Origin of the sequence: Streptomyces sp. NPDC058326, assembly GCF_042879855.1 — a bacterium.
GTDB lineage: Bacteria > Actinomycetota > Actinomycetes > Streptomycetales > Streptomycetaceae > Streptomyces.
Genome location: NZ_JBHVZO010000004.1, coordinates 342410 through 397243, shown reverse-complemented (window position 1 = coordinate 397243; position 54834 = coordinate 342410). Strand labels below are relative to the sequence as shown.

Sequence of the window (54834 nt, the reverse complement as noted above, 5' to 3'; positions counted from 1 at the left end):
GCGGCTCCCAGCATCGCACTACGGGGCCGCCCGGCCCCCGCGTTGTGGGCATTCGTTCCGCCCGGGCGGTCACTCGTGGGCACAACGGACGGCGCCCTTGCCGGGCCGAGGTCCTTGCCGGGCCGAGGCCTTGCCGGGCCGAGGTCCTTTGCGGATACGGCCCCCACGGGGCGGGGGGGGGGGGGGGGGTCCCACCCGCGCGCGCCCCACCGCCTCACGCCCGCCAGGGCAGCTCCGCCGTCACCGTCGTGGGTCCGCCCGCCGGCGAGTCCACGGCCAGCACCCCGTCCACCGCCCCCACCCGCTCCGCCAGCCCCGCGAGACTCCGCCCCGGCACCGACTCCGCCCCGCCCGTCCCGTCGTCCCGCACCTGGAGCATCAGCCGGTCGCCCGCCCGCCACACGTCCACCCAGGCCCGCCGCGCCCGCGAGTGCTCGGTGACGTTCCGCAGCAGCTCGGAGACCGCGAAGTAGGCGATTCCCTCGATCGCCGGCACCGGCCGGGCCGGCAGGTCGACGTCCACCGACACCGGGACCGCGCACCGCGAGGCGACCGCGGAGAGCGCCGCGTCGAGGCCCCGGTCGGTGAGGACCGCCGGGTGGATGCCCCGGGCGAGGTCCCGCAGCTCCTTGAGGGCGAGCTTCACCTCGCCGTGCGCCTCGCCGACCAGCACCGCCGCCGCCTCCGGGTCCTCCGTGAGCTTCTCCTTGGCGAGCCCCAGGTCCATGGCGAGCGCGGCGAGCCTGGCCTGAGCGCCGTCGTGGAGGTCCCGCTCGATGCGCCGCAGGTCGGCCGCGGCGGTGTCGACGACCACGCCCCGGTCGGACTCCAGCTCGGTCACGCGGGAGGCGAGCCGCGAGGGGCCGAGGAGGCCGGAGACCAGGAGCCGGTCGACGGCGACGAACCCGCGCAGGAGCCACGGCCCGACCATCACGAACAGGAGCCCGATCAGGCTGGTGACGGCGATCTCGAAGGGGGAGTCGAGGTAGAGGCCGTGGGTTCCGTCGCCGTACAGCTGGATGCCGTCCTGGCCCAGGTACGCGGGGAACACCCACTGCCACAGCGGATACAGGAAGAGGCCCCAGCCCCAGGACCAGAACGCCACCGTCACCGAGAACGAGAACACCGCCCACGGCATGTGCAGGACCGCGTACAGCAGGTGCCGCCACGACGCTCCGCTCTTCAGCATGGCGCCCATCCAGGAGAAGGCCCCGCCGGTCCGGCCCCGTACCGGCTCGGGAGCCCGTACGTCGAGGCCGAGCAGACCGCGCGCCCGGGCCCGCTCGACCGCGCCGAAGCCCCGGCACATGGCGAGGGCCCCGGCCAGGATCGGCACGCCGAGGAAGGTGATGAGCAGTCCGGCGCCGGCCGAGACGAAGGCGACGGAGAGCGCGAACCAGCAGACGCTCAGCGGAAGCCCGATCAGTACGTAGAGGAGGCCGCGCCAGGTGCGGGCCTCGAACGGCGCGCGGATCGCTGCGGGGAGTCGGTGGGAGGCCATCGCGGGGGTCCTTCTCTGGGTGGGGTGGGTACGTGTTCCAGGGTTCCGTCCCGGGCCCGGCCGGACCATGAGGCGGGTGGGCGTCTACGGGCGGGGGTTTTCCCTACCTGCGGCGATCCGGGACGTCACGTGCCACCGCCGCTGGATGCCACGGGCCGTCGGCCACCGGCCGTCACGGGCAACCGCCACCGGCGTCAGGGCCGCCGGCCGCCGGCCGTCACGGGCAACCGCCACCGGCGTCAGGGCCGCCGGCCGCCGGCGTCACGGGCAACCGCCACCGGGCGTTACGGGCCACCGCTGCCGGGCGTTACGGGCCACCGCCACCGCCACCGCCACCGCCACCGCCACCGCCACCGCCACCGGCCGTTACGGGCCGCCGGCCGCCGGCCGCCGGCCGCCGGCCGCCGGCCGCCGGCCGCCACCGGATACCGGCTACCGACCAGCGGCCACCGGCGACCGGCCCCGGCCCCGGCCCCGAGCCCCGCCCACAGCCGCAGGCCGTCACCGCGTAGGACGCGCGCGCCACGGCAGCTCCGCCGTGACCGTCGTCGGGCCGCCCTCCGGCGAGTCCAGGACGAGGAGCCCGTCCACCGCCCCGAGCCGTTCCGCGAGCCCCGCGAGCCCCGTGCCGCCGTCGAAGCGCGCCCCGCCCGTCCCGTCGTCCCGCACCTGGAGCAGCAGCCGGTCCTTCGCCCGCCACACCTCCACGGAGGCGGACCGGGCACGCGCGTGCTTGGAGACGTTCTGCAGCAGCTCCGACACCGTGAAGTACGCGATGCCCTCGATCGCCTCCGCCGGCCGCTCCGCCAGGTCCACCGTCACCTTCACCGGCACCGTGCAGCGCGCCGACACGGAGGAGAGCGCGGCGCTGAGCCCCCGGTCGGTGAGGACCGCCGGGTGGATGCCCCGGGCGAGGTCCCGCAGCTCCTGGAGGGCGAGCTTCACCTCGCCGTGCGCCTCGTCGACCATCGTCGCGGCCGCCTCCGGGTCGTCGAGGAGCTTCTCCTTGGCGAGCCCGAGCCCCATCGCGAGGGCGACGAGCCGGGCCTGAGCGCCGTCGTGCAGATCGCGCTCGATGCGCCGCAGGTCGGCCGCGGCGGTGTCGACGACCACCCCCCGGTCCGACTCCAGCTCGGCGATCCGCCGCTCCAGCTCGTCGGAGGGCGAGAGGAGCCCCCGCACCATGCCCCGGTCGGCGTTGGTCAGGCCCCGGGAGAGGAAGGGCAGCACCGGCCAGAGGACGAGCAGCGAGACCAGGGCGACCACGAACGTCACGATCCCCCAGGGCAGCCGGATCAGCCCGTACAGCTGCGTCCGCCACGCCACCGGGTCCTTCAGCGAGGTCCACAGCCAGCCGAAGAAGCCGCCGGGCAACGGCAGCGGGGACGGCTCGGCGACCCGGACCTCCAGCAGCCCGCGCGCCCGGGCCCGCTCGGAGCGGCCGATGAGGCGCGCCCCGCCGAGGCCGAGGGCGAGCAGCGGAAGGCCGATCACGGTGACCGAGAGGCCGACGCCGAGGACGACGCTGACGACCGCGTAGACGAAACCGGCCAGGGCCGTGAACAGGTTGGAGAGGAGGAAGGCGATCTCCTTCCAGGTCTCCTTGCCGTAGGCGAGGCGCAGCGGCGGACGCGGGGCGGCGGCGGAGCCGGAGGACCCGGCGGAGTCATGATCAGCGGTCATGTTCCCCAGACTGCCGGTCCGGGGCGGCGGGACGCCATGGGGGAGGTGGGTGAGCGGCAGGGGGGATATCCCCACCAGCAGCGCGTACGCGACTGCTTACGGTCCCTTTAGCAGGGCCTAGACTCGCGTCCGTACAGAAGTGACTCATGAGACACCGAGACCGAGGGGCGGACGTGCGGGAACCGACCGTTGTCGCGGCCGACGCGGCGGACTACTTCCAGACGTATTCCGTCGTCGGCCTGCTCGCCGTCGTCGGCGTGCTCTTCGTCGCCGTGGCGTTCGGCGCGGGCCGGCTGCTCAGGCCTGTCGTGCCGACGCCCGAGAAACTCCTCACGTACGAGTGCGGGGTCGATCCCGTGGGGGAGGGCTGGGCCCACACCCAGGTCCGCTACTACGTGTACGCCTTCCTCTACGTCATCTTCGCCGTCGACTCGATCTTCCTCTTCCCCTGGGCGACGGTCTTCGCCGCGCCCGGCTACGGCGCCACGACCCTGGTCGAGATGTTCGTCTTCCTCGGCTTCCTGGCCGTGGGGCTGCTCTACGCGTACAAGAAGGGCGTCCTGTCATGGACGTAACACCGCTGCCCGCTCCGAAGCTGGGGACCCTCGCCCGTCTGGCCCCCGAGCCGATGAAGGTGGTCCTGAACTGGGGCCGCCGCTACAGCCTGTGGGTCTTCAACTTCGGGCTCGCCTGCTGCGCGATCGAGTTCATCGCCGCGTCGATGGCCCGCCACGACTTCATCCGGCTCGGCGTCATCCCGTTCGCGCCCGGCCCGCGCCAGGCCGACCTGATGATCGTCTCGGGCACGGTGACGGACAAGATGGCCCCGGCCGTGAAGCGCCTGTACGAGCAGATGCCCGAACCGAAGTACGTCATCTCCTTCGGCGCCTGCTCGAACTGCGGCGGCCCGTACTGGGACTCGTACTCCGTCACCAAGGGCGTCGACCAGATCATCCCGGTCGACGTCTACGTCCCCGGCTGCCCGCCCCGCCCCGAGGCGCTGCTCCAGGGCATCCTCAAGCTCCAGGAGAAGATCGCGCGGGAGAGCCTGGCGGAGCGGTACACGACGGCCGCCTCGGTCTCCCAGCTGACGAGCCCCCTGGTCCAGGGGCCGGAGGGCACGGCATGACCGCCTACGACTCGCTCCCCGAGGCCGTGACCGAGGTCTTCGGCGAGGAGGCGACGGCGGAGCAGGCGTACGACCTGCTGACCGTCGACGTCCCGCCGGCGTCCTGGATCCCGGCGCTCACCACGGCCCGCGACGAACTCGGCTGCACGTACTTCGACTGGCTGAGCGCGGTCGACGAGCCGGGCACGGGCTTCCGGGTCTGCGCGCACGTGGTGTCCCTCGCGGAGGGCCGCCCGCGCCGCCTCCTCGTCCGTACGACCGTCCCGCACTCCGCCGCGGTTCTGCCCACGGCGATCGGGGTGTACGCGGGCGCGGGCTGGCACGAACGCGAGACCCACGAGATGTTCGGGGTGGACTTCACCGGCCACCCCCACCTCGTCCCCCTCCTCCTCCCCGAGAACTTCGAGGGCCACCCCCTGCGCAAGGACTTCGTCCTCGCGGCCCGGGTCGCCAAGGCGTGGCCGGGCGCGAAGGAACCGGGCGAGTCCCACGACGGCGGAGGCCCGAAGCGCCGCCAGATGCTCCCGCCGGGCGTCCCCGACCCCAACGAATGGGGCCCCCTGAAGGGTCAGCTCCCCCCGGCCCCGTCCCGCCCGGCGCGAGCGACGGGAGACCGCCCGGCCCGAGCGGCGGGCGAACGCCCGGTCCGCCGCACCCGATCGGTGGGAGAGGGCTCGGCGAGCCAGACGCCCGCCGTGGCCCCCGCACCGGACGCGGCGACCGAGCCCCCGACCCCGACGACCCGCCCGCCCCGCCGTACCCGCTCGGCGTCGGAGGGCTCGGCGAGCCAGACGCCCGCCGCCGACACGGCCCCGGAGCGGTCAGCCGTGGCTCCCGATCCGGGAGCGGTGACCGACACCCCGCCCGCCGACCGCCCGCCGCGCCGCACCCGCTCGGCGTCGGAAGGCTCGGCGAGCCGGCCGGCGCCGGCGGACGCGGCTGAGCCCGAGACGCCCCGCACCCGCTCGGCGAGTCAGGCGACCCCGGACGGTCCTGCGCCGAGCGCAGAGGCCACCGGCGCACGTGCCCGCAGCTCGGACGCCCCCTGGCATCACGCCCGCCCGGCCTTCGACGACGAGCCGGCTTCCCGGAGGACCCCGGCGAAGCCGGAGATCCCGGCCGGAGCCGAGCGTCCCGAGCCGACGCCGCAGGCCCCGGAAGCCGCACCCGATCCCGGCACCGGCCCGGAGGCCCCCGAAACGGCGCCAGAGCCGGCCGCACCCGAGCCCGGCACCGCGCCGCAGGCCCCGGAAACGGCACCTGAGTCCGTCGCGACCGAGTCCGACGCGCCGCCTGCCGGGCAAGGCTCCGCCGAGTCCGACGACCCGCCTGCCGGGCAAGGCTCCGCCGAGTCCGACGCGCCGCCTGCCGGGCAAGGCTCCGCCGAGTCCGACGACCCGCCTGCCCCGCGAGGCTCCGCCCCGCAGGGTGGCGGCACCGACCACCCCACCACCCCCGCCGGAGGCGATCCCGCGTGAACGACGTACTCGACGTCGCCCTCCGGCTGCTCGTCGTCTTCGCCGTCTTCCTCGTGCTGCCCCTCGTCGTCGGTCAGACCGAGCACAAGGTCATGGCCCATATGCAGGGCCGCCTCGGCCCCATGTACGCCGGTGGATTCCACGGCTGGGCCCAGCTCGTCGCCGACGGGGTGAAGTTCGCGCAGAAGGAGGACGTCGTCCCCAAGGACGCCGACCGGCGGGTCTTCCAGCTCGCGCCGGCCGTCGCCCTCCTCCCGTACCTCCTCGTCCTCGTGGCGATCCCGATCGGGCCGAGCGAGGGAGCCGTCGGACAGGTCGTCGACGCCGGCATCTTCTTCGTGCTCGCCGTGATGGGCGTCGGCGTCCTCGGCAGCCTGATGGCCGGCTGGGCGTCCGCCAACAAGTTCTCGCTGCTCGGCGGCCTCCGCACCGCCGCCCAGCTCCTCGCGTACGAGCTCCCGATGCTGCTCGCCGCTGCCTCCGTGGCGATGGCCGCCGGCACCGTCTCCCTCCCCGGGATCCTGAACGCCTTCGAGTGGTGGTGGCTGCCCTGGCAGATCGTCGGCGCCCTCGTCTTCTTCGTGGCGGGTCTCGCGGAGCTCCAGCGGCCTCCGTTCGACATGCCGGTCGCCGACTCGGAGATCATCTTCGGCGCGTACACCGAGTACACCGGTCTCCGCTTCGCCCTGTTCCTGCTCGCCGAGTACGCCGGCATCGTCGTCCTGTGCGGTCTCACCACCGTCCTGTTCCTCGGCGGCTGGCACGGCCCCTTCGGCGCGGACGGTCTCGGCTGGGTGTGGACCCTGCTCAAGACCGCCGTCCTCGCGTTCGTCGTGATCTGGCTGCGGGTGAGCTACCCGCGGCTGCGTGAGGACCAGCTCCAGAAGCTGGCCTGGACGACGCTCGTCCCGCTCGCTCTCGCGCAGATCGCGCTCACCGGCATCGTGAAGGTGGCGATCAACTGATGGCTCCGATCCCCGGCTCCGGCCTCGCCAAGGGCCTCGCCGTCACGCTCCGCACGATGACGAAGAAGACCGTCACCGCGCAGTACCCGGACGTCCAGCCCGAGCTGCCGCCCCGCACCCGCGGGGTCATCGGACTGTTCGAGGAGAACTGCACGGTCTGCATGCTCTGCGCCCGTGAGTGCCCCGACTGGTGCATCTACATCGACTCCCACAAGGAGACGGTGCCGGCCGCCGCCCCCGGTGGCCGCGAGCGCAGCCGGAACGTCCTCGACCGCTTCGCCATCGACTTCGCGCTCTGCATGTACTGCGGTATCTGCATCGAGGTGTGCCCGTTCGACGCGCTGTTCTGGTCGCCCGAGTTCGAGTACGCGGAGACCGACATCCACGAGCTCACCCACGAGCGCGACAAGCTCCGCGAGTGGATGTGGACGGTCCCGGAACCACCCGCGCTCGACCCGCACGCGGAGGAGCCGAAGGAGATCGCGGCCGCCCGCAAGGCCGCCGAGAAGGCTGCCGCCCAGGCCCAGGCCGAGGCCGAAGCCCAGGAGGCCGCCGCGCAGGCCGAGGCCCAGGAGGAGCAGCAGTGACCCTCGCCGCCGCGGCAGCCGCCGCAGCACAGCAGACCCATGGTTTCCTGTCGCCGACCGGCGTCGAGATCGCCTTCCTCCTCGTCGGCCTCGTCACCCTCGGCGCCGCCCTCGTCACCGTCACCACCCGCCAGCTGGTCCACGCCGCGCTCTGGCTGGTCGTGGCGCTCGGCGGCCTCGCCGTGGAGTACCTGCTCCTGACCGCCGAGTTCATCGCCTGGGTGCAGGTCCTGATCTACGTCGGTTCCGTCGTCGTCCTCCTCCTGTTCGGTCTCATGCTCACCAAGGCCCCCATCGGCCACTCCCCGGACGCCGACTCCCGCAACAAGCCGGTGGCGATCGCGGTCGCCCTGGCCGCCGCGGCCGCGCTCGTCTGGGTCGTCGTCGACGCGTTCCGTACGACCCGGATCGACCTGGACGGAGCCGTACAGGGCTCCACGAAGGTGTCCGGCGAGATCCTCTTCCGGCACTGGGTGCTGCCCTTCGAGGCACTGTCCGTCCTCCTCCTGGCCGCCCTCGTCGGCGCGATCGTGATCTCCCGGAAGAAGCGGGAGGAGCAGCGCTGATGCCTCTCGTCTACCCGGCCGTCCTCGCCGCCCTCCTCTTCGCCATCGGCGTGTACGGCGTCCTCGCCCGCCGCAACGCGATCCTCGTCCTGATGTCCGTCGAGCTGATGCTCAACGCCGTCAACCTCAACCTGGTCGCCTTCGACGTCTGGCTCCGCGACACCCTCCACGCCGGCCAGGCCCTCACCCTCTTCACCATCGCCATCGCCGCCGCGGAGATCGGCATCGGTCTCGCGATCGTCCTGATGGTCCACCGCAACAAGGGCACCTCGGACGTCGACCGCCTCCGTGACACGGCGGAGGCCCCGCACGAGAGCACCGACGACACGCCCACCGGCGAGAAGGCCGAGGCCACCGCGTGACCACCACGACCCTCGCCGTCCTCGTCCCCCTCCTGCCGTTCCTCGGCTCCGCCGCCGGACTCCTGCTCGGCCGCGCCGCGCCCGGCTTCGTCCGCCCGCTCGCCGTCCTCCCGACGCTCGCGGCCGCCGTGCTCGCCGTCCTCGTCGCCGCCCGCCAGGGCGGCGGCAAGGCGATCGACGCCGCCACCCAGCTCACCCCCACCGGGTCGGTCCCCGTCGACCTGGCCCTCCACATCGACGGCTTCGCCGCCCTCGTCGCCGTCCTGGTCGGCGTCGTCGCCACCTGTGTGCAGATCTACTCGACCGGGTACCTCCGCGAGGACCCGCGCTACCCCTCGTACGCCGCGCTCGTCTCCCTCTTCACCTCCGCGATGCTGCTCGTCGTCTACTCCGGCGACCTGATGGTGCTCCTGGTCGGCTGGGAGATCATGGGCATCTGCTCGTACTTCCTCGTCGGCCACTACTGGGAGACCCCCGAGGCGCGGGCCGCCTCCCTGAAGGCCTTCCTCGTCACCAAGCTCGGTGACGTCCCCTTCCTCATCGGTCTCTTCGCGCTCGCCGCCGACGCCGGAACCTTCCGGATCACGGGCGTCCTCGGCGCCGTCGCGAGCGGCGGCCTCGACCACCCCACCCTGATCGCGCTGCTGCTGCTCGCCGGTGTGGCGGGCAAGTCGGCGCAGTTCCCGCTGCACACCTGGCTCCCGGACGCCATGGCCGGCCCCACCCCCGTCTCCGCGCTCATCCACGCGGCGACGATGGTCGCCGCCGGCATCTACTTCACGGCCCGGCTGCTGCCCGTCTTCGCCGCCTCCGCCGCCGCGATGACCGTGCTCGCCGTGATGGCCGCGATCACGATGGTCGGCTCGGCGCTCGCCGCACTCGCCCAGGACGACATCAAGCGGGTCCTCGCCTACTCGACGATCGGCCAGCTCGGCTACATGGCCGGTGCCCTCGCCGTCGGCGACCGCGGTGCCGCCGTCTTCCACCTCCTCTCGCACGCCGCCTTCAAGGCGCTGCTCTTCCTCGCCGCCGGCGCGGTCATCCACGCCGCCGGTACGAACTCGTTGACCGCCATGTCCCGCATGAGCGGCCTAGCGAAGCGCATCCCGGACGCGTACTGGACGATGACGATCGCCCTTCTCGCGCTCGCCGCGATCCCGCCCTTCGCCGGCTTCTTCTCCAAGGAGGCCGTCCTGGTGGCCGCCGAGCACACCGCGCTCGGGGACCGGGACGTCGCGCCCGCCGGGGCCGGCTGGACCGTCCTCGGCGCGGGCCTGCTGACCGCCCTGCTCACCGCCGCCTACGCGCTCCGCCTCTGGCTGCGGACCTTCCGCGGCCGGGGCGCCGAGGCCCCGGACCACGGGCGTCAGCCCATCGCCATGACGACCGTCCTGTGGGTCCTCGCGATCCCCTCCCTCGGCTTCGGGCTCACCGCCACGTACGTCGACGACTGGTTCGACGGGCACGCCCTCACCCCGACCGTCACCACGGCCGTCCTGGGCACGGGCCTCGCCGCCGCCGGAGCGGTCATCACGTACGCGATCTGGCGCACCCTCACGGCCCGCACCCCGGTCGCGGCCCCCGCCCCGCACGTCGCCCACCCCGACGCCGACGCGGGCCTGGTCGAGGCCGAGGCGCTGCACCTGCCGCACCCCGCCGAGGACCCGGCCGACCCCGGCCGCGCCCTCCTCGGGCCGCTGCACGGCCCGGCGGCCGACGGCTTCCACCTGGACGCCGTGTACCGGACCGCCTTCGTCCGCCCCGTCCTCGCGGCCGCCTCCCTGGTCCGCTTCCTGGACCGCGAGGTCGTCGACACCTACGTCAGCGCCGCGGGCGACTCCGCCAAGGGGCTCGGCTGGCTCGTCCGCCGCGCCCAGACCGGCAACGTCCAGACCTATCTGAGCGCCCTGCTCGCCGGCTCCGTCGTCCTGGCGATCGCCGCCGTCGCCCTCGCCAACGCCGTCGCCGGAGCGTGAGCCGTGATCGATATCAGTGAATCCGTGATGCAGTTCCTTCTCGCGTTGATCGTCGTCGGCCCGCTCCTCGGGGCCGCCGCCGCTCTCCTCCCGGCCCCGCCCGGGCTGAAGGGGAAGTCACCGGACCAGGCCGTGCTCCGCCACGGCGTGACCGTCACCGGCGTGATCCTCCTCGCCGCGATCGTCCTGGTGCTCGGCTTCGACCACGACCAGCCGTCGAGGATGCAGGCCACGACGGACATCAGCTGGATCAACGCGCTCGACGTGCGCATCCACCTCGGTGTCGACGGCATTTCCCTCCCCCTCCTGGTCCTGACCGCGCTCCTGAGCTTCCTCTGCGCGCTGTACAGCTACTTCAAAATGCCTTCAGGCCCGTCCCCGAAGGCCTTCGTCGCGCTCCTTCTCGTCCTGGAGTCCGGCACCCTCGCCACCTTCGCCGTCCTCGACCTCGTCCTGTTCTTCCTGGCCTTCGAGATGGTCCTCATCCCGATGTACTTCCTCATCGCCCGCTGGGGCGGCGAGGGCAGGCAGGCCGCCGCCTGGAAGTTCATCCTCTACACGCTGCTCGGCTCCGTCGTCATGCTGCTCGGCCTGCTCCTCATCGGTGTGAAGGCGGGCACATTCGACATGGTGGCACTCGCCACTGACAACGGCCGTGGACTGACCACATCCGTGCAGGTCATCGCGGTTCTCGCGATCGGGATCGGGCTCGCGGTGAAGACCCCGATGTGGCCGCTGCACAGCTGGCTCCCGGACGCCCACACCGCCGCCCCGACCGTCGGCTCGGTCCTCCTCGCCGGCGTCCTGCTCAAGATGGGTACGTACGGGTTCGTCCGGATCGTCCTGCCGATCACCCCGGACGGGATGCGGATCTTCGCCCCGTACCTCGCCGCCTTCGCCGTCGCCGGGATCATCTACGGATCGCTCGCCTGCCTCGCCCTCGCCAGGCCCGGCAACAAGGGCGACCTCAAGCGCCTCATCGCGTACTCCTCCGTGGGCCACATGGGCTTCGTCCTCCTCGGCATCGCCACCATGACCCCCACGGGAGTCAACGGCGCCCTCTTCGCCAACGTCGCCCACGGCCTCGTCACGGGCCTGCTCTTCTTCCTGGTCGGCGCGGTCAAGGACCGGTACGGCACCGCCGACCTGGACACCCTCGCGGGCGCGACGGGCGCCGCCCTCTACGGCCGCGCACCGCGCCTCGGCGCCCTCCTCGCCTTCGCCGCCGTCGCCTCCCTCGGCCTGCCGGGCCTGGCCGGCTTCTGGGGCGAGATGCTGGCCCTGTTCGGCGCCTTCGAACCGGCCGAGGGCCTCAGCCGCCCCGCCTTCCTCACCTTCATGGCGATCGGCGCGTTCGGCACCCTCCTCACCGCCGCGTACCTCCTGCTCGTCGTCCGCCGCGTCTGCATGGGCGGCCCACGGCCCGCCGGGGAGGCCCCGATCCCCGACGTCCAGGGATACGAGTTCGCCGCCTGGACCCCGCTCGTCGCCCTCACCGTCCTCGCCGGACTCTGGCCCGCCGTCCTCCTCGGCCTCACCGACCCGGCCGTCCAGAAGCTCCTCGCCGGAGGCACCCAGTGACGTCGTCGCTCGTCCAGTCCGTCGACTGGCTCACGATCGCGCCCCCCACCCTGACGGCCGTGGTCGCCCTCGCCGTCCTCGTCGCCGACCTGTTCGTCCCCGAGGAGCGCAAGCAGCTCCTCGGCTGGACCGCGATCGGCGGCCTCGCCGCCGCCCTCGCCCTCCTCGTCCCGCTGCGGGCCGGCGACCGCTCCACCTTCTGCCTCACCGCCGACACCCAGGTCAGGGCCTGCAGCTACACCGCCGACCACTTCACCCTCGTCATCCAGCTGCTCGTCCTCGGCGGCGCGCTCCTGACGGCGCTGCTCTCGCTCACCGAGACCCGCGAAAAGCTCCCGGCCGGCGAGTTCTGGTTCCTGCTGCTCTCCTCGGCCGCGGGCGCCGCCCTGCTGCCCGCCTCCCGCGACCTCGCGACCCTCGTCGTCGCCCTCGAAGTGGCCTCACTGCCCGCCTTCGCGCTCGTCGGCCTCAAGCGCGGCGACCGCATGTCCGGCGAGGCGGCGCTCAAGTTCTTCCTGTCCTCGGTGACCGCGACGGCCGTCACCCTGCTCGGCGTCAGCTTCCTGTACGCGACGACCGGCACCCTCCACCTCACGGAGCTCGCCCAGCGCCTCGACGACGTCCCCGGGCAGCTCCAGACGCTCGCCGAGGCGGGCGTGGCCCTCACCCTCGTCGGCTTCGCCTTCAAGACGGCCGCCGTCCCCTTCCACTTCTGGGTGCCCGACACGTACGTCGGCGCGCCGCTGCCCGTCGCGGCCTACCTGTCGGTGGTCGGCAAGGCCGTCGGCTTCACCGGGCTCATCCTGGTGACGGTCGTCGCGTTCCCCTCGTACGCGGACGTGTGGGGCCCGGCGCTCGCCGTCCTCGCCGCGCTCACCATGACCGCGGGCAACGTCGCCGCCCTGCGCCAGCTCTCCACGCGCGCGTGGAGCGCGGTGCGGCTGCTCGCCTGGTCCTCCGTCGCCCAGGCGGGCTACCTCCTGGTGCCGATCGCCGCCGCCGCGTACTCCAGCGACGACCAGATCGGCGCCACCGTCGCGTACGCCCTGATGTACGCCGTCGTGAACCTCGGCGCGTTCGCGGTCGTCGCGCTCGTCGCCCGCAGCCACCCGCGGAACCGGATCGAGGACTACCGGGGCCTCTACGCGACCAGCCCCGCAGCCGCCCTCGCGCTCGCCTTCTTCCTCCTGAATCTGGCCGGTTTGCCCCCGGGTATCATCGGCCTCTTCGCCAAGGTGACCGTCTTCTCGGCGGCCGTCGACGCGGGCCTGGGCTGGCTGGCCGTGATCATGGGTGTCAACGTCGTGATCGCGCTGTACTACTACCTGCGCTGGACGGCTCTGCTGTTCCGGACGCCGGAAGGGGCGGTCCAGAAGGCCCCCCACAGGGCCCCCGCGCCGATCACCGTGGCGATCGTGCTGACCGCCGCCGCCGGAGCCGTCCTGTCGGGCTACCCGCAGTTCGCCCTCCGCTTCGCCACGGACAGCCTCTTCTGACCCCCCACCAGCAGAACGCAGGAGCAACACCCCGTGCTGAACGGATTCAAGGACTTCATACTTCGCGGGAACGTCATCTCGATGGCCATCGGTCTGGCCGTCGGAACGGCGTTCACGGCCGTGGTCACGGGCTTCAGCAAGGCCTTCATCACCCCGCTCATCGGGCTCGCCACCGGCTCCGTCGGTGACTTCAGCGAGGCGAAGTTCAGCGTCGGCAGGACCGTCTTCCCCTACGGCCTCGCCATCTCCGCCACCATCGCCTTCGTCATCACCGCCGCGGTCCTCTACTTCCTGATCGTCGCGCCGCTGGCCAAGGTCCAGGAGAGGTTCGCCAAGGAGGAGGCGGCCGACCCCAAGTCCGAGAAGCGCGACTGCCCCCGCTGCTTCACGGAGATCCCGGCCGTGGCCTCCCGCTGCGCCCACTGCACCAGCGAGGTCGAGCCCCTCCCCACCAGCCTGGAGAAGCTGGCCGTCCCGGCTCCCCGCTGACCACCCGAACGGCCCACACGGCCCCCGGTGCGGCCGGGGGAACCCGAACCTCCCGCCTGGCGTTGACCAGTACGGAAGGGTCCACTGGATGCGTGGACGACCACGAAGCAAAGGGTTCCCCTGCCGCACCACTTGGAGGGCGTACCGTGCACCGCCGGCACAACGGGCTGAGGACCGCCGTACTCCTCGGAGGGCTCTCGGCCCTCATCATCGTCATCGGCAGCTTCTTCGGCCGTACGGGGCTGATCGTCGCGCTCCTCGTGGCGCTCGGGACCAACGCGTACGCGTACTGGAACAGCGACAAGCTGGCTCTGCGGGCCATGCGGGCCCGCCCGGTCAGCGAGTTCGAGGCGCCCGCCCTCTACAAGATGGTGCGGGAGCTCTCCACGCAGGCGCGCCAGCCCATGCCACGGCTCTACATCTCGCCGACCCAGGCGCCCAACGCCTTCGCGACCGGCCGGAACCCGCGCAACGCCGCCGTCTGCTGCACCGAGGGCATCCTCGCGCTCCTCGACGAGCGGGAGCTGCGCGGGGTCATCGGCCATGAGCTGAGCCATGTCTACAACCGGGACATCCTCATCTCCTCGGTCGCCGGAGCGCTCGCCTCCGTGATCCTGTTCCTGGTCAACTTCGCCTGGCTGATCCCCGTCGGCCGCTCCAACGACGACGACGGCCCCGGACTGCTCGGCATGCTCCTGATCATGATCCTCGGCCCGGTCGCCGCCTCGGTCATCCAGCTCGCCATCTCCCGCTCCCGCGAGTACGAGGCCGACGCCTCCGGCGCCCAGCTCACCGGCGACCCGCTCGCCCTGGCCAGCGCCCTGCGGAAGCTGGACGCGGGCACCAAGCAGCTGCCCCTGCCCGCGGAGCCCCGGATCGAGACCGCGAGCCATATGATGATCGCCAACCCGTTCCGCCCCGGACAGGGCATGTCCAAGATGTTCTCCACGCATCCGCCGATGGCCGAGCGGATCGCCCGGCTCGAACAGATGGCAGGTCACCGCCCGTGAAGACGATCCTCAACGTCATTTGGCTGATCCTGTGCGGATTCTGGATGTTCCTCGGCTACATGCTCGCGGGCGTCCTGCTCTGTATCACGATCATCGGCATCCCCTTCGGGCTCGCCGCCTTCCGCATCGGGGTCTACGCCCTGTGGCCCTTCGGGCACACGGTCGTCGACCGCCGCGACGCGGGCGCGCCCTCCTGCGTCGGCAACGTCCTGTGGCTGATCCTCGCCGGCTGGTGGCTCGCCCTCGGCCACATCACCACCGGCATCGTCCTCTGCGTCACGATCATCGGCATCCCGCTCGGCATCGCGAACTTCAAGCTGATCCCGGTGTCGCTGCTGCCCCTCGGCAAGGAGATCGTCCCCACGGACCAGGCCTCCCAGGCCTACGGGTACGCGGCCCGCTAGTCCGGCGCCGGAGGATCCTCGACGGACTCAGGGCCGAGGGGGCGCGGGCCGTCCCCGGCTGACGGCCCACGCCACCACACCGGCCGCGACGACCGCCGACCCCGCCAGGACGGACCCGAGCGGAAGCGCGAACGCGAGGGCCCCGCAGCCGACGAGCCCGAGCACGGCGAGCGGCCGGTTGCGGCCGCCCATGGTCCAGGCGGAGGCGTTCGCGATCCCGTAGTAGACGAGCACCCCGAAGGACGAGAAGCCGATCGCGCCGCGCACGTCCGCCGTCGCGGCCACCACGGCCACCACCGCGCCCACCGCGAGCTCCGCCCGGTGCGGCACCTGGAAACGGGGGTGCACGGCGGCGAGCGCGGCCGGCAGATACCCGTCCCTCGCCATGGCCAGGGTCGTACGGGACACCCCGAGGATCAGCGAGAGCAGCGAGCCGAGTGCCGCGACCGCCGCGCCCACGGTCACCACCGGTACGAGCCAGCCGGCGTCCGCCGCGCGGGCCGCGTCGGCGAGCGGGGCGGGGGAGTCGGCGAGGGCCGTGGGGCCGAGGACGGTGAGCACGCTCACCGCGACGAGCACATAGACGGCGAGGGCGATCCCGAGTGCCACGGGCACCGCGCGCGGGATCGTCCGTGCCGGATCGCGGACCTCCTCGCCGAGCGTGGCGATCCGCGCGTACCCCGCGAATGCGAAGAAGAGCAAACCCGCGGCCTGGAGCACCCCGCCCGCAGTGACCTCTCCGCCGAGGTCGGGCGGAGCTGCCCCGCCGGCCCCGAGCGACACCACGGAGGCGGCGGCGAGGACGGCGAGGACGAGGGCGACGATCACCCGCGTGAGCAGCGCGGACTTCTGAACTCCCCCGTAGTTGACGGCGGTCAGGGCGACCACGGCGGCCACCGCCACCGCGTGCGCGTGCCCCGGCCACACGTACGCTCCGACGGTCAGGGCCATCGCCGCGCAGGAGGCCGTCTTGCCCACCACGAACGCCCACCCGGCCAGATAGCCCCAGAACGAACCGAGGCATTCGCGACCGTACACATAGGTGCCGCCCGAGCTGGGGTAGCGGGCCGCGAGCCGGGCCGAGGCCATGGCGTTGCAGTACGCGACGACGGCGGCGAGCCCGAGGGCCCCGAGCAGCCCGCCCCCGGATCCGGCCGCCCCGGCGGCGGGCCCGAGCGCGACGAAGATCCCGGCCCCGACCATGGCCCCGAGCCCGATCACGACCGCGTCGAAGACGCCGAGGGAGCGGCGCAGTTCCGATGTCATGCCCCGCACATTAGAGGCTGTGGCCGGTCTCCCTGAGCGTGATGTTGAGCCGCCCCCTCAGGCCGAGCGCGGGTTCGGCCGTCCCCGGGTACACCTTGGGGACCCCGTGGTGAACCCACCGTGAAGCCCCGCCGAAGACGAACAGGTCCCCGGAGTTCAGTTCGACGTCCTGGTACGGCCGCCCACGGCCCTCCTCGTTCCCGAACCGGAACACACACCGGTCCCCGAGGCTCAGCGACACCACCGGCGCACCCGAACGCTCCTCCCGGTCCTGGTGCATGCCCATCCGCGCCCCCGGCGCGTAGAAGTTCACCAGCGCGGTGTCGGGGGTGAAACCGCCGTCGTCGCCGTACGCCTCGACGAGCGCCTCCCGGCCGAGGGCGACGAGCCGGTCGGGCAGTTCCACGCCCACCGTGTCGAGATAGCGGTACGGCACCCACTGCCGGCCCAGACACAGCGACCGCACGGACATGACACCCCCACCGGGCAACACGGTGTGCCGGTACGGCACGGGCCCGCGCCCCCACTCCCGGCAGGCGTCCACCAGCTCCCGCTGCCGCGCGAACGAGAGCCACGCGGGTACGTGCACGGCTCCGGGCGCGATCACGGCCCGCTCGCGCGGGAAGAGCCCCTCGGTCACGCCAGGGCCCCCTCCAGGCCCAGGAGCCGCTCCTTCCGCTCAAGCCCGGCGGCGTACCCGCGCAGACTTCCGTCGGCCCCGATGACCCGGTGACAGGGCCGCACCAGGAGCAGCGGATTGCGTCCGATCGCGGTCCCCACGGCCCGAACCCCCGCGCCGGCGGAACCGACCCGCCGGGCGATCTCCCCGTACGAGACGGTCGTGCCGTACGGGATCTCCTCCAGGGCCCCCCAGACCCGCCGTTGGAACGCGGTCCCGGCGTCGGTCGCGAGCGGCAGCTCGAAGCGGTCCCGTCGCCCGGCGAAGTACTCACCCAGCTGCCCGGCGGCCTCGCCGAACGCCCCGGGCGCGAGCGTCCACCCGTCCTCGACCGCGACGGCACCCTTCTGCCCCGGCAGGGACAGCGAGCGCAGCACGGCACGGCCCCCTCCGGCGAGCTGCCCGACAAGCAGCATCTCGCCCAGGGGGCCGTCGACGTACGCGTACACGGTCATGGCTTGTTCCTCTCCCCGCACGGGTCTTCCACGTCCAGTGTGCGGGGCCCGCCGAGCCCGGGGCTGGCGGAATTCGGACACGAGCCTCGATGCGTCAGCGGTAGTTCACGAACTGGATCGCGAAGTCGAAGTCCTTGCCCTTGAGCAGCGTCTGCACGGCCTGGAGGTCGTCCCGGCTCTTCGAGCTGACCCGCAGCTCGTCGCCCTGCACCTGGGCCTTGACGCCCTTGGGGCCCTCGTCCCGGATGGTCTTCGCGACCTTCTTGGCGTTCTCCTGCGAGATGCCCTCGGTGACCGAGGCGAAGAGCTTGTACTCCTTGCCGGACAGCTGCGGCTCGCCCTCGACGTCCAGCGACTTGAGCGAGATCCCGCGCTTGATCAGCTTGGTCTGGAAGATGTCGAGGATCGCCATGACGCGCTCCTCGCCGTTCGCCTGCATCAGGATCTTCTCGCCCGACCAGGAGATCGAGGCGTTGGTTCCCTTGAAGTCGTAGCGCTGGGAGATCTCCTTCACGGCCTGGTTGAGGGCGTTGTCGACCTCCTGCCGCTCGACCTTGGACACGATGTCGAAACTGGAGTCGGCCATGACTCGTGGCTCCTTGCTCGGATGCTGTGGGGTACAGCCCAAAGCCTAGGGGGTGCGCCACGGCCCTCACCGCTGATCAATCCGGTGGCGAAGCACCCCCGGGGATCAGGTATTGTTTACGTCGTTGCCACGGAACACCGCCGAAAAGCGGCTCCACGGCAGCGATCTCATGGCGATGTGCCCGAGTGGCCAATGGGAGCGGACTGTAAATCCGTCGGCTTAGCCTACCCAGGTTCGAATCCTGGCGTCGCCACGCGAAGAAGGTCCCCGGTGCGTGCACCGGGGACCTTCACTCGTTTCCCGGGAGCGCGGGGCCCCGGGTCAGTTTCCGGCCACGTCCTTCACCGCGACCGACAGCGGGGTCGAGCCCGCGATCAGTTCCAGGGTGAGGCCGGCCGTCGCCGGGGTGTCGAGGATCTCGGCCAGGGTCGCGGCCACGTCGTCGCGGGGGATCGGGCCGCGGCCCGTGTGGGCCTCCAGGCGGACCATCCCCGTGCCCGCGTCGTTCGTCAGCGAACCGGGGCGCAGGATCGTCCAGTCCAGGGACGTCCGCGCGCGGATGTCGTCGTCGGCGGCGCCCTTGGCACGGAGATACGCGTCGAAGATCTCGTCGCCCGGGTGAGACGCGTCGGCGCCCATCGAGGAGACGACGACATGGCGCCGTACGCCCGCCCGTTCCGCCGCGTCCGCGAAAAGCAGCGCCGCCGCGCGGTCCACCGTGTCCTTGCGGTCCGCTCCGCTGCCCGGGCCCGCGCCCGCCGCGAAGACGGCCGCACCGGCGCCCTGGAGGACCGCCGCGACCATCTCGACCGACGCCGACTCCAGGTCGAGGACGACGGGCTCGGCACCCATGTCCCGCAGGTCTCCGGCCTGTTCCGGTCTGCGGATGATCCCCGCGACCTCGTGCCCGCCCGCCGAGAGCAGCCTCTCCAGGCGCAGGGCGATCTGTCCGTGTCCTCCAGCGATGACGATGCGCATACTCACGACCGTACGACGGGACCGGCCGAAGGGCTTCCCGGCTCGGGCGGACGCTCCGGACGCGCCTGACGGGGCAGCTCGAGCGCCGCCGCCGAGTCGCAGTACTCCCGCACCGCGCTCGTCCGGGCCACCACCCGCCCCCGGTGCACCACGATCCGGCTGTACGCCAGGGACAGCACGCCCGACAGACGCTCGCCGCGGACCGCGAGCAGCTCCGCGGGGAAACCGGCCTCCACCCGCACCTCCGGCAGTCCCATCACGTCCCGCGCCTCCGCGCTCACCGCCGCGTACGCCTCCTCGGCCGGCAGCCCGCCCAGCGAGGCCAGCAGATACGCCGCCTCCAGCGGATCCCCGCGCCCCACCGGGTTGGACACGTCCCGCAGCGTCCCGCTGCCCGCCGCGACCCGCACTCCGGCCGCCCGCAGCAGCCGGACCGGCGCCGCGCCGCGCCGCTCCGTCCCCCCGCAGCCGCCCTGCGGCAGACACACCACCGTCACCCCCGCCGCCGCCAGCTGGTCCGCCGCCCGCCGCGCCGCGTCGGCGGGGAGCCTGGCGAGCCCCGCGCACGGCCCGATCGTCACCCCGGGCCGCAGCCCGCCGGCCATCGCCGCGAGCCGGGCCAGCCTGGCCGGGTCGTCCCCGTCGGTGTGCAGGTCGACCGGGACGCCGTGCTCGGCCGCCACCTCGAGGACCGCCTCGACGTATCCGGCCGGGTCGGGGTCGAGGTCAGGGCAGCCGCCGACCACGCCCGCGCCCATCTTCACGGCGTCCCGCAGCAGCGCGAGTCCGTCCGCCCCCGCCACCCCGGTGAGCAGCCGGGGTACGGCCACGGCGGTGAGGTCGGCGAGGCCGCGCAGCGAGCGCCGGGCCTGGAGCACGGCCTCCAGGGGCCCGAGCGCGTGCACGTCGCCGATCCGCACGTGCGCGCGGAGTGCCGTCGCGCCGTGGCCGAGCTGGAGCAGAGCCGCCTCGGTGGCCCGGCGCTGCACGTCCTCGGGGGCGTACGAGACGGGCCCCGCGGAGTCGGCGGAGAGCGCCGTGTCGGCGTGGGCGTGGGGCTCGGCGGCGGCGGGCAGCAGGAGATAGCCGGTGAGGTCCACGCGCGCGCCCACGGCGGTGAGGCTGCCGGCCGTGCCGACCGCCTCGATGCGGCCGCCGACGAGCCGGACGTCCACGGTCCGTCCGTCGGTGAGCCGCGCGTGGGAGAGCAGGAGCGAGGCCGAGTCGGCGGTGGTGGCGGCCCCGTCCTCGGGCGGCTGGGGCTGCTTGCTTTCGGCTGACATCGGGGCTCCTCAAGGCTCCTCAAGATCAAGATCACGAAGCGTGGGGCCGAGCCTAGGGGCGCTCACGGCGACCTTCGAGGAGGAGCGCAATAGTCGTACCGATGAGGCCACGAGTGGCGTACGGGACGCCTGGTGAGGACCCTCGCGGGGGCACCGCGAAACGGATTTGGGTGATGGGCCGGAGACCGTGTAATGTCTTCCTCGCTCGCCCCAATAGCTCAGTCGGTAGAGCGTCTCCATGGTAAGGAGAAGGTCTACGGTTCGATTCCGTATTGGGGCTCTGGTGAGAAGGAACCCGCCTTCGGGCGGGATCCAGATCATCAAAGCGGTGTAGCTCAGTCGGTAGAGCAAGCGGCTCATAATCGCTGTGTCACCGGTTCAAGTCCGGTCACCGCTACACACGGTAGCCGATTGTGGGGTCGGTCCTTCGATCGGCTACTCTTTTATGCGTTCATCCGTCCATCGTCCGTCCAAGGAGCACTCACGTGGCTGCCACCGACGTCCGCCCGAAGATCACGCTGGCCTGCGTGGAGTGCAAGGAGCGGAACTACATCACCAAGAAGAACCGGCGTAACAACCCGGACCGTCTTGAGATGAAGAAGCACTGCCCTCGCTGCAACTCGCACACCGCGCACCGCGAGACGCGTTAATCAGGCTCGTACACGAGGCCGTCCCCACCAGGGGGCGGCCTCGTGTCGTTTGTCGGCAACTCCGGCAGCTGTCGGCGCCGCCGACCGGCACTGGCTCCATCGGCAAGATCGCAAGAAATCCAGGAGGTATCGAGTCCATGGCGCTCGACCAGTCCTTCGTGGGCCGGACCTATCCGCCCACCCCGCCCTACGAGGTCGGCCGCGAGAAGATCCGCGAGTTCGCCGAGGCGATCGGGGACGCCAATCCCGCGTACACCGACACCGAGGCGGCCAAGGCGCTCGGACACCCCGATGTGATCGCCCCGCCGACCTTCGTGTTCGCCATCACGTTCAAGGCGGCCGGCGCGGTCATCGAGGACCCGCAGCTGGGTCTCGACTACAGCCGGGTCGTCCACGGCGACCAGAAGTTCGCCTACACCCGGCCCGTGCGCGCGGGGGACCGGCTCTCGGTCACCTCCACCATCGAGGCGATCAAGTCCCTCGCCGGCAACGACATCCTGGACATCCGCGGCGAGGTCCACGACGCCTCGGGCGAGCACGTCGTCACCGCCTGGACGAAGCTCGTCTCCCGCGCACCCGAGGGGGCCTGACATGACCGCGAAGATCGCCTACGACGAGGTCGAGGTCGGCACCGAGCTGCCCGCGCAGACCTTCCCCGTGACCCGCGCCACGCTCGTCCGGTACGCGGGCGCGTCAGGGGACTTCAACCCCATCCACTGGAACGAGAAGTTCGCGGTGGAGGTCGGCCTCCCCGACGTCATCGCCCACGGCATGTTCACCATGGCCGAGGCGATCCGCGTCGTGACCGACTGGGCCGGCGACCCCGCCGCCGTCGTCGAGTACGGCGTCCGCTTCACCAAGCCCGTGATCGTCCCCAACGACGACAAGGGCGCGGTCGTGGAGGTCAGCGCCAAGGTCGCCGCCAAGCTGGACGACCAGCGGGTGCGGGTGGACATCACCGCCACCTCGGCCGGGCAGAAGGTCCTGGGCATGAGCCGGGCCGTGGTCCGCCTCGCCTGAAGCCGCTCACGGGCCTGCGTTCCGCCACGGCGGAAAGCAGGCCCGTACTCTTGAGCCCGTGCAGCTTCTCCACGACGCCCCCCTCGCCCCCCTGACCACCTTCCGGCTCGGCGGCCCCGCCGCCCGGCTGGTGACCGCCACCACCGACGACGAGGTGGTCGCCGCCGTCCGTGAGGCCGACGCCGCGGGGACACCGCTGCTCGTCATCGGCGGCGGTTCGAACCTGGTCATCGGGGACAAGGGCTTCGACGGCACCGCGCTGCGCATCGCCACCACCGGCCTCACCCTCGACGGGACCCGTCTGGAGCTGGCCGCGGGCGAGGTCTGGACCGACGCCGTCGCCCGGACCGTCGAGGCCGGGCTCGCCGGGATCGAGTGCCTCGCCGGCATCCCCGGCTCGGCCGGTGCGACCCCGATCCAGAACGTCGGCGCCTACGGGCAGGACGTCTCCGCCACCGTGACCGAGGTCGTCGCCTACGACCGGCGCACCGAGGAGACGGTCACCCTCGGCAATGCCGACTGCGCCTTCTCGTACCGGCACAGCCTCTTCAAGGAGCACCCCGAGCGCTACGTGGTGCTGCGGGTCCGTTTCGCGCTCGAGGACGCCGACGGGATGTCGGCGCCGATCAAGTACCCCGAGACCGCTCGCGCCCTCGGCGTCGAGGCCGGGGACCGGGTGCCGCTCGCGCAGGCCCGCGAGACCGTCCTGCGGCTGCGTGCCGGCAAGGGGATGGTCCTGGACCCCGAGGACCACGACACCTGGTCCGCCGGGTCGTTCTTCACCAACCCGATCCTCACGGCGGGGGAGTACGAGGCCTTCCTCGCGCGCGTGGCCGGGCGGCTCGGCGCGGACGTCACCCCGCCCGCCTTCCCCGCAGGCGAGGGCCTCACCAAGACCTCCGCCGCCTGGCTGATCGACAGGGCCGGATTCACCAAGGGGTACGGCTCCGGGCCCGCCCGGATCTCCACCAAGCACACGCTCGCCCTCACCAACCGGGGCGAGGCGACGACCGAGGACCTGCTCGCGCTCGCCCGTGAGGTCGTCGCCGGGGTCCGGGACGCCTTCGGGATCACCCTGGTCAACGAGCCCGTCACGGTGGGCGTCGAGCTCTAGGGGGTGTCTTGTCGATCGGGCCGGGCTCGTCGACAAGACACCCCCCAGGGCCGCTGGCTAGTACGCGACGCCCACGCCCTGCCTGACCGTGGCCGGGTCGTCGATCATCGCCAGCATCGCGTGGGCCACGTCCGCGCGGGCGAGGGAGCGGCCCCGGGACGGGGTGCCGCCGACGACCGTGCGGTAGCGGCCGGTGCGCGGCTTGTCCGTCAGCCTGGGCGGGCGTACCGAGGTCCAGTCGGTGGTGCTCGCGGCGAGGTCGGACTCCATGACCCGCAGGTCGTCGTAGATGTCCTTCAGGACCGTGTTGATGATCGCGAGGGCGGCCCTGTCGATCACCGCCTGGCCGTCCGGGACCGGGCCGAGCGGGGCCGCGCTGACCACCAGGAGGCGGCGCACCTTCTCCGCCTCCATGGCCGTGAGCACCGAGCGGGTCAGCCGGGCGGCCACGCCCGCGTCCGCGCGGGACCGGGCCCCGAGGCCCGAGAGGACCGCGTCCCGGCCCCTGACGGCGCCGCGCAGGGTTTCCGGGTCGGACACGTCGGCGCGGAGCACGGTCAGGCGCTCGCCGGTCGCCGTGAGTCCTGCGGGGTTCCGTACCACCGCCGTCACCTCGTGGCCCGCGGCCAGGGCCTGGCCGACGATCTCGCCCCCGATGCCGCCGGTCGCGCCGAAGACCGTGAGCCTCATGTCGCACCCTCCCGTGGTAGGTAAGTGTTCACTCACCCCCAGAGTGGGTGGGTACTCACTCACCCGTCAAGCGCCGTCGGAGGATGCATGACACAGCAGCCGACCCGGGTACGGATCATCGACGCGGCCCGCGACCTGATGCGGACGGCGGGGCTCGCCCGCACCACGACCAAGGAGATCGCCAAGGCCGCCGGGTGCTCGGAGGCCGCGCTCTACAAGTACTTCGCCGGCAAGGAAGAGCTGTTCCTCACCGTCCTCGAAGAACGGCTGCCTCGGCTCGGCGGACTCCTCGGCACGCTCGCCGCCGACCCCGGCGGCCGCACTGTCGAGGAGAACCTCACCGAGGTCGCACGGCAGGCCGCCCTCTTCTACGAACAGACCTTCCCGGTCCTCGCCTCCCTCTACGCGGAACCGCAGCTCAAGCGACGCCACGAGGAGGCCATGTGCACGTACGGCAGCGGCCCCCATCAGCCCATCGAAGGCCTCGCCGCCTATCTGCGCGCCGAGCAGCGGCACGGCCGCGTCGCCGCCGACGCCGACCCGATGGCCGCCGCCTCCCTGCTCCTCGGCGCCTGCGCCCAGCGCGCCTTCGCCTGGGAGGCCACCCCGGACCGCAGACCCCCGGACTCCCTCGACGACTTCGCGAGCGCCGTCGCCCGCACCCTGCTGCGAGGGCTCAGCTAGCGATCCAGTCGTCGATGCCCGACAGCAGCTTCGCCCGGACGCCCTCGGGGGCCGCCGAGCCCCGCACCGACTGGCGGGCGAGTTCCGCGAGCTCCGCGTCCGTGAACCCGTGGTGCCGGCGGGCGATCTCGTACTGAGCCGCGAGCCGCGAGCCGAAGAGCAGCGGGTCGTCCGCGCCGAGCGCCATCGGCACCCCCGCCTCGAAGAGGGTCCGCAGCGGTACGTCCTCGTGCTTCTCGTACACCCCGAGCGCCACGTTGGACGACGGGCAGACCTCGCAGGTCACCCCCCGCTCCGCGAGCTTCCGGAGGAGTCGCGGGTCCTCCGCCGACCGCACCCCGTGACCGATCCGCGCCGCCCGCAGATCGTCCAGGCAGTCCCGGACGGACGCGGGACCCGTCAGCTCGCCGCCGTGCGGGGCCGCGAGCAGACCGCCGTCACGGGCGATGGCGAAGGCCCGGTCGAAGTCACGGGCCAGGCCCCGCCGCTCGTCGTTGGAGAGCCCGAAGCCGACCACCCCGCGGTCCGCGAACCGCACGGCGAGCCGGGCGAGCGTACGCGCCTCCAGAGGGTGCTTCATCCGGTTCGCCGCCACGAGCACCCGCATCCCGAGCCCGGTCTCCCGGGAGGCCGCGTCGACCGCGTCCAGGATGATCTCCAGGGCCGGGATGAGCCCGCCGAGGTGCGGCGCGTACGAGGTGGGATCCACCTGGATCTCCAGCCACCCCGAGCCGTCCCTGACGTCCTCCTCCGCCGCCTCGCGCACCAGCCGCCGGATGTCCTCGGGCGAGCGCAGGCACGAGCGCGCGATGTCGTAGAGCCGCTGGAAGCGGAACCAGCCCCGCTCGTCGGTCGCCCGCAGCTTCGGAGGCGTACCGCTGCTCAGCGCCTCGGGTAGGTGCACGCCGTACTTGTCGGCCAGCTCGATGAGCGTCGTGGGCCGCATCGAACCGGTGAAGTGCAGGTGCAGATGGGCCTTGGGCAGCAGGGTGAGATCGCGGTGTACGTGCTCCATCGACCGATCCTGCCGCACCCGAACGGGCGAAGACACCCCGTTTCCACGATCGGGACCTCGCTAGAACGCAGAAACGGGCCGCCGGTTCCGAAGAACCGGCGGCCCGCACCGCCCACCGATGTCGGTACGTGGTCAGTCGCGCGCCTCCGCGAGCAGCTTCTGCATCCGCGAGACGCCCTCCACCAGGTCCTCGTCACCCAGCGCGTACGACAGGCGCAGGTACCCCGGCGTGCCGAAGGCCTCGCCCGGGACGACCGCGACCTCGGCCTCGTCCAGGATCAGCGCCGCGAGCTCGACCGAGGTCTGCGGGCGCTTGCCGCGGATCTCCTTGCCGAGCAGCGCCTTCACCGACGGGTACACGTAGAACGCGCCCTCCGGGGTCGGGCAGAGCACGCCCTCGATCTCGTTGAGCATCCGCACGATCGTCTGGCGGCGCCGGTCGAAGGCGCGCCCCATCTCGGCGACCGCGTCCAGGTTGCCCGACACGGCGGCGAGCGCGGCCATCTGCGCCACGTTGCTCACGTTCGACGTGGCGTGCGACTGCAGGTTGGTCGCGGCCTTCACCACGTCCTTCGGGCCGATGATCCACCCCACGCGCCAGCCGGTCATCGCGTACGTCTTGGCGACACCGTTGACGACGATGCACTTGTCGCGCAGCTCCGGCATGACCGACGGCAGGGAGACCGCGGCCGCGTCGCCGTACACCAGGTGCTCGTAGATCTCGTCCGTCAGCACCCACAGACCGTGCTCGACGGCCCAGCGGCCGATCGCCTCGGTCTCGGCCTCGCTGTAGACGGCGCCGGTCGGGTTCGACGGGGAGACGAAGAGGACGACCTTGGTCTTCTCCGTACGGGCCGCCTCCAGCTGCGCCACCGAGACCCGGTAGCCGGTGGTCTCGTCGGCGACGACCTCCACCGGGACACCGCCCGCGAGGCGGATCGACTCGGGGTACGTCGTCCAGTACGGCGCCGGGACGATGACCTCGTCGCCCGGGTCGAGGATCGCGGCGAAGGCCTCGTAGATCGCCTGCTTGCCGCCGTTGGTCACCAGGACCTGGGAGGCGTCGACCTCGTAGCCGGAGTCGCGCAGCGTCTTGGCGGCGATGGCGGCCTTCAGCTCGGGCAGACCGCCGGCCGGCGTGTAGCGGTGGAACTTCGGGTTCTTGCAGGCCTCGACGGCCGCGTCGACGATGTAGTCCGGAGTCGGGAAGTCGGGCTCACCCGCGCCGAAACCGATCACCGGGCGCCCGGCGGCCTTGAGAGCCTTGGCCTTGGCGTCGACGGCGAGGGTGGCGGACTCGGAGATCGCACCGATCCGGGCGGAGACCCGACGCTCGGTGGGAGGGGTAGCAGCGCTCATACGGCCCATCGTCCCAGACCGCTTCAGGGCCGGACACACAGGTTTCACGGACCGGACAGGAACGGTCATTCCCGGTCGTACGCGCGTCCGACGGCACGTCGCTCGTGGTTTCTGTTCGACGCGGAGCCCTCTGACCACGTATGCTCACTGCTCGTTGGCCCGCACCGACCACATCTCACGATGCGGTAGGTTGGGGGACACCAACAAAGGGTCGTAGCTCAATTGGTAGAGCACCGGTCTCCAAAACCGGCGGTTGGGGGTTCAAGTCCCTCCGGCCCTGCTACACACACCGCCAGGTGTTGTGCGCATGTACGTACTTCATTGCACCGCCGTGCGGCTCCACCCGGGCGCGGCACGGCCGACCCGGAATCAGGTGAGAGATCGTGACGGACGCCGTAGGCTCCATCGACATGCCTGATGCCGATGACGAGGCCTCCGAGTCTAAGAAGAAGTCCCGCAAGGGCGGCAAGCGAGGCAAGAAGGGCCCCCTGGGCCGTCTCGCACTCTTCTACCGTCAGATCGTCGCGGAGCTCCGCAAGGTCGTCTGGCCCACGCGCAGCCAGCTCTCGACGTACACCACTGTGGTGATCATCTTCGTCGTCATCATGATCGGCCTTGTCACCGTGATTGACTATGGCTTCCAGGAAGCAGTCAAGTACGTCTTCGGCTGACTTTTTGTTCCACCCCATCTGTATCGCAGGAAGAAGCAGCCACCGTGTCTGACGCGAACCTGAACGACGCCTTCGAGTCCGAGTCCGTCGAGGACGAGCTGGACATCGTCGAGGCGGCCGACGAGGACCAGGCCGACGCTGCTGACGATGTTGCCGGCGAGGCCGCCGAGGAAGCCGCTGTCCACGTCGAGGAAGAGGACGAGGACGAGCCGGAGACCGACGAGGACGCCGACGTCGCCGAGAGCGACGAGGACGAGACCGTCGAGGGCGAGTCCGAGGACGAGGACGCCGAGGAAGAGACCGACGAGGAGGCCGAGCCGGCCGCCCCGGTCGACCCGGTCGCCGCGCTCCGCGAGGAGCTGCGCACCCTCCCCGGCGAGTGGTACGTCATCCACACCTACGCGGGCTACGAGAAGCGCGTGAAGGCCAACCTCGAGCAGCGTGCCGTCTCGCTCAACGTCGAGGACTTCATCTACCAGGCCGAGGTCCCCGAGGAAGAGATCGTCCAGATCAAGGGCGGCGAGCGGAAGAACGTCAAGCAGAACAAGCTTCCCGGCTACGTTCTCGTCCGCATGGACCTGACGAACGAGTCCTGGGGCGTCGTCCGCAACACCCCCGGCGTCACCGGCTTCGTGGGCAACGCCTACGACCCGTACCCGCTGACCCTGGACGAGATCGTCAAGATGCTCGCCCCGGAGGCCGAGGAGAAGGCCGCCCGCGAGGCCGCCGAGGCCGAGGGCAAGCCGGCTCCGGCCCGCAAGCTGGAGGTCCAGGTCCTGGACTTCGAGGTCGGCGACTCGGTCACGGTCACGGACGGTCCCTTCGCGACCCTCCAGGCCACGATCAACGAGATCAACCCCGACTCGAAGAAGGTCAAGGGCCTCGTCGAGATCTTCGGTCGCGAGACCCCGGTCGAGCTCAGCTTCGACCAGATCCAGAAGAACTGATCCCACAGATTTCCGACCAGGTCAGAGTGGCTCTCACAGCCGCTCTGACCTGCTCGGTTTTTAGCCGCGCGTGTATACCCGTTATCGTTGTGCGGTATGCCTCCATCCGGATGACCGGATGGCGGGCTGAACACTCTCACTAGGACCCGGAGAGAGCAATGCCTCCCAAGAAGAAGAAGGTCACGGGGCTTATCAAGCTCCAGATCAACGCCGGCGCGGCGAACCCGGCCCCGCCGGTCGGCCCCGCGCTCGGTCAGCACGGCGTCAACATCATGGAGTTCTGCAAGGCCTACAACGCCGCGACCGAGTCGCAGCGTGGCATGGTCGTGCCGGTGGAGATCACGGTCTACGAGGACCGCTCCTTCACCTTCATCACGAAGACTCCGCCGGCCGCCAAGCTGATCCTCAAGGCCGCGGGTGTGGACAAGGGCTCCGGCGAGCCGCACAAGACCAAGGTCGCCAAGCTCACGGCTGCCCAGGTCCGCGAGATCGCCACGGTCAAGCTCCCTGACCTGAACGCCAACGACCTGGACGCCGCGTCCAAGATCATCGCTGGCACCGCCCGCTCCATGGGCATCACGGTCGAGGGCTGATCAGCCCCCGTTGGACCACGCGGCGGTAGCCGCATGATCAACACAGAGTGGTAGGGCCGGCGCGGCCCGCACCACGACTCCATACCTGAACCAACAGGAGAAGCAGTGAAGCGCAGCAAGGCTCTCCGCAGCGCGGACGCCAAGATCGACCGCGAGCGGAACTACGCTCCTCTCGAGGCCGTCCGCCTCGCGAAGGACACCGCCACCACGAAGTTCGACGGCACCGTCGAGGTCGCCTTCCGCCTGGGTGTCGACCCGCGCAAGGCCGACCAGATGGTCCGCGGCACCGTGAACCTCCCGCACGGCACCGGTAAGACCGCCCGGGTCCTGGTCTTCGCGACCGGTGACCGTGCCGAGGCCGCGATCGCCGCCGGCGCCGACATCGTCGGTTCCGACGAGCTCATCGACGAGATCTCCAAGGGCAACCGCCTGAACGAGTTCGACGCCGTGGTGGCCACCCCGGACCTCATGGGCAAGGTCGGCCGCCTCGGCCGCGTCCTCGGCCCGCGTGGTCTCATGCCGAACCCCAAGGTCGGCACCGTCACCCCCGATGTCGCGAAGGCTGTCAACGACATCAAGGGCGGCAAGATCGAGTTCCGCGTCGACAAGCACTCGAACCTGCACTTCATCATCGGCAAGGTCTCCTTCGACGAGACGAAGCTGGTCGAGAACTACGCCGCGGCTCTGGAGGAGATCCTCCGTCTGAAGCCGTCCGCCGCCAAGGGCCGCTACATCAAGAAGGCGACCCTGACGACGACGATGGGCCCCGGCATCCCGCTGGACTCCAACCGCACCCGCAACCTCCTCGTCGAGGAGGACCCGGCCGCTGTCTAGCCGGGCCGAACCCCACAGGGTTCACTGAGTGCTCAGCCGGCCCCGCACCTCTCCGGAGGTGCGGGGCCGGCTTTCTTGTTACGGTCCCGGTGATCGTAGAGACGCCGATCAGAGGGTGGGGAAGAGACATGACCAGGTCCGCTGGGAAGCGCGCGGCAGTCGTCCTGACGGCCGTGGCCGTCGTGGCGGGACTCGCGGGGTGCCAGGGCGGCGACGGAGGTGCGAAGACCGCCGCGTCCGCGTCCGCGACGCCGGGGACGCAGAGCCGGGAAGAGGCCGCGAAGGCCGTACGGGCCGCGCACACCAAGGTCGCGGCGGCCAGGAGCGCCAAGGTCGAGATGCGCGTCAGGGTGATGACACCGGCCGAAGGGCAGGGGGCGGCGGGCAGCAGCACCTTCACCGGGGTACAGGGGTGGGGCCCCTCGGTCGCGGACCTGAAGGTCACCGATTCGACGTACCTGGCCGCCGTCCCCGGCGCCCCCGCCGAGACGCGCGTGGTCACCGCCGGCGGGGCCACCTACATGGACGTGGGTGCCGAGCAGACCGCGCGGACGGGCGGCAAGCGCTGGATGAGGATCGACCTCGCGGGCGCCGCCGCGGAGGACGGACTGATCACCCAGCTGACCGCCGGCCTCGGCAGCGTGAACCAGGACCCGACCGAGGAGCTCGGTCTTCTCGCCGGGTCGTCGACGGTGAAGCACCTCGGACCCGCGAAGGGCTCCGGTCTCGCGGCGGAGATCTACGAGGGCGACCTCGCCGGAGGCAGGCACGTGGAGGTCTGGATCGGCGCGGACGGCTATCCGGCACGGATGATCGTCGAGACCGAGACCGACGAGTCGCTGATGAAGCTCACCACGGACTACTCCGACTACGGCACCGAGGCGGCCGTCCAGGCCCCGCCCGCCCAGGACACCATCGGCGTCATGGAGCTCCTCAAGAGCCTCGGCGGAGGCCGCGGTCAGGGCTGATTTGCCCCGGGCCGACCCGGTCGCGTACTCTTCCGGAGAAGCCAAAGACCGCTGGTCGTTACTGCGCCCTCAGGGTGCGGTGGCCGAAGGATTCGCTGAGACGCGAACGACCCGCGCAGGTGATTGTGGATGAGTTCCCGGATCTTCGTGATGCGGTTGAGCTGAGCCCCGAGCGCCTGCGCCGGGGCGTTTTGTTTTGTCAGCCCCTTCTGAGCGGTCCTCATCACCCGGAAGGAGGCCGACGCTCTATGGCAAGGCCCGACAAGGCTGCCGCGGTAGCCGAGCTTGAGGACCAGTTCCGCAGCTCGAACGCCGCCGTGCTGACCGAGTACCGGGGTCTCACCGTGGCGCAGCTCAAGACGCTGCGTCGTTCGCTCGGTGAGAACGCCCAGTACGCCGTGGTGAAGAACACGCTGACCAAGATTGCGGCCAACCAGGCCGGGATCACCGCGCTGGACGAGCACTTCGCTGGTCCGACCGCGGTCGCCTTCATCACCGGTGACCCGGTGGAGTCGGCGAAGAGCCTGCGTGACTTCGCCAAGGAGAACCCGAATCTCATCATCAAGGGCGGTGTCCTTGATGGCAAGGCGCTCTCCGCCGATGAGATCAAGAAGCTCGCGGACCTCGAGTCCCGCGAGGTTCTGCTCAGCAAGCTGGCCGGCGCGTTCAAGGGCAAGCAGTCTCAGGCTGCCTCGCTCTTCCAGGCGCTGCCGTCGAAGTTCGTCCGCACCGCGGAGGCGCTTCGCGTCAAGCTCGCCGAGCAGGGCGGTGCCGAGTAATTCGGCTCGCGCACTGATCCACGCCGCCTAGTGCGTGGGTCACAGCGGGCCGATACGCCCGCCTCTACATACATCCGGCACCTGCCGAATTAGTGGAAGGATCGCCCATCATGGCGAAGCTCTCTCAGGACGACCTCCTCGCCCAGTTCGAGGAGATGACCCTCATCGAGCTCTCCGAGTTCGTGAAGGCCTTCGAGGAGAAGTTCGACGTCACCGCCGCCGCGGCCGTCGCCGTCGCCGGCCCCGCCGCGGGTGGCGCTGCCCCCGAGGCCGAGGCCGAGCAGGACGAGTTCGACGTCATCCTCGAGGGTGCCGGCGACAAGAAGATCCAGGTCATCAAGGTCGTGCGCGAGCTCACCTCCCTGGGCCTCAAGGAGGCCAAGGACCTCGTCGACGGCACCCCGAAGCCGGTCCTCGAGAAGGTCGCGAAGGAGGCCGCCGAGAAGGCTGCCGAGTCCCTCAAGGCCGCCGGCGCCTCCGTCACGGTCAAGTAAGACCGTTTCGGCTCGCTGAGCTGACTCCTGCCCCCGTGTAACGCGGGAGCACCGAAAGGCGATCACCCTTGTGGGTGGTCGCCTTTCGGCGTTCCCCCGGAAGGGCGTGGCGGGGGCCCCGAGGGCCGCCGGAAGCGGAGTATGGTGATCTTCGCCGTGCGCCCCGCAGACCGGGGGGCCTTGACGAACCGCACGGAGCGCGCAATTCTCAGGACGCGTCGTCACAACGATCCGTTTCCGAGGCATGGATCGACGACCGAACGGGCAGTATCGAGGTGCGCCGCACGGCGCGAGGTAGCGCGGAGTTGAGAGCAACGAGGGTCGCGAATTATTCGCCCTGGACATCAGTGAGCCACTTGGCTACACTGACCCTTTGCGCTGCCTGTTAGCTGCCCCCTGCCCGTCACCAGGGGCATACCTTCGCATCCGCTTCGTGGACCGACCCCGTCTGACCTGGCCTTTCGGTCATCTCAGGAAAAGTCTGCCGTGAAGCTTTGCTGGGGACCGGTACGCGCGTAGTGAGTCCGAGCCCTCGGAAGGACCCCCTCTTGGCCGCCTCGCGCAACGCCTCGACCAATACGAACAACGGCGCAAGCACCGCCCCGCTGCGCATCTCCTTTGCAAAGATCAAGGAGCCCCTCGAGGTTCCGAACCTCCTCGCGCTGCAGACCGAGAGCTTTGACTGGCTGCTCGGCAACGCCGCCTGGAAGGCTCGCGTCGAGGCTGCCCTTGAGTCGGGACAGGACGTCCCCACGAAGTCCGGCCTGGAAGAGATCTTCGAGGAGATCTCGCCGATCGAGGACTTCTCCGGGTCGATGTCGCTGACCTTCCGCGACCACCGCTTCGAGCCGCCGAAGAACTCGATCGACGAGTGCAAGGACCGTGACTTCACGTACGGCGCCCCGCTCTTCGTCACCGCCGAGTTCACCAACAACGAGACCGGCGAGATCAAGTCCCAGACGGTCTTCATGGGCGACTTCCCGCTCATGACGAACAAGGGCACCTTCGTCATCAACGGCACCGAGCGTGTCGTGGTGTCGCAGCTGGTCCGTTCGCCGGGTGTCTACTTCGACTCCTCCATCGACAAGACGTCCGACAAGGACATCTTCTCCGCCAAGATCATCCCGTCCCGGGGTGCCTGGCTGGAGATGGAGATCGACAAGCGCGACCTGGTCGGTGTCCGCATCGACCGCAAGCGCAAGCAGTCCGTCACCGTCCTCCTCAAGGCTCTCGGCTGGACCACCGAGCAGATCCTCCAGGAGTTCGGCGAGTACGAGTCCATGCGCGCCACCCTGGAGAAGGACCACACCCAGGGCCAGGACGACGCGCTGCTCGACATCTACCGCAAGCTGCGTCCGGGCGAGCCGCCGACCCGTGAGGCCGCTCAGACGCTGCTCGAGAACCTCTACTTCAACCCGAAGCGCTACGACCTCGCCAAGGTCGGCCGCTACAAGGTGAACAAGAAGCTCGGCGCGGACGAGCCGCTGGACGCCGGCGTGCTCACCACCGATGACGTCATCGCCACGATCAAGTACCTGGTCAAGCTCCACGCGGGCGAGACCGAGACGATCGGCGAGAACGGCAACGAGATCGTCGTCGAGACCGACGACATCGACCACTTCGGCAACCGTCGTCTGCGCAACGTCGGCGAGCTCATCCAGAACCAGGTCCGCACGGGTCTGGCTCGTATGGAGCGCGTCGTGCGTGAGCGCATGACCACCCAGGACGTCGAGGCGATCACGCCGCAGACCCTGATCAACATCCGGCCGGTCGTCGCCTCCATCAAGGAGTTCTTCGGCACCAGCCAGCTGTCCCAGTTCATGGACCAGAACAACCCGCTGTCGGGTCTGACGCACAAGCGTCGTCTCTCGGCGCTGGGCCCTGGTGGTCTGTCCCGTGAGCGGGCCGGCTTCGAGGTCCGAGACGTGCACCCGTCCCACTACGGACGCATGTGCCCGATCGAGACCCCGGAAGGCCCGAACATCGGTCTGATCGGTTCGCTCGCCTCGTACGGCCGCGTCAACGCGTTCGGCTTCATCGAGACGCCGTACCGCAAGGTCATCGACGGCCAGGTCACCGACGAGGTCGACTACGTCACCGCCGACGAGGAGGACCGCTTCGTCATCGCGCAGGCCAACGCCGCGCTCAACGACGACATGCGGCTCACCGAGAACCGCGTCCTGGTGCGCAAGCGTGGCGGCGAGGTCGACTACGTCCTGCCGTCCGAGGTCGACTACATGGACGTCTCGCCGCGCCAGATGGTGTCGGTCGCGACCGCCATGATCCCGTTCCTCGAGCACGACGACGCCAACCGTGCCCTCATGGGCGCGAACATGATGCGTCAGGCCGTCCCGCTCATCAAGAGCGAGGCGCCGCTGGTCGGCACCGGCATGGAGTACCGCTGTGCCACCGACGCCGGCGACGTGCTCAAGGCCGAGAAGGACGGTGTCGTCCAGGAGCTGTCGGCCGACTACATCACGGTCGCCAACGACGACGGCACGTACATCACGTACCGCCTGCACAAGTTCTCGCGCTCCAACCAGGGCACCTCTGTGAACCAGAAGGTCGTCGTGGACGAGGGCGACCGCGTCATCGAGGGCCAGGTCCTCGCCGACGGACCCGCCACCGAAGACGGCGAGATGGCGCTCGGCAAGAACCTGCTCGTGGCGTTCATGCCGTGGGAGGGTCACAACTACGAGGACGCGATCATCCTGTCGCAGCGCCTCGTGCAGGACGACGTCCTCTCCTCGATCCACATCGAGGAGCACGAGGTCGACGCCCGTGACACCAAGCTCGGCCCGGAGGAGATCACCCGGGACATCCCGAACGTCTCCGAGGAGGTCCTCGCCGACCTCGACGAGCGCGGCATCATCCGTATCGGTGCCGAGGTCGTCGCCGGCGACATCCTCGTCGGCAAGGTCACGCCCAAGGGTGAGACCGAGCTGACGCCGGAGGAGCGCCTGCTCCGCGCGATCTTCGGTGAGAAGGCCCGTGAGGTCCGTGACACCTCGCTGAAGGTGCCGCACGGCGAGATCGGCAAGATCATCGGCGTCCGCGTCTTCGACCGCGAGGAGGGCGACGAGCTTCCCCCGGGCGTGAACCAGCTGGTCCGCGTCTACGTCGCCCAGAAGCGCAAGATCACCGATGGTGACAAGCTCGCCGGCCGTCACGGCAACAAGGGCGTCATCTCGAAGATCCTCCCGATCGAGGACATGCCGTTCCTCGAGGACGGCACCCCGGTCGACATCATCCTCAACCCGCTGGGTGTCCCGTCCCGAATGAACCCGGGACAGGTCCTGGAGATCCACCTCGGCTGGCTCGCCAGCCGCGGCTGGGACGTCTCCGGCCTCGCGGACGAGTGGGCGCAGCGCCTCCAGGCGATCGGCGCCGACCAGGTCGCCCCGGGCACCAACGTCGCCACCCCCGTCTTCGACGGTGCGCGTGAGGACGAGCTCGCGGGTCTGCTGAACCACACCATCCCGAACCGCGACGGCGAGCGCATGGTGCTCCCGACCGGTAAGGCGAGGCTGTTCGACGGCCGCTCCGGCGAGCCGTTCCCCGACCCGGTCTCGGTCGGCTACATGTACATCCTCAAGCTCCACCACCTGGTCGACGACAAGCTCCACGCGCGTTCGACCGGTCCGTACTCGATGATCACCCAGCAGCCGCTGGGTGGTAAGGCCCAGTTCGGTGGCCAGCGCTTCGGTGAGATGGAGGTGTGGGCGCTGGAGGCGTACGGCGCCGCTTACGCCCTCCAGGAGCTGCTGACGATCAAGTCCGACGACGTGACCGGCCGCGTGAAGGTCTACGAGGCCATCGTCAAGGGCGAGAACATCCCTGAGCCCGGCATCCCCGAGTCCTTCAAGGTGCTCATCAAGGAGATGCAGTCCCTGTGCCTCAACGTGGAGGTGCTGTCCTCGGACGGCATGTCCATCGAGATGCGCGACACCGACGAGGACGTCTTCCGCGCAGCGGAGGAGCTCGGCATCGACCTGTCCCGGCGCGAGCCGAGCAGCGTCGAAGAGGTCTGACGGGAGTGCGGTCGGGGACTCGGCGTAACGCCGCCGAGTCCCCGGCCGGCCCCAGGACCCCCGTATCAGACCCCAAGCCTTACAACCCTGAGAGGGATTGACGCATAGTGCTCGACGTCAACTTCTTCGACGAGCTCCGGATCGGTCTGGCCACCGCTGACGACATCCGTCAGTGGAGCCACGGCGAGGTCAAGAAGCCGGAGACCATCAACTACCGCACGCTCAAGCCCGAGAAGGACGGACTCTTCTGCGAGAAGATCTTCGGTCCGACCCGGGACTGGGAGTGCTACTGCGGCAAGTACAAGCGTGTCCGCTTCAAGGGCATCATCTGTGAGCGGTGTGGCGTCGAGGTCACCCGCGCGAAGGTGCGCCGTGAGCGGATGGGCCACATCGAGCTCGCCGCTCCCGTCACCCACATCTGGTACTTCAAGGGCGTCCCGTCGCGTCTTGGCTACCTGCTCGACCTCGCCCCGAAGGACCTCGAGAAGGTCATCTACTTCGCGGCGTACATGATCACGTACGTCGACGACGAGCGTCGTACGCGTGACCTGCCCTCGCTGGAGGCGCACGTCTCCGTCGAGCGTCAGCAGATCGAGAACCGTCGCGACTCCGACCTGGAGGCCCGCGCCAAGAAGCTCGAGAACGACCTCGGCGAGCTGGAGGCCGAGGGCGCCAAGGCCGACGTGCGCCGCAAGGTGCGCGAGGGCGCCGAGCGTGAGATGAAGCAGCTGCGCGACCGTGCGCAGCGCGAGATCGACCGTCTGGACGAGGTCTGGTCGCGCTTCAAGAACCTCAAGGTCCAGGACCTGGAGGGCGACGAGCTCCTCTACCGCGAGCTGCGTGACCGCTTCGGCACGTACTTCGACGGTTCGATGGGTGCGGCCGCTCTGCAGAAGCGTCTCGAGTCCTTCGACCTGGAGGAGGAGGCCGAGCGCCTCCGCGAGATCATCCGTACCGGCAAGGGCCAGAAGAAGACCCGTGCGCTCAAGCGCCTCAAGGTCGTCTCCGCGTTCCTGCAGACCGCGAACAGCCCCAAGGGCATGGTTCTCGACTGCGTGCCGGTCATCCCGCCGGACCTGCGTCCGATGGTGCAGCTGGACGGTGGCCGCTTCGCGACCTCCGACCTGAACGACCTGTACCGCCGTGTGATCAACCGCAACAACCGCCTCAAGCGTCTCCTTGACCTCGGTGCCCCCGAGATCATCGTGAACAACGAGAAGCGGATGCTGCAGGAGGCCGTCGACGCGCTGTTCGACAACGGCCGCCGCGGTCGCCCGGTGACCGGTCCCGGCAACCGCCCGCTGAAGTCCCTGAGCGACATGCTCAAGGGCAAGCAGGGTCGTTTCCGTCAGAACCTTCTCGGCAAGCGTGTGGACTACTCCGCGCGTTCCGTGATCGTCGTCGGTCCGCAGCTGAAGCTGCACCAGTGCGGTCTGCCGAAGGCCATGGCCCTGGAGCTCTTCAAGCCGTTCGTGATGAAGCGCCTGGTCGACCTGAACCACGCGCAGAACATCAAGAGCGCCAAGCGGATGGTCGAGCGCGGCCGCACGGTCGTGTACGACGTCCTCGAAGAGGTCATCGCCGAGCACCCGGTTCTGCTGAACCGTGCGCCCACGCTGCACCGCCTCGGCATCCAGGCCTTCGAGCCCCAGCTGGTCGAGGGCAAGGCCATCCAGATCCACCCGCTCGTCTGCACCGCGTTCAACGCGGACTTCGACGGTGACCAGATGGCCGTGCACCTGCCGCTCTCCGCGGAGGCGCAGGCCGAGGCCCGCATCCTGATGCTGTCCTCGAACAACATCCTGAAGCCCGCCGACGGCCGTCCGGTCACGATGCCGACCCAGGACATGGTCCTCGGTCTGTTCTTCCTGACCACCGACGGTGAGCTCCGTGACACCAAGGGCGAGGGCCGCGCGTTCGGCTCCACGGCCGAGGCGATCATGGCGTTCGACGCCGGCGAGCTCGCTCTGCAGTCGCAGATCGACATCCGCTTCCCCGTCGGCACCGTCGCTCCCCGTGGCTGGGTTCCCCCGGTCACCGAGGAGGGCGAGCCGGAGTGGCAGCAGGGTGACTCGTTCCGCCTGCGTACGTCCCTGGGCCGCGCGCTCTTCAACGAGCTGCTGCCCGAGGACTACCCCTTCGTCGACTACTCCGTCGGCAAGAAGCAGCTCTCCGAGATCGTCAACGACCTCGCCGAGCGCTACCCCAAGGTCATCGTGGCGGCGACGCTCGACAACCTGAAGGCGGCGGGCTTCTACTGGGCGACCCGTTCCGGTGTCACCGTGGCCATCTCCGACGTCGTCGTGCCCGAGGCCAAGAAGGCCATCGTCAAGGGCTACGAGGAGCAGGACGAGAAGGTCCAGAAGCAGTACGAGCGCGGTCTCATCACGAAGGAAGAGCGCACTCAGGAGCTCATCGCGATCTGGACCAAGGCGACCAACGAGGTTGCCGAGGCGATGAACGCGAACTTCCCGAAGACGAACCCCATCTTCATGATGGTCGACTCGGGTGCCCGAGGAAACATGATGCAGATGCGCCAGATCGCGGGTATGCGTGGTCTGGTGTCGAACGCCAAGAACGAGACGATCCCGCGTCCCATCAAGGCGTCCTTCCGTGAGGGCCTCACCGTTCTGGAGTACTTCATCTCCACGCACGGTGCCCGTAAGGGTCTGGCGGACACCGCCCTGCGTACCGCCGACTCGGGTTACCTGACCCGTCGTCTGGTGGACGTCTCGCAGGACGTGATCATCCGCGAGGAGGACTGTGGCACCGAGCGCGGTCTGAAGCTGCGGATCGCCGAGCGCGGCGCCGACGGCGTCCTGCGGAAGACGGACGACGTCGAGACCTCCGTGTACGCGCGGATGCTCGCCGAGGACGTCGTCGTCGACGGCAAGGTCATCGCGCCGGCCAACGTCGACCTGGGTGACGTGCTCATCGACGCCCTGCTCAACGCGGGCGTCGAGGAGGTCAAGACCCGTTCGGTCCTGACCTGTGAGTCCGCCGTCGGTACCTGTGCGTTCTGCTACGGCCGTTCGCTCGCCACCGGCAAGCTGGTCGACATCGGTGAGGCGGTCGGCATCATCGCCGCCCAGTCCATCGGTGAGCCCGGTACCCAGCTGACGATGCGTACCTTCCACACCGGTGGTGTGGCCGGTGACGACATCACCCAGGGTCTGCCCCGTGTCGTCGAGCTCTTCGAGGCTCGTCAGCCCAAGGGTGTCGCCCCGATCTCGGAGGCGGCCGGCCGCGTCCGTATCGAGGAGACCGAGAAGACCAAGAAGATCGTCGTCACCCCGGACGACGGCACCGACGAGACGGCGTTCCCGATCTCGAAGCGTGCCCGTCTGCTCGTGGGCGAGGGCGACCACGTCGAGGTGGGCCAGAAGCTCACCGTGGGTGCCACCAACCCGCACGACGTGCTGCGGATCCTCGGTCAGCGCGCGGTCCAGATCCACCTGGTCGCCGAAGTCCAGAAGGTCTACAACTCGCAGGGCGTGTCGATCCACGACAAGCACATCGAGATCATCATCCGGCAGATGCTGCGCCGTGTGACGATCATCGAGTCCGGCGACGCGGAGCTGCTGCCGGGCGAGCTCGTCGAGCGCTCGAAGTTCGAGACCGAGAACCGTCGTGTGGTCACCGAGGGCGGTCACCCCGCCTCCGGCCGTCCGCAGCTGATGGGTATCACCAAGGCCTCGCTGGCGACGGAATCCTGGCTGTCGGCCGCCTCCTTCCAGGAGACGACCCGAGTCCTGACGGACGCGGCGATCAACGCCAAGTCCGACAGCCTCATCGGCCTCAAGGAGAACGTCATCATCGGTAAGCTCATCCCGGCCGGTACGGGTCTGTCCCGCTACCGCAACATCCGGGTCGAGCCGACCGAGGAGGCCAAGGCCGCGATGTACTCGGCCGTCGGCTACGACGACATCGACTACTCGCCGTTCGGCTCGGGCTCCGGCCAGGCCGTTCCGCTGGAGGACTACGACTACGGTCCGTACAACCAGTAAGTAGTGCGAGACCGAAGGGCGGTCACCCCGGAGACGGGGTGGCCGCCCTTCGGCGTTCACCTGGCGGCGAGCTCCCACACCGCCGCGAGTGCTCCGGCGCTCGCGGCGAGCGCGAGGATGCTGGTCAGTGGCCAGCGGGCGCGTTCGAGGGCGTCGAGGCGGGCCTCGTGGTCCGCGAGCTGCCGGTCGGTCTGGTCGCTGCGCTGGACGAGCAGGGCGAGCGCGCCGTCGACGCGGGCGAAGCCGGCCTCCAGGGTGCCGCGGAGCCGCTCCAGTTCGAGGGCGACGGCCACGGGGTCGTTCGGGTCAGGCTCGGTCATCGGCACCGTCCCCGGCCGGGGCGCTGCGGAGCCAGGACGGCAGCAGGTGCTGCACCACGTCGAGGGCCATCACGCGGGTGAGAGCGCCGGCGACGGCCAGGGCCCCCGCGACCCAGGGGAGGGTCTCGGGGACGCCGGAGGCGTCGACGATCGCGGGGAGCACGACGGCGATGCCGACGGCGGACTGGAGGACGGTACGGGCCGTGCGCTTGGCGGCTTCGGACATCGGAGGTTCTGCCTTCCTGCGGGGTTACGGGGCTTTCGTGTACGGGACCTTCAGGGCGCTCCAGGAGGCGGCGCCGGGGATGCCGTCGGCGTCGGAGCCGCGGAAGCCGAGCTTGCGCTGCCATCGCGCGTAGCTGAGCCGGTCGGCCTCGCTCCAGCGGGGGCCGGGGCCGACGGTGTACGCGGAGCAGCCCTCGGCGACGAGTCGGCGGCCCATGGCCGTGATGACGGGGGAGCTCGTCTCCGCGCGGAAGAACGAGGTGCCCGGGAACGGCTGGAGGCGGGGCGCGGCCGGCTTCCCGCTGCCGGGGGCGGGCTTGGCGGGGGCCTTGCCGAGCCGGGTCTGGACGCGGCCGCGGAGGGCCGGCATGCCGAAGCCCTTGGGGTCGCTCTTCCAGTCGGACCACTCCAGGTGGCCGATGACGGACCTGGCACCCCAGCCGTGGGCCCGGCACAGGGCGGCGGAGACCCGTTCGATGGCGTCGAGCTGGGCGGCCGGCCAGGGGTCGCGGCCGTTGCCGAGGTTGACGCACTCGAAGCCGTAGAACCGGGAGTTGCCGTCGACGGCGCCGGGGCTGCCCTGGTGGACGCGGGGGGCCGGGGGCCGGTCGCCGTACGTCTCGGTGATCACGGCCTGGAGGACGGACGGGTCGCCGCCGCCGGCGTGGTTGGCGCGGCCGCCGCCGACGAGGTGGACGGTGCCGTCCTTGGCGATGACGCCGTGGCAGAGCGGTCCGGGGAGGCCCTCGTAGCCGTTGAAGCACATCTCGACGGAGGAGGCGGTGCCGGTGCTGACGGTGTGATGGATCATCACGCCGGCGACCGGGCCCCAGGCGCCGGCGTGGTTGCGGTGGTGGGTGCGCCAGCCGGGGTGTTCGACGACGGTGACGCCTTCGGCGCGGAGCGCGGCGGCGAGCCGGTCCGCGGAGAGGGGAGTGGCCATCTGGTGTCCTCCGGACATGAAAAACGCCCGCGGCGGTGGGGTGCCGGGCGGGCAGGCGGGTGGGGTGTGGGCTTACGGTGCGGGGTCCGGCGCGGGCTCCGGCTCCGGTGCCGGCTCCGGCTCCTGCTCCTGCTCCGGTGCCGGCTCGGGTGCCGGGGCCGGGGCCCAGGCCGCGCAGAGGGACGCGGCGGCCGTACGGCGGAGCTCGAAGTCGGCGAGCGCGGCGGCGACGGCCCGCTGGACGGCGGCCGGGTCGGGCTGCGCCGGACCTCCGGGCGTCGGAGGGACGATGACCAGGCCGTAGCCGCGCAGCGCCGCGCCGTTCTGGCCGCTCTCGTTGATCTGGGCGGTGACGTACACCGACGGGTATTCGCCGGTCAGCGAGTCGGGTTCCAGCGGACCGCCGAGCGTGTTGTCGTACAGGCGGACGGCGAGTGTGTGTCCGCTCTCCGTGACGGTGCCGCGGCCCGCGTAGTCGATGGCCAGGCCCCAGGGCTGGTTCGGGTCCGGGATCATGGGGGCTCCTCTCCGGGGATGGTGGGGGACGGGTCAGCTCTGGAAGCCGTGCATCATGACCGGCTGGGCGTAGACGGTGCCGGAGGCGCTGGTGACCATGGCCTGGATCTCGACCGACATGTTCTGACCGAAGCGGCCCTGCATGTCGGTGGTGACCAGGGCGGTGTGGTCGAAGGTGGAGCCGGCGGCGACGGGCTGGCCGAACGCCGCACCGTCGACGAGGACCCGCACCTGGCCGGTGGCTCCGCCGGAGGCCTTGGTGTACGCGTACAGCCGCATCCGGGGCTGCCAGATCGGGTTGACGGACCGGGCGATCGTGGTCCAGGCCGTCGCGGTGGTGGACGGCCACTGCGCGAGGGCGAGGGACTGGGGCGGGAGCATCGGCAGCCAGGGCCGGGCGAGACCGCCGGTCACCACGTCGTCCGAGATGATCTCGTGGCCGTAGGCGTCGTGGATCCGCAGCACCGGCTTGGACGAGTCGGGGCCGCTGCTGTTGAGCTGGAAGACGGTGACGGCCGTGCTCGGGTCGTCGGGATCGGGCTGCCGCTTCACGGTGAGCGAGCCGTTGACGATCTCGGTGAGTGGCGGGCGGGTGTTCACGGCCGTGGACAGGGCCTGGATCCGGCGCTCCATCTGGATCAGCCGGTCGATGATGTCCTCGGGCAGCAGGGCCATCAGGCCTCCTCGAGTGAGAGCTCGGCGGTGTCGGGGCGGCCGCGCTGGGCCGGCTGGACCTTGACGCCGACGATGCGGTAGCGGGCGTCGAGCCCCGACGGATGCCATTCGTCGGTGATCCGGACACGGGCGGTGCGGCCGAGGAGCGCCGGCGGGACGATCCCGGCGAGCCGGATGGTGATCTGGGGGATCAGCACGGACCCCGCCGCCTCGACGACGGCGGCCCTGGCCAGCGAGTTCAGCGTCGCCTTGTCGCTGATCTCGTTGTGGTCCGAGGACAGGTCGAGCTTCGGCCACTCCTCGGCGAGCTCCGCCGCGATCTCGTCGGACAGCGTCGGCCGGGACTCGGCGGCGGCGTTGTTGTTGGCCGAGGCGCCACGGGCCAGGGCGTGCGTGCCGCCGCGGGTGGCGTCGTCGGGGAAGGAGTACGTCAGGATGGTGCCGGGGCGGTCGAAGATCATGTCGGTCGCGCCGGTACGGATCTTGGGCCGGCCGAGCCGGAGCCGGCGGATCCGCCGGCCGTCGCCCGGATCGCGGTAGACCAGGATCTGGTACTCGAAGCCGTTCGTCTGGGCGCCCAGCTGGTCGAGCGCCTCCTGGAACACGGTCTCGTCGCCGTGCCGCCAGGAGACCGTCCGCAGGACGCCCGACAGCTCCTCCTCGTCGGCCTCGACGCCGCTGAGCTTCAGTCCGCGCCCGAGCTCCGACCAGAGGCGGCGGGCGATCACCAGTTGGTCCGTCGGCTGGGTGTACTTGATGTCGTCGGTGCGGATGCGGCGCCGGGCCGCGTACGAGTCGAAGGTGGCGGCCTGGATGCCCAGGGTCAGTACCCCGCGCTCGCTGCTCTGGAGCGTGGTGGTCCAGATGATGCCGCCCCACCACAGGTCTCCGCCGCGCTCCAGATAGACCGCGGTGCGGCCCGGACGGATCTTGTGCGCCCGGTCGGCGATGGCCCGGTCGGGGATGGGGACGGTGCCGGACAGGGAGCCCGGCCTGCCGATGTAGTCCTCGAACGAGACGTCCCGCAGCGGCAGGATGTCGAGGGTCGTGTCGCTGAGGAGATCGCAGAATATGGCCCGGTAGGGCGTGTCGAGTGCCATGGGGCAGCCCCTTACAGGACGTAGGTCGCGGAGATGCGCACGTGCCGGCCGGCGACGAGGGCGCCGCTGGAGGACCAGGTGCGCAGGTTGACCTGTCCGTTGGTCCAGATGTTGGCGCCGCCGTCGCCGAAGCCGTCGCAGGCGGACGCCTCGTAGTCGATGGCCGGGCGCCAGCCGGCGGGCAGGGTGCACAGCGGCTCGTCGTTGATGTTGCCTGCGGCGTCGGCGTGGATGGTGGCGCCGTTGCGGGTGACGGTGACGAGGACGGTCGCCAGGCCGCGGGAGCGTCGGGCGGAGAAGCCGATCACCGTCCAGCCGGTCAGCGCGGTCGCGCCGCTGGTGGTGGTCTCCACCTCCACCGGCGGCTGGTAGTTCGCCCAGGAGGTGCCGTTCCAGCGCTGGAGCGTGCCGTTGTTGTCGCGGAACTGGCCGGGGTAGCCGCCGGTGGAGAGGGAGCCGCTGGGGGCGATGCCGCCGATCTCCTTCGGGTACGCGACCCAGGCGGCGCCGTTCCAGCGCTGGAGGTAGTGGGTGTTGTCGTTGTCCTGGTACTGGCCCGGATAGGAACCGGGCACGCCCGCGTTGTTGTAGACGGGCAGGATGCCGCCCACCCCGACGAGGGTGGTGCGCAGGTCCGTCATGGCTCCGCCCGCCCAGTCGATGCCGCCGGTGCCCGCCGAGGCCCCGGCCTTCACCTTGACCGAGAAGAGGACGAGGGAGAGCGGCGGCGCGGCCGGGGCGACCGGCTGTGCCTTCGGCTCGCCCCTCACGATCTCGAGAGCGGCCTCGCTCCTGGTCAGATGGTCGAACTGGTCGTCGTACACCCGCAGGACGACGAGGTCGACGCGGGGGTTGAGCGCGTCACCGTCGCCGAAGGTGAGGACGGTGTCCTCGTCGAGGGTGACGGGGTAGGCGCCCTGGGCGTTCGGGCCCTGGACGACGGCGCGCCCGGCGTGGACGGTCGCGGTCATCGGACCGCTGGAGCTCATCCACAGGCCGCCGACCCGGTACGCGCCGTCGACCGTGCCGGGCAGGATGCCCGAGCGCGAGGCGAGCGGGCCGGTCGGGGTGGTGGCGCCGTGGGCGGTGAGCCGGGTGGTGACACGGGTCTGTCCGGTCGGCGGGAGCCAGCCGCTGCGCAGTGCCATGGTTCTCTCCTGTCGGTGGGTGGATCCGGTGTCAGGCCTGCGGGTCGACGCGGATGAAGGTGTTGTCGAAGCCGGCCTTGAGGCCGGCGGAGTTGGTGTTGATCTTGAAGAAGGCGGTGAACGTGTAGCTCAGGCCCGGGGTCAGCCCGGACAGGCGTCGCATGGCGGAGACCGAGACCGTGGTGTCGCTCGCGACGATCGCGGCGTACTCGTCGTTGAGGTCGTTGACGACCGTGGTGCCCTGGGTGAGCCTGAGCGCCATGAACCCGTAGTGGGTGTCGGCCGACTTCATGCGGGCGCCGAAGGTGACGAGGACGGCCTTCGACGGCGGGGCGACGAAGGTGAGCGTGAGCGGGTTGGTGGCGCGGGCCACCAGCGTCGAGGTGTACGTGGTCGACGTGGTGTCGCCGTAGTCGGAGTTGTCGGCGTAGTACGGGCCGGTGACGGCCGGCACCCACGCCGAACCGTTCCAGCGCTGGAGCTGGCCGCCCACCGTGTCGCGGTACTGGCCGGTGTAGCTGGCCGGTGTGGTCGACGCGGAGGACGGGATGATGCCGCCGAGTGCCGACGGGTACGAGACCCAGGCACCGCCGTCCCAGCGCTGGAGCGCACCGCCCGCGTCCTGGTACTGGCCGGGGTAGGCGCCGGGCTGCACCGGGCCCTCGACCGGGAGGATGCCGCCGAGGGAGACGACCGGGGTGCGCAGGTCCTTGAGCGAGCTGTCCCACGGGATGCCGCCGTTGCCCGCACTCACGCCGGCCGGGACCAGCACCTCGTACAGCGGGAGGCAGCGTGCCGGGACGAGCGGGGCCTTCGGGTCCTGCTCCGGGACGCCCTGGATGATCTCGACCGTGGCCTCGGTGCGCTCGGAGGAGTCGTACAGGTTGTCGTAGATCCTCAGGACGAGCAGGTCGACGCGGTTGTACTGGGCGTTGCCCGGCGCGAAGGTGACGACCTCGGAGGCCGGCAGGGTCACCGGGTAGACGCCCTGCGCGATGTCGCCCTGGATGACGGCCCGGCCCTCGGAGACGGTCGCCGACATGGCGGCGGAGCCGAAGGTCCAGAAGCCGGACAGGCGGTACTGGCCGTCGTACGAGCCGGGCAGGATGCCCGAGCGGACCTGGACGGGGTTGGCCATGGTGGTGACACCGGTCTGGGTGAGCCGGGTGTCCTCGCGGGTCTGGCCGGTCTCGGCGACCCAGCTGCTGCGCAGGTTCATGGGAATCTCCAATGCGGATGAGCGGGAGGAAGGGCGGGGGTCAGGACCTGATCCACTCGGCCGAGAGGTTGCAGGAGTAGCCGGACCCGCCGAGGGTGCGGACCGTGCCGGTGTGCGTCTGGTAGGCGGCGAGCTGGACGGTGTTGCCGGCGAAGAGCTTGACCAGCCCCTGGCCGCCGACGGTGACGGCACCGGGGCCGGCCGGCGCGAGCCAGGTCATCCGGGGGACGCCGACCCCGCCGACGATGACCCGTGCGCCGCGCATGCCGGTGGAGGCGTCGTTGATCCAGGCGGTGTGGGCGGAGACCCGCCACCAGCCGGTGCGCGGCACGGTGAAGGTGTTGGTCCCGTTCCAGCCGTTGAAGTCGTCGATGTCGACGTTCTGGAGGGTGACCGGGGTCCATTCGCCGGCCGGGACGGACTGGAGCGCCGTCTGCGAGGCGCTGAACAGGATGGTCGCCCTGCCCTCGGCGTACTGCCAGGCCGTGCCGTCCCAGCGCTGCAGGACTCCGGCGTTGTCGCGGTACTGGCCGACGTAGCCGCCGGTCGTCAGCGTGCCGTGGGGTGCGATGCCGCCGATCGGCTTGGCGTACGACACCCAGGTCGTGCCGTCCCAGCGCTGGAGCAGTCCGGCGACGTCCCGGTACTGGCCGACGTACGCGCCCTTGAAGCCGCTGGCGGGGATGATCCCGCCCAGGGCGACGACCGGCCAGTGCTGGGTGGTGACCGCGCCGGTCGTCCAGCCCACGCCGCCGGTGCCCGCCGAGGTGCCCTTGGGCACGCGGACCGTGTAGAGGGGGAGCGTGCTGCCGGGGCCGCTCGGCGGGGCGACGGGTGTGGCCCCCGGCTCGCCCTCGACCAGGCGCACCACGGCCGCCGTGGTGCCGGTCCGGTCGAAGGTGTCGTCCACGACGGCCAGTTCGATCAGGTCGATCCGGTCGTACTGCGGGTCGCCGTCCGTGAGCGTGAACGTCTCCGGAGCGGTGACGGCGACGAGATAGGCGCCCTGGGCGGTGTCCTTGCCCTGGACGACCGCCCGCCCGGTGCCGATGGCGCACTGCATGGGCGAGCTGCCGGTCAGGACGAAGCCGCCCGGTACGATCCCCGACCGCGAGCGCAGCGGGGTCTCCTGGGCGCTCTGGCCGCTGGGGGTGAGCAGGGCGGCGAGGGTCAGGCGGGTGTCCTCGCGGGTCTGGCCGGTGGGCTGGAGCCAAGCGGCGCGTACGGTCATGGGTCACCTCTCCGAAGGGGGCGGGTCGGGATGGTCGATGCGGAGGAACCGCCGCCGGCCGGCGGTCGAGGCTGGGGTGCGACGTGTGGCGTACGGGCCGGCGTGCGGCGCGTGGCGAACCGGTCGGCGTGCAGCGCATGGCGTACGGGTCGGCGTGCGGCGCTTGGCGTACGGGTCGGCGGTCGAGGCCGGGGTGCGACGCTTGGCGTCCGGGCCCGGCGGTCGAGGCCGGCCGGTGGCGGTCGGGCGCGGGTGGTCAGTGCGCGGCGGTCACCACTCGGCGCTGCGCCACCGCACGGTCATCAGCGCGTCCGCGGTGCCCTCCTCGGGCCGGAAGGACAGCCCGGTGCGGCCGGGGTCGAGCACGAACAGCTCCTCCGGGGTGGAGTCGGCCATCGCGGTGTGCAGGCGGGAGGCGGAGTTGTTGAGCATGACCGTGCCCGCGCGCGTGTCGACGGTCAGCTCGTCGCCCGCGGCCAGGTCGATCGCGTACCGCAGCCGCCGCCTGCTGATCCGCTCGGTCACGGCCGGCATGGAGCACGGGCCGCGGAAGACGATCACCGGGTGGGCCGGAGCCGAACCGGTGTTCTCGACGACGGCCTCACCGGTGCTCTTCGCCTCGCCCCAGTCGAGGGGCCACGTCAGCCCGTCCGGCAGCCAGTTCAGCCCGGACTCCGGCTGTGGGGGAGTGGTCGTGGCGGTCTGCTCGTTCACGGCGTAGCGGCGCGGGTCGGTGGCCAGCCACTGGACCGACATGCGCGAGCTGCCCTGGGTGGCGAAGCCCTGGTCGGCGGGGACCACGCGCTGCGCGATCCGGGCACGGACGGTCAGCAGTTCGCCGTGCAGACGGACGGTCAGCCACCGCTCCTCGTCGAGGAGGGCGAGGGACTGCCGCAGCGCGCGGACCGCCTCGGCCGTGCCGCCGTACTCCGGCATCAGCACGATCGTGCCGCCGACCTTGCGCGGCTTGGCGAACCGGGCGCCCGGCCAGGCGCCGTGGGAGGTGGGACGGTCGGCGTCGGACGAGTCGTACTCGGGCAGGTCCTCCCAGCCCGAGAGGCCGGACTTGTCGACGGCGAAGGGAGTGCCGGGACCTATGAGGAGCCCGGCCCACTGCATCTGCCCGTCCTGGGTGATGAGCGAGCCGGGCGCGAGGTCGGCGATGTAGGAGTTTCCGGCGTACGGGGTCGTGGTCTCGGCCATGGGGCCGTCACCTCACTCGGTTTGGGGTCAGCGGTGGGCGGTCGCGAGGAAGAGCAGGTCCTCGGCGGTCGACCGGGGGCCGGCGCCGGGCTCCTCGTGGAAGTCCCGGACGTGGTGCGGCTTCGGTAGCGGCTCGGTGAGGGCCGGGACGCGGCGGTTCTCCAGCTGGGAGAGCGAGTCGATGCGGTAGTCGTCCGGGGAACCGGGCGAGACGATGCCGCCCTCCGCGAGCATCGGGAGCTTGTCGAGCTCGACGCCGAACTTCTTGCCGGTGAGGGGGATCTCGAAGCTGAGCTCGTTGAGCCCGTCGATGATCCAGTTGGCGAAGGCGATGAGGCCGTTGATCGGTCCCTTGACGACCCCGAGCACCGCGCTCAGCGCGCCCTTGACCATGTCGCCGATGCCGCTCAGGGACTTGCCCACCGCGTCCTTGGCGGTGCGGAAGAAGCCGGGGATCCTGTCGGTGATCCAGTCGACGACGGGCCGGACGGCGTTCTTGATGCCGCCGATGGTGCGGGAGGCGATGCCGCGCAGTGCGTTGCTGGCAGAGCGGACGGCGGAACCGATCTTGGAGATCCCTCCGATGGCCGATCCGACGATCCTGAGCGCGGTCTTGAAGACGGTCAGGTACGCCTTGACGTACGTGCCGATGGCCGTGCCGAGGAGCTTCATGACCGGCTGGATGAACTTCCAGACCGCCTGGAAGCCCTTCAGGGCCTGCTGGAAGACCTGTCTGGTGATCCGCCGGCCGGTCTCGGAGTTGACGGCCAGTTCGATGAGGTACGCGGCGACGGGCACGATCAGGCCGACGAGGAAGCCGAGCGGGTTGGCCCGCATGGCGACGTTGATGCCTGTCATGGCGACCGATGCGATGGTCATGACGGTGCCGAAGGTGCCCATCATCGTCGAGATGACGTCCGTGACGGGCAGCAGCGGCAGGAGGAGACCGAGGGCGACCCCGGCGCCGGTCCCGATCTTGCGGGCGGTGGTACGGGCCTTGCCGGCGGCGGTGCCGATCCGCTTGACGCCCGCGGGGGCGGTGGAGCGGCGGATCCTGGTCATGGCGGTGGCGGCGCCGGAGGCGTTCTGCCCGAGGGTGCGCAGCGGGGTTCCGGCGCTCCGGGCCGCGGTGGCGAGGGCGCCGGCACCGCTCGCCGCGCGCCGGACGCCCTGCCGGAGGTTCTTCAGGGAGCCGTTCGCCCCGATCAGCCCCTGCCGCAGGGTGCCCATCGGCGCGACGGCCACGCGGAAGTTCGGCATGACCGCGAGTGCGGCACTCATGCCCGCGCTCCACGCGCCTTCACGAGGTACATCAGGGCGGCCGCGGTCGCGTGCGGGTCACTGCCCCGGGCCGCGTGGTAGTGCTCGATGTGGAGCCCGGCGCCCGCGCCCTGCCCGCCGCCCTGCGCCAGGCGGGCGCGGCGGGCGGTGGTCGCGAGCAGCCGGTCCAGCTTGGAGAGCGGAAGGACGGCCTCGGCCTCGCCGGCCTCGGCGAGGATCGCCGGGACACCGCCGGTGCGCGGCATGACGACACCACCGGTGGCGAGCATGGGGATGGTCGGCAGATTGACGCCGAAGGTCTTGCCGCCGACGACCGGGACCCAGCCGGGGACGCTGACCTTGACCCGGTTGAGGCTGCCGATCATCCCGTTGATCAGGCGGATGACGGCGTTGATCGGGGTCTTGACGCCGTCCTTGATGCCGTTGAAGGCGCGGGACGCGATGTCCTTGAGGCCGTTCCAGACCGAGGACATCTTGTCCTTGACGGCGCTGAACGCCTTCGGGATCGCGCTCTTGATCCAGTTGACCACCGGCGTGATGACGGCCTTGATGCCGTTCCACACCGAGCTGATCACGCTCTTGATCGCCTTCATCACCGTGGTGATGACCGTCTTCCAGATCTTCACGTAGGTCTTGATGACGGTCGCGACGGCCTTGACGACGGTGGAGATGGCCTTCTTGATGCCGTTCCAGACCGACTTGATCAGGCTGCCGGCCTTCTTCATGATCGGCCCGACGGCCTTCATGACCGAGCTGATCACGGTCTTGATGGCGCTGAACGCCTTCTTCAGGACCGTCTGCATCGTCTTCGAGCGAAGCGCCATCTCGACGATCGTCTCGATGAGCGGCATGAAGAGTTCGAGCAGCCGGACCAGGAAGTTGCCCTTCATGGACTTGTTGAGCTTGTCCTGGCCCTTGGCCGCCTTGCCGGCGCCGGACTCGTACTTGGAGAGCTTGCCGCCGGCCGACTGAGCGGTGGTGCCGGCCTTCTTCATGGCGCGCTCGGCCTGGTCCGAGGCCGTCCTGAGGTTCTTGAGCTGGCCGGTGGAGCCCTGCGCGGCGGTCTTGAGGTTCTTGAGCTGACCGTTCGCCGCCCTGCCGGCGTCGCCGACCTTCTTGACCGCGGTGCCGGCGCCGGACGCCTGGGACTTGAGGTTGCCGAGACCGCTGGACGCGTTCTTCAGGTTTCTGATGAGGGACATGGTTCTACCTCCTTTCGGGGTGGGGTGGGATCAGGCGCTCGCGGGGGCGCCGCCGCCCATCTCGCTGTTGAGGTCGCGGACGGCCTCCGCGAAGGCGCGCATCCTCCCGGAGAGGGTTCCGGTGTGCTGGGCGAGGTCCTTGGCGGCGTTGGCCGCGTTCTGGAAGGTGGCCACCTTGGGGACCTTGTCCACGTCGAGGCCGTCCATGGCGAGCTTGAGCTTCCCGACGGCGTCGGCGAACTTCTTGGTCTTCTTGGGGTCCGAGTTCCGCACGGCGCCGTTGATCTTGCCCATGCCGCTGGAGACCAGGGGCATCCGCTCGTGGTCGACGGTTGCCACCGCGTCGGCGATCTTCTTGACGGCGGTCGCCGCCTTCTCCGCCTGGCTCACGCTCGGGATCTTGCGCAGGTTGCTCTTGAAATCGGGGGCTTGCGTGTTGAACGTCCGCAGCTCCGGGTTCAGCTTCTCGAGCTGCGTGCGCAGGCCGTCGAAGTTCGCCGTCTCCGGGATGGAGGCCATGCCGCCGCCGGCGTTCCGCTCACGCTCCTGGATCTCGCCCTTGGTGAGGCGCTCGAACCCCTTCTGGTTCTCCTTGGTGACGTAGGCCTTACCGGTCATGGCGATCTGGAGGGCCCGGAAGCCTTCGAGGATCACCCTCCGGAAGACGATCACCAGGGCGCCGATGGCCAGCGGTACGAAGATGCCCGCGATCGCCCACCCGACGTACTTCCACTTGTCCTCGTGGCCCTCGTGGAGCTTCTCGACGGCGGCGCCGACCCCGTCGAGCCCGAAGGCCTCGAAGAGCTCGGAGGACACCTCTTTGTGGAGCTCCTTGTACATCTCCTCGAACTTGCCGATGAAGCCCATCGGCAGGTGCTTCTCCAGGATCTCCTCGGTGACGATCCTGGGATGGACGGCGATGAGGGCGTTCTTGAAGTCGGAGACGAGCGTGGTGACGGGCTTTCCCTGGACCTCCTTCGTGTCGTCCTCGGGGTCGGGAATCCTCCGCAGGCTGGTCTTGGTGGAATGTGTGCCGTCGAGCAGCGCCGCCCTCAGCTTTTCGAGGTCGTCGGCGACGTCGTCGATCGTCTTTCCCATGGGTTACTCCGCTTCCGGCCGGTGACGGCCAAGCGCCGAAAAGCCCCCGCCGCAGGGAGATCGGCAGGGGCTCGTTCGTCTGGGGCAGCGGGAGGCGGCTAGGCGTCCTCGTCCCGGCGGGATCCGCGGCGCGCCGTCGTGAGGGCGTCGTTCCAGCCCGCCGTGTACGCGAGGGTCTCGCGGCGGGTGACCTCGGCGTACAGCGTGCCGAGCAGCGCTCTCTTGTCGAGGGCGACGGGTCCGTCGAGGAGCTGGCGGAGGCGGTCGTGGAGCGGTGTGTGCGGTCGCGATGCCTCGGCCTGCTGGGTCATGGACGCCTGCCTTCCCGTTGCTTGCCCGTGCGTGTGTGGCGGCGCCGCGGAGTGAGGAGCGAGCGGGGGCACCACGTGTTCGAACTACTGTGCGAACAGAGTGTGGAACATCTGTTCGAGGTTTGTCGAGCGGGAAACATCTGACGGCGCGTCTTCTGGTGTCTCGTCCGAACGCGCTGACGTCTGATCAGAGCTTCTGTTCGACCGGGTAACCTGGAAGACGCTCTCCGGACCGGACCACTCCGGGGCGCGGGGGCGCGAGGGGCGCGCGGGGACCCCAGGGGGCTGGAAGGCAGTACTGACGCATGGACACCGAGCCCGGAGCCGACCGTCGGGAGCGAGTCGTCGACTGGCTCGCGTCCCACCCCGATCTGCCCCATCTCTTCGCACGGCTCTCCGAGCTCGTCCTCGTCCACGGGTACCCCACCGAGGACCTCGTCGTGCTGCCCCGGAGCGAGGTCGACCGCCGGGAGACAGCCGCGTTCACCGCCGGCTGGGCCGAAGCCGTGTCGGACGAACTCCCGCGCATACGAAGGGAGTACGAGCGACGCGTCGCCGACGCCTACACCCAGGGGCAGGGTGACGCGCGTGGAATCCGCCGCCCCGAGCGACGCCTCGCCGCCAGACAGGACGGTGCCCGGGTCATCGCGCTGCCCTTCGCCCGGCTCCTCGAACCGCCGGCCGCCGTGGTCGAGGCCGAGGAGCGGGTACGCAGGGAACGCGAGCTGTTCGATCAGCGCCCCGAACCGGAGCCGGCGGCCGCCGCTCCCGAGCCCGCTCCCGAGCCCGAACCCGAGCACGCGCACGAGAGGGAGTCCGGGCCGCAGTCGGAGCCGGACGTCCTCGTCACCGCCCAGGAGAGCCGTACCCGCAGGAACGCCCAGCCCGTACGGAAGGTCGTCCGCGGAAAGGGCGGGCGTCCGATCGTCCCGCCGCTGGCCGGCGCACCCGCGACCGGCGGCGACCGCCGAGCCGCCGAGCCGGCCGACTCCACCGGAGCGGAGGCGCGCGGGGGCCGGCGGGGCCGGCTCTCCGAACGGGCCAGGGCCCTGGAGGAGGAGCTGACCTCCGAGCGAGCACGGGAAGCGCCCCCGGAGTCCGCTCCCTGACGGGAACGGGCTCCGGGGGCCGTGGGGGTGCGGTTCGCCGGCTTCAGCCGAAGAACCGGGCGAGCTGCCCGGGGGAGACCTCGGGGGTCTCCGCCCCGGGGGAGCGCCGCCCCTCTCCTTCGGCCGCCTCGTCCTCGTCCTCGCCCTCGTCTTTGGTCGCCGGACGGGGTACGGGCGCGGGCGGCTCGGGCTGGTCGCCGTCCTCGGACGCGTTGACGCACTGGAACATCCAGTTCGAGACGGCCAGATGGTCCACCGCCGCAGCCAGGAGGTGATCGGTGACCGACCACTCGGCGGCCTCGCCGTGGAGCTCCCGCTGCAGGGCGCTGTCCCGCGGCAGATGCTTGATCAGCGCCAGGACCCGCCTGCTGGAGAGCGTCTCGCGGTGCCAGTCGAGGAGGTCGACCCCGTAATAGCGGATGAAGTCCGCCTCAAGGGCCTCGGCGTGTTCGTCAACGAACTCGACGAGGCTCAGTCTTCCCCCAGGCCGAGCCCGGTCTCCTTGCCGTAGGCCTCCAGGATGGCGGCGATGTCCTGCATGGTGACCTCGTGCTGCTCGAAGCGGTGGAACTGCTCCTCACCCATCAGGAGTGCGAGCAGGCCGTCCACGTCGTTGTCGTCGAGCTTGCGCAGCCCCTTGGCGGTGGCGCGGCTCAGCTCCGTCGGAAGGGTGTAGGACTCGCCGTCCAGCTCGAAGGACCACTTGCGGCCGTGGGCCTCCTGGCGCTGGGCGCGCGCGGCGTTGACGTCGAAACGGGCCATGGTGATGCGTACTCCTTGATTCGGGTGACGGAAGGAAGAAGGAGGAGAGGGGCGGGGGGGGGGGGGGGGGCCCCCCCCCCCCGCCCGCCGGGGGGGGGGGGATTACACCGCGGGCGGGGATGCGGTAGGTACAATATTTTATTGGCACACTGGGGTCGAAG

General features: G+C 70.7%; 54 protein-coding genes, 4 tRNA genes and 1 pseudogene. 32 read left to right on the top strand and 27 right to left on the bottom strand.

Annotated features, from left to right (window positions below; genetic code table 11):
• Positions 1–214: 214 nt before the first annotated feature.
• Together ACFVYX_RS10575 and ACFVYX_RS10570 are read right to left on the bottom strand one after the other, a co-directional pair.
• Positions 215–1501 carry a sensor histidine kinase gene (locus tag ACFVYX_RS10575; protein ID WP_389680933.1) on the bottom strand — a complete coding sequence of 429 codons (1287 nt, stop codon included), beginning with the start codon at positions 1499–1501 and terminating at the stop codon, positions 215–217.
• Between the two features lie 501 nt (positions 1502–2002).
• The gene (locus tag ACFVYX_RS10570; RefSeq protein ID WP_389680932.1) at positions 2003–3184 is read right to left on the bottom strand and encodes a sensor histidine kinase; all 1182 of its coding nucleotides are present in this window, start codon (positions 3182–3184) and stop codon (positions 2003–2005) included.
• Between the two features lie 146 nt (positions 3185–3330).
• Here ACFVYX_RS10570 and ACFVYX_RS10565 point away from each other — a divergent pair, with 146 nt between their 5' ends.
• From ACFVYX_RS10565 to ACFVYX_RS10505, 13 genes are all read left to right on the top strand, one after another.
• Positions 3331–3759 (top strand): NADH-quinone oxidoreductase subunit A, encoded by a 429-nt coding sequence (locus ACFVYX_RS10565; protein ID WP_189800433.1) that lies wholly within the window; start codon positions 3331–3333, stop codon positions 3757–3759.
• Positions 3750–4313, top strand: coding sequence for an NADH-quinone oxidoreductase subunit B (locus tag ACFVYX_RS10560; protein ID WP_389680931.1), 564 nt, complete (start codon positions 3750–3752; stop codon positions 4311–4313). The genes ACFVYX_RS10565 and ACFVYX_RS10560 overlap by 10 nt, the downstream gene beginning before the upstream one ends.
• Entirely contained in the window at positions 4310–5791 is a 1482-nt protein-coding gene (locus tag ACFVYX_RS10555) for an NADH-quinone oxidoreductase subunit C (RefSeq protein WP_389680930.1), read from the top strand. The genes ACFVYX_RS10560 and ACFVYX_RS10555 overlap by 4 nt, the downstream gene beginning before the upstream one ends.
• Positions 5788–6756: an NADH-quinone oxidoreductase subunit H gene (locus ACFVYX_RS10550; protein WP_389680929.1), complete on the top strand. Its 969-nt coding sequence runs from the start codon at positions 5788–5790 to the stop codon at positions 6754–6756. Before ACFVYX_RS10555 ends, ACFVYX_RS10550 begins: the two co-directional genes overlap by 4 nt.
• Positions 6756–7343, top strand: coding sequence for a NuoI/complex I 23 kDa subunit family protein (locus ACFVYX_RS10545; protein WP_389680928.1), 588 nt, complete (start codon positions 6756–6758; stop codon positions 7341–7343). Before ACFVYX_RS10550 ends, ACFVYX_RS10545 begins: the two co-directional genes overlap by 1 nt.
• Positions 7340–7909 (top strand): NADH-quinone oxidoreductase subunit J, encoded by a 570-nt coding sequence (locus ACFVYX_RS10540; RefSeq protein WP_389680927.1) that lies wholly within the window; start codon positions 7340–7342, stop codon positions 7907–7909. The genes ACFVYX_RS10545 and ACFVYX_RS10540 overlap by 4 nt, the downstream gene beginning before the upstream one ends.
• Positions 7909–8271, top strand: coding sequence for an NADH-quinone oxidoreductase subunit NuoK (gene nuoK / locus ACFVYX_RS10535; RefSeq protein WP_389680926.1), 363 nt, complete (start codon positions 7909–7911; stop codon positions 8269–8271). Before ACFVYX_RS10540 ends, nuoK begins: the two co-directional genes overlap by 1 nt.
• A complete protein-coding gene (locus ACFVYX_RS10530; RefSeq protein ID WP_389680925.1) occupies positions 8268–10247 on the top strand; it encodes an NADH-quinone oxidoreductase subunit L in 1980 nt (659 codons plus the stop codon). The genes nuoK and ACFVYX_RS10530 overlap by 4 nt, the downstream gene beginning before the upstream one ends.
• 27 nt (positions 10248–10274) lie before the next feature.
• On the top strand, positions 10275–11828 hold the full coding sequence (locus ACFVYX_RS10525; RefSeq protein WP_389681120.1) for a NuoM family protein: 1554 nt from the start codon (positions 10275–10277) through the stop codon (positions 11826–11828).
• Entirely contained in the window at positions 11825–13324 is a 1500-nt protein-coding gene (locus ACFVYX_RS10520; RefSeq protein WP_389680924.1) for an NADH-quinone oxidoreductase subunit N, read from the top strand. Before ACFVYX_RS10525 ends, ACFVYX_RS10520 begins: the two co-directional genes overlap by 4 nt.
• A 33-nt stretch (positions 13325–13357) precedes the next feature.
• Positions 13358–13813, top strand: coding sequence for a large conductance mechanosensitive channel protein MscL (gene mscL, locus ACFVYX_RS10515; protein WP_389680923.1), 456 nt, complete (start codon positions 13358–13360; stop codon positions 13811–13813).
• 146 nt (positions 13814–13959) lie between these two features.
• On the top strand, positions 13960–14823 hold the full coding sequence (htpX, locus tag ACFVYX_RS10510; RefSeq protein ID WP_389680922.1) for a zinc metalloprotease HtpX: 864 nt from the start codon (positions 13960–13962) through the stop codon (positions 14821–14823).
• Positions 14820–15227: a YccF domain-containing protein gene (locus ACFVYX_RS10505; RefSeq protein ID WP_389680921.1), complete on the top strand. Its 408-nt coding sequence runs from the start codon at positions 14820–14822 to the stop codon at positions 15225–15227. The genes htpX and ACFVYX_RS10505 overlap by 4 nt, the downstream gene beginning before the upstream one ends.
• Positions 15228–15254: 27 nt before the next feature.
• Here ACFVYX_RS10505 and ACFVYX_RS10500 read toward each other — a convergent pair whose 3' ends face one another.
• From ACFVYX_RS10500 to ACFVYX_RS10485, 4 genes are all read right to left on the bottom strand, one after another.
• Positions 15255–16493, bottom strand: coding sequence for an APC family permease (locus tag ACFVYX_RS10500; RefSeq protein ID WP_389680920.1), 1239 nt, complete (start codon positions 16491–16493; stop codon positions 15255–15257).
• A gap of 10 nt (positions 16494–16503) precedes the next feature.
• Positions 16504–17133 carry an alpha-ketoglutarate-dependent dioxygenase AlkB family protein gene (locus ACFVYX_RS10495; protein WP_389680919.1) on the bottom strand — a complete coding sequence of 210 codons (630 nt, stop codon included), beginning with the start codon at positions 17131–17133 and terminating at the stop codon, positions 16504–16506.
• On the bottom strand, positions 17130–17627 hold the full coding sequence (locus tag ACFVYX_RS10490) for a methylated-DNA--[protein]-cysteine S-methyltransferase (protein ID WP_389680918.1): 498 nt from the start codon (positions 17625–17627) through the stop codon (positions 17130–17132). Before ACFVYX_RS10490 ends, ACFVYX_RS10495 begins: the two co-directional genes overlap by 4 nt.
• A gap of 94 nt (positions 17628–17721) precedes the next feature.
• The gene (locus ACFVYX_RS10485; RefSeq protein WP_389680917.1) at positions 17722–18213 is read right to left on the bottom strand and encodes a YajQ family cyclic di-GMP-binding protein; all 492 of its coding nucleotides are present in this window, start codon (positions 18211–18213) and stop codon (positions 17722–17724) included.
• Between the two features lie 171 nt (positions 18214–18384).
• Between ACFVYX_RS10485 and ACFVYX_RS10480 the strand changes: the two genes are divergently transcribed.
• Positions 18385–18466: transfer RNA gene (locus ACFVYX_RS10480), tRNA-Tyr, on the top strand.
• A 68-nt stretch (positions 18467–18534) separates the two neighbouring features.
• Here the strand turns inward: ACFVYX_RS10480 and ACFVYX_RS10475 are convergent.
• Together ACFVYX_RS10475 and ACFVYX_RS10470 are read right to left on the bottom strand one after the other, a co-directional pair.
• A complete protein-coding gene (locus ACFVYX_RS10475) occupies positions 18535–19191 on the bottom strand; it encodes an NAD(P)H-binding protein (protein WP_389680916.1) in 657 nt (218 codons plus the stop codon).
• 2 nt (positions 19192–19193) lie between these two features.
• On the bottom strand, positions 19194–20474 hold the full coding sequence (locus ACFVYX_RS10470) for an amidohydrolase family protein (protein ID WP_389680915.1): 1281 nt from the start codon (positions 20472–20474) through the stop codon (positions 19194–19196).
• Between the two features lie 207 nt (positions 20475–20681).
• On the opposite strand from ACFVYX_RS10470, the gene ACFVYX_RS10465 reads away from it, so the two are divergent.
• The 6 genes and pseudogenes from ACFVYX_RS10465 to ACFVYX_RS10440 form a co-directional block, all read left to right on the top strand.
• Positions 20682–20754, top strand: a tRNA-Thr gene (locus tag ACFVYX_RS10465).
• Between the two features lie 44 nt (positions 20755–20798).
• A tRNA-Met gene (locus ACFVYX_RS10460) sits at positions 20799–20871 on the top strand.
• Positions 20872–20959: 88 nt separating this feature from the next.
• A complete protein-coding gene (gene rpmG, locus ACFVYX_RS10455; RefSeq protein WP_003956487.1) occupies positions 20960–21124 on the top strand; it encodes a 50S ribosomal protein L33 in 165 nt (54 codons plus the stop codon).
• A gap of 137 nt (positions 21125–21261) precedes the next feature.
• Complete coding sequence (locus ACFVYX_RS10450; RefSeq protein WP_150161562.1) at positions 21262–21714, top strand: MaoC family dehydratase N-terminal domain-containing protein; 453 nt, start codon at positions 21262–21264, stop codon at positions 21712–21714.
• 1 nt (position 21715) lies between these two features.
• On the top strand, positions 21716–22144 hold the full coding sequence (locus tag ACFVYX_RS10445) for a MaoC family dehydratase (RefSeq protein WP_389680914.1): 429 nt from the start codon (positions 21716–21718) through the stop codon (positions 22142–22144).
• 40 nt (positions 22145–22184) lie between these two features.
• Positions 22185–23258 (top strand): annotated as a pseudogene (locus tag ACFVYX_RS10440) (UDP-N-acetylmuramate dehydrogenase); the annotation flags it as partial.
• 57 nt (positions 23259–23315) lie between these two features.
• On the opposite strand, the gene ACFVYX_RS10435 reads toward ACFVYX_RS10440, so the two are convergent.
• Positions 23316–23948: an NAD(P)-dependent oxidoreductase gene (locus tag ACFVYX_RS10435; protein WP_389680913.1), complete on the bottom strand. Its 633-nt coding sequence runs from the start codon at positions 23946–23948 to the stop codon at positions 23316–23318.
• A gap of 87 nt (positions 23949–24035) precedes the next feature.
• Here ACFVYX_RS10435 and ACFVYX_RS10430 point away from each other — a divergent pair, with 87 nt between their 5' ends.
• The gene (locus tag ACFVYX_RS10430; protein WP_389680912.1) at positions 24036–24632 is read left to right on the top strand and encodes a TetR/AcrR family transcriptional regulator; all 597 of its coding nucleotides are present in this window, start codon (positions 24036–24038) and stop codon (positions 24630–24632) included.
• Here the strand turns inward: ACFVYX_RS10430 and ACFVYX_RS10425 are convergent.
• Complete coding sequence (locus ACFVYX_RS10425; RefSeq protein ID WP_389680911.1) at positions 24625–25647, bottom strand: adenosine deaminase; 1023 nt, start codon at positions 25645–25647, stop codon at positions 24625–24627. The two genes, ACFVYX_RS10430 and ACFVYX_RS10425, sit on opposite strands and share 8 nt — an antisense overlap.
• A 132-nt stretch (positions 25648–25779) precedes the next feature.
• A complete protein-coding gene (locus ACFVYX_RS10420) occupies positions 25780–27006 on the bottom strand; it encodes a pyridoxal phosphate-dependent aminotransferase (protein WP_389680910.1) in 1227 nt (408 codons plus the stop codon).
• Between the two features lie 207 nt (positions 27007–27213).
• Between ACFVYX_RS10420 and ACFVYX_RS10415 the strand changes: the two genes are divergently transcribed.
• The 10 genes from ACFVYX_RS10415 (at position 27214) to ACFVYX_RS10370 (ending at position 40330) form a co-directional block, all read left to right on the top strand.
• Positions 27214–27286 (top strand) — tRNA-Trp (locus ACFVYX_RS10415).
• A 103-nt stretch (positions 27287–27389) separates the two neighbouring features.
• Complete coding sequence (gene secE / locus ACFVYX_RS10410) at positions 27390–27677, top strand: preprotein translocase subunit SecE (protein ID WP_351901903.1); 288 nt, start codon at positions 27390–27392, stop codon at positions 27675–27677.
• A gap of 44 nt (positions 27678–27721) precedes the next feature.
• On the top strand, positions 27722–28624 hold the full coding sequence (gene nusG / locus ACFVYX_RS10405; protein ID WP_389680909.1) for a transcription termination/antitermination protein NusG: 903 nt from the start codon (positions 27722–27724) through the stop codon (positions 28622–28624).
• A gap of 158 nt (positions 28625–28782) precedes the next feature.
• Positions 28783–29217: a 50S ribosomal protein L11 gene (rplK, locus tag ACFVYX_RS10400; RefSeq protein WP_030318720.1), complete on the top strand. Its 435-nt coding sequence runs from the start codon at positions 28783–28785 to the stop codon at positions 29215–29217.
• A gap of 105 nt (positions 29218–29322) precedes the next feature.
• Entirely contained in the window at positions 29323–30051 is a 729-nt protein-coding gene (gene rplA, locus ACFVYX_RS10395) for a 50S ribosomal protein L1 (RefSeq protein WP_073810254.1), read from the top strand.
• Between the two features lie 128 nt (positions 30052–30179).
• On the top strand, positions 30180–31019 hold the full coding sequence (locus tag ACFVYX_RS10390) for a hypothetical protein (RefSeq protein ID WP_389680908.1): 840 nt from the start codon (positions 30180–30182) through the stop codon (positions 31017–31019).
• A 248-nt stretch (positions 31020–31267) separates the two neighbouring features.
• Positions 31268–31798 carry a 50S ribosomal protein L10 gene (gene rplJ / locus ACFVYX_RS10385; RefSeq protein ID WP_053646191.1) on the top strand — a complete coding sequence of 177 codons (531 nt, stop codon included), beginning with the start codon at positions 31268–31270 and terminating at the stop codon, positions 31796–31798.
• A gap of 110 nt (positions 31799–31908) precedes the next feature.
• Entirely contained in the window at positions 31909–32292 is a 384-nt protein-coding gene (gene rplL / locus ACFVYX_RS10380; RefSeq protein ID WP_148005755.1) for a 50S ribosomal protein L7/L12, read from the top strand.
• Between the two features lie 548 nt (positions 32293–32840).
• A complete protein-coding gene (gene rpoB, locus ACFVYX_RS10375) occupies positions 32841–36323 on the top strand; it encodes a DNA-directed RNA polymerase subunit beta (protein WP_384108007.1) in 3483 nt (1160 codons plus the stop codon).
• 107 nt (positions 36324–36430) lie between these two features.
• Positions 36431–40330 (top strand): DNA-directed RNA polymerase subunit beta', encoded by a 3900-nt coding sequence (locus tag ACFVYX_RS10370; protein WP_389680907.1) that lies wholly within the window; start codon positions 36431–36433, stop codon positions 40328–40330.
• 56 nt (positions 40331–40386) lie between these two features.
• Here ACFVYX_RS10370 and ACFVYX_RS10365 read toward each other — a convergent pair whose 3' ends face one another.
• The 14 genes from ACFVYX_RS10365 to ACFVYX_RS10300 all read right to left on the bottom strand — a co-directional run bounded on the left by ACFVYX_RS10365 (position 40387) and on the right by ACFVYX_RS10300 (position 52802).
• Positions 40387–40650, bottom strand: a complete 264-nt coding sequence (locus ACFVYX_RS10365; RefSeq protein ID WP_389680906.1) for a hypothetical protein — start codon at positions 40648–40650, stop codon at positions 40387–40389.
• Positions 40637–40876: a hypothetical protein gene (locus tag ACFVYX_RS10360; RefSeq protein WP_389680905.1), complete on the bottom strand. Its 240-nt coding sequence runs from the start codon at positions 40874–40876 to the stop codon at positions 40637–40639. Before ACFVYX_RS10360 ends, ACFVYX_RS10365 begins: the two co-directional genes overlap by 14 nt.
• Positions 40877–40900: 24 nt before the next feature.
• The gene (locus ACFVYX_RS10355) at positions 40901–41818 is read right to left on the bottom strand and encodes a peptidoglycan-binding protein (protein ID WP_389680904.1); all 918 of its coding nucleotides are present in this window, start codon (positions 41816–41818) and stop codon (positions 40901–40903) included.
• Between the two features lie 72 nt (positions 41819–41890).
• Positions 41891–42334 carry an ATP-binding protein gene (locus ACFVYX_RS10350; protein WP_389680903.1) on the bottom strand — a complete coding sequence of 148 codons (444 nt, stop codon included), beginning with the start codon at positions 42332–42334 and terminating at the stop codon, positions 41891–41893.
• 33 nt (positions 42335–42367) lie between these two features.
• A complete protein-coding gene (locus tag ACFVYX_RS10345; protein ID WP_389680902.1) occupies positions 42368–43009 on the bottom strand; it encodes a hypothetical protein in 642 nt (213 codons plus the stop codon).
• The gene (locus ACFVYX_RS10340) at positions 43009–44109 is read right to left on the bottom strand and encodes a hypothetical protein (RefSeq protein ID WP_389680901.1); all 1101 of its coding nucleotides are present in this window, start codon (positions 44107–44109) and stop codon (positions 43009–43011) included. The genes ACFVYX_RS10345 and ACFVYX_RS10340 overlap by 1 nt, the downstream gene beginning before the upstream one ends.
• An 11-nt stretch (positions 44110–44120) precedes the next feature.
• On the bottom strand, positions 44121–45257 hold the full coding sequence (locus tag ACFVYX_RS10335; RefSeq protein ID WP_389680900.1) for a hypothetical protein: 1137 nt from the start codon (positions 45255–45257) through the stop codon (positions 44121–44123).
• A gap of 31 nt (positions 45258–45288) precedes the next feature.
• On the bottom strand, positions 45289–46476 hold the full coding sequence (locus ACFVYX_RS10330) for a hypothetical protein (protein ID WP_389680899.1): 1188 nt from the start codon (positions 46474–46476) through the stop codon (positions 45289–45291).
• A gap of 40 nt (positions 46477–46516) precedes the next feature.
• Complete coding sequence (locus ACFVYX_RS10325; protein WP_389680898.1) at positions 46517–47707, bottom strand: hypothetical protein; 1191 nt, start codon at positions 47705–47707, stop codon at positions 46517–46519.
• A 270-nt stretch (positions 47708–47977) separates the two neighbouring features.
• Positions 47978–48910 carry a phage distal tail protein gene (locus ACFVYX_RS10320; RefSeq protein ID WP_389680897.1) on the bottom strand — a complete coding sequence of 311 codons (933 nt, stop codon included), beginning with the start codon at positions 48908–48910 and terminating at the stop codon, positions 47978–47980.
• Between the two features lie 27 nt (positions 48911–48937).
• Complete coding sequence (locus ACFVYX_RS10315) at positions 48938–50191, bottom strand: tape-measure protein (protein WP_389680896.1); 1254 nt, start codon at positions 50189–50191, stop codon at positions 48938–48940.
• Entirely contained in the window at positions 50188–51393 is a 1206-nt protein-coding gene (locus ACFVYX_RS10310) for a phage tail protein (RefSeq protein ID WP_389680895.1), read from the bottom strand. The genes ACFVYX_RS10315 and ACFVYX_RS10310 overlap by 4 nt, the downstream gene beginning before the upstream one ends.
• 30 nt (positions 51394–51423) lie before the next feature.
• On the bottom strand, positions 51424–52491 hold the full coding sequence (locus ACFVYX_RS10305; RefSeq protein WP_389680894.1) for a hypothetical protein: 1068 nt from the start codon (positions 52489–52491) through the stop codon (positions 51424–51426).
• A 98-nt stretch (positions 52492–52589) separates the two neighbouring features.
• Entirely contained in the window at positions 52590–52802 is a 213-nt protein-coding gene (locus ACFVYX_RS10300) for a hypothetical protein (RefSeq protein WP_389680893.1), read from the bottom strand.
• A 305-nt stretch (positions 52803–53107) separates the two neighbouring features.
• On the opposite strand from ACFVYX_RS10300, the gene ACFVYX_RS10295 reads away from it, so the two are divergent.
• Positions 53108–53911, top strand: a complete 804-nt coding sequence (locus ACFVYX_RS10295) for a hypothetical protein (protein ID WP_389680892.1) — start codon at positions 53108–53110, stop codon at positions 53909–53911.
• A 43-nt stretch (positions 53912–53954) separates the two neighbouring features.
• On the opposite strand, the gene ACFVYX_RS10290 is transcribed toward ACFVYX_RS10295, so the two are convergent.
• Positions 53955–54167 (bottom strand): hypothetical protein, encoded by a 213-nt coding sequence (locus tag ACFVYX_RS10290; protein WP_389680891.1) that lies wholly within the window; start codon positions 54165–54167, stop codon positions 53955–53957.
• Between the two features lie 215 nt (positions 54168–54382).
• Positions 54383–54673: a hypothetical protein gene (locus ACFVYX_RS10285; protein ID WP_389680890.1), complete on the bottom strand. Its 291-nt coding sequence runs from the start codon at positions 54671–54673 to the stop codon at positions 54383–54385.
• Positions 54674–54834: the final 161 nt, after the last annotated feature.

What these genes read in the sequence shown, in the direction of transcription:
- ACFVYX_RS10575 (WP_389680933.1), bottom strand. Translation starts at nt 1,501, where the DNA reads ATGGCCTCCCACCGACTCCCCGCAGCGATCCGCGCGCCGTTCGAGGCC.
- ACFVYX_RS10570 (WP_389680932.1), bottom strand. Translation starts at nt 3,184, where the DNA reads ATGACCGCTGATCATGACTCCGCCGGGTCCTCCGGCTCCGCCGCCGCC.
- ACFVYX_RS10565 (WP_189800433.1), top strand. Translation starts at nt 3,331, where the DNA reads ATGAGACACCGAGACCGAGGGGCGGACGTGCGGGAACCGACCGTTGTC.
- ACFVYX_RS10560 (WP_389680931.1), top strand. Translation starts at nt 3,750, where the DNA reads ATGGACGTAACACCGCTGCCCGCTCCGAAGCTGGGGACCCTCGCCCGT.
- ACFVYX_RS10555 (WP_389680930.1), top strand. Translation starts at nt 4,310, where the DNA reads ATGACCGCCTACGACTCGCTCCCCGAGGCCGTGACCGAGGTCTTCGGC.
- ACFVYX_RS10545 (WP_389680928.1), top strand. Translation starts at nt 6,756, where the DNA reads ATGGCTCCGATCCCCGGCTCCGGCCTCGCCAAGGGCCTCGCCGTCACG.
- nuoK (WP_389680926.1), top strand. Translation starts at nt 7,909, where the DNA reads ATGCCTCTCGTCTACCCGGCCGTCCTCGCCGCCCTCCTCTTCGCCATC.
- ACFVYX_RS10525 (WP_389681120.1), top strand. Translation starts at nt 10,275, where the DNA reads ATGCAGTTCCTTCTCGCGTTGATCGTCGTCGGCCCGCTCCTCGGGGCC.
- ACFVYX_RS10500 (WP_389680920.1), bottom strand. Translation starts at nt 16,493, where the DNA reads ATGACATCGGAACTGCGCCGCTCCCTCGGCGTCTTCGACGCGGTCGTG.
- ACFVYX_RS10490 (WP_389680918.1), bottom strand. Translation starts at nt 17,627, where the DNA reads ATGACCGTGTACGCGTACGTCGACGGCCCCCTGGGCGAGATGCTGCTT.
- ACFVYX_RS10485 (WP_389680917.1), bottom strand. Translation starts at nt 18,213, where the DNA reads ATGGCCGACTCCAGTTTCGACATCGTGTCCAAGGTCGAGCGGCAGGAG.
- ACFVYX_RS10475 (WP_389680916.1), bottom strand. Translation starts at nt 19,191, where the DNA reads ATGCGCATCGTCATCGCTGGAGGACACGGACAGATCGCCCTGCGCCTG.
- ACFVYX_RS10470 (WP_389680915.1), bottom strand. Translation starts at nt 20,474, where the DNA reads ATGTCAGCCGAAAGCAAGCAGCCCCAGCCGCCCGAGGACGGGGCCGCC.
- ACFVYX_RS10450 (WP_150161562.1), top strand. Translation starts at nt 21,262, where the DNA reads ATGGCGCTCGACCAGTCCTTCGTGGGCCGGACCTATCCGCCCACCCCG.
- ACFVYX_RS10445 (WP_389680914.1), top strand. Translation starts at nt 21,716, where the DNA reads ATGACCGCGAAGATCGCCTACGACGAGGTCGAGGTCGGCACCGAGCTG.
- ACFVYX_RS10435 (WP_389680913.1), bottom strand. Translation starts at nt 23,948, where the DNA reads ATGAGGCTCACGGTCTTCGGCGCGACCGGCGGCATCGGGGGCGAGATC.
- ACFVYX_RS10430 (WP_389680912.1), top strand. Translation starts at nt 24,036, where the DNA reads ATGACACAGCAGCCGACCCGGGTACGGATCATCGACGCGGCCCGCGAC.
- ACFVYX_RS10425 (WP_389680911.1), bottom strand. Translation starts at nt 25,647, where the DNA reads ATGGAGCACGTACACCGCGATCTCACCCTGCTGCCCAAGGCCCATCTG.
- ACFVYX_RS10420 (WP_389680910.1), bottom strand. Translation starts at nt 27,006, where the DNA reads ATGAGCGCTGCTACCCCTCCCACCGAGCGTCGGGTCTCCGCCCGGATC.
- rplK (WP_030318720.1), top strand. Translation starts at nt 28,783, where the DNA reads ATGCCTCCCAAGAAGAAGAAGGTCACGGGGCTTATCAAGCTCCAGATC.
- ACFVYX_RS10390 (WP_389680908.1), top strand. Translation starts at nt 30,180, where the DNA reads ATGACCAGGTCCGCTGGGAAGCGCGCGGCAGTCGTCCTGACGGCCGTG.
- rplJ (WP_053646191.1), top strand. Translation starts at nt 31,268, where the DNA reads ATGGCAAGGCCCGACAAGGCTGCCGCGGTAGCCGAGCTTGAGGACCAG.
- rplL (WP_148005755.1), top strand. Translation starts at nt 31,909, where the DNA reads ATGGCGAAGCTCTCTCAGGACGACCTCCTCGCCCAGTTCGAGGAGATG.
- ACFVYX_RS10365 (WP_389680906.1), bottom strand. Translation starts at nt 40,650, where the DNA reads ATGACCGAGCCTGACCCGAACGACCCCGTGGCCGTCGCCCTCGAACTG.
- ACFVYX_RS10360 (WP_389680905.1), bottom strand. Translation starts at nt 40,876, where the DNA reads ATGTCCGAAGCCGCCAAGCGCACGGCCCGTACCGTCCTCCAGTCCGCC.
- ACFVYX_RS10355 (WP_389680904.1), bottom strand. Translation starts at nt 41,818, where the DNA reads ATGGCCACTCCCCTCTCCGCGGACCGGCTCGCCGCCGCGCTCCGCGCC.
- ACFVYX_RS10350 (WP_389680903.1), bottom strand. Translation starts at nt 42,334, where the DNA reads ATGATCCCGGACCCGAACCAGCCCTGGGGCCTGGCCATCGACTACGCG.
- ACFVYX_RS10345 (WP_389680902.1), bottom strand. Translation starts at nt 43,009, where the DNA reads ATGGCCCTGCTGCCCGAGGACATCATCGACCGGCTGATCCAGATGGAG.
- ACFVYX_RS10340 (WP_389680901.1), bottom strand. Translation starts at nt 44,109, where the DNA reads ATGGCACTCGACACGCCCTACCGGGCCATATTCTGCGATCTCCTCAGC.
- ACFVYX_RS10335 (WP_389680900.1), bottom strand. Translation starts at nt 45,257, where the DNA reads ATGGCACTGCGCAGCGGCTGGCTCCCGCCGACCGGACAGACCCGTGTC.
- ACFVYX_RS10330 (WP_389680899.1), bottom strand. Translation starts at nt 46,476, where the DNA reads ATGAACCTGCGCAGCAGCTGGGTCGCCGAGACCGGCCAGACCCGCGAG.
- ACFVYX_RS10325 (WP_389680898.1), bottom strand. Translation starts at nt 47,707, where the DNA reads ATGACCGTACGCGCCGCTTGGCTCCAGCCCACCGGCCAGACCCGCGAG.
- ACFVYX_RS10320 (WP_389680897.1), bottom strand. Translation starts at nt 48,910, where the DNA reads ATGGCCGAGACCACGACCCCGTACGCCGGAAACTCCTACATCGCCGAC.
- ACFVYX_RS10315 (WP_389680896.1), bottom strand. Translation starts at nt 50,191, where the DNA reads ATGAGTGCCGCACTCGCGGTCATGCCGAACTTCCGCGTGGCCGTCGCG.
- ACFVYX_RS10310 (WP_389680895.1), bottom strand. Translation starts at nt 51,393, where the DNA reads ATGTCCCTCATCAGAAACCTGAAGAACGCGTCCAGCGGTCTCGGCAAC.
- ACFVYX_RS10305 (WP_389680894.1), bottom strand. Translation starts at nt 52,491, where the DNA reads ATGGGAAAGACGATCGACGACGTCGCCGACGACCTCGAAAAGCTGAGG.
- ACFVYX_RS10300 (WP_389680893.1), bottom strand. Translation starts at nt 52,802, where the DNA reads ATGACCCAGCAGGCCGAGGCATCGCGACCGCACACACCGCTCCACGAC.
- ACFVYX_RS10295 (WP_389680892.1), top strand. Translation starts at nt 53,108, where the DNA reads ATGGACACCGAGCCCGGAGCCGACCGTCGGGAGCGAGTCGTCGACTGG.
- ACFVYX_RS10285 (WP_389680890.1), bottom strand. Translation starts at nt 54,673, where the DNA reads ATGGCCCGTTTCGACGTCAACGCCGCGCGCGCCCAGCGCCAGGAGGCC.